The following is a 56,871-nucleotide window of genomic DNA, read 5'->3' as shown; positions in this document are numbered from 1 at the left end:
CGTACGGGCGCGGGTCGTCCGCGATGGTGTCGGCGGCCACCGAGTGCGAACGGTCGAGGCGCGCGCACTGCGGGCACTGCGCGGAGACGGCCGACGAGGACAGCGAGGCCCCCTCCGGGCACGGCGTGTGCCGCCCGCCCCTGCGCACCCCGACGCAGCCGCGCCGCTCCCCGATGGTGAACGACAGCGGCCGGTCCGGCGGCAGCGGCGATGAGCGCTCACCCCGCGTCGGATGACGCCAGGACAGAGTGGGCCCCGAGTGGTCCCACCGCAGCCCCGTACACTGCCAGTCCCCGCGCTCCGAGCTCATCCCCGCACCGTAACCGAACCGCCGAGACCGCTCGCGTCCGGTCCACGCCACGTCGTGGACCAGTGGATTCGCGCCAGATCCCGGCTGGCCGGCCGGCCCGCGCCACTGGTCGCGGCGCCAGACCGTACGCCGTCAGCCCGCACCCCCGCTCGTCACGTCACGCCCTCCCCGATCGTCCGCCGCCCTCACTTCCTCCCGATCGTCGACTTCTCCCGCCACAGATCCGCCAGCGAGGAGTCGCCCGTCACGCTCACCTCGTCCAGCGGAAGGCGGTTCCACAGCACGAGGTAGAGGTCGCTCGCGCCCCCGCTGAGTTCGCAGTCGGCGGCCGTGGCGCCCTCCGGCAGACGCCCGGTGCGTATGGTGCGCGGCGCCTCCTCCGACAGATGCATCGTCCAGATGTCGTCCGTGTCGGTGGCCCGTATGCGCAGGGTGCGCGGTGTGGAGGTACGCGCCTTGCTCGTCTTCAGTCCGTGGAATCCCACGACGATCTCGTCGATCCCGTCGGCGGCGAAGTCGGCCGGGAACGGAGGGAATGTCGAGACCGGCGGAACTGGCGGCACCGCCGGGATCGGCGATCCCGGCTGGACCGGCTGGACTGGCGGGACCGGCTGGACCGGCGGGAATGCAGCCGCGAGCGCCGCCTGCGCGTCGACCCGGTGGATCGCGAGTTCATGGGCCTGCCGCCGGGCCCAGAAGGCGAGTGGTGACGGTGCGGGCAGGAAGGACCAGCACTTGAGGTCCGCGGGCGCGGCGGCGAGCGTGGCGATCAGGCGGCGGTGGCCCTCGCGGAACCACTCGACCAGCTCGGCCCCGCCCGGTTCGGAGACCGTGGACGGCTGAACCGGCTCGGTCAGCCCCTCGGCCACGTACCGGGCCGCCCACCGGTGCACCTGCCCCAGATGCGTCAGCAGATCACGCACCCGCCACTCGGGGCAGGTCGGCACCGGAGCGTCGAGCCCGGCCCGCTCGGCGGCTTCGGCCAGCAACTGGCCGTCCCGCTCGATGGATTCGATGTACACGGCGGTGTCCATGAAAGAAATTGTGACAGCCGCCACTGACAAGGCACGGGTTATCCACAGCCGTAGCCGAGACCGCAACCGTAGCCACGGTTGCAGCCCCCACCGTCACTGACCGCGCGCGGATTTCCGGGTGAGGCAGGCGATCAGCGCGGCGACAGCGGCCAGCAGCGCGACCGTCGTGAGCGCGGTCGGCAGCGACCAGCGGTCGGCGAGGAAGCCGATGGCGGGCGGGCCGAGCAGCATGCCGCCGTAGCCGAGGGTGGAGGCGGCCGCGACGCCGCTCGGCCCGGCCAGTTCACCGGCCCGTCCGATGGCGACGGGGAAGATGTTGGCGAGGCCGATGCCGGTGACGGCGAAGCCGAGGAGCACCAGCCAGGTGGCGGGGGCGAGCGAGCCGATCAGCATGCCCAGCGCGGCCGTCGAGCCGCCGGCGACCAGCGCCCTGGTCTGGCCGAGCCGTTCGAGGAGCGCGGTGCCGGTCAGCCGCCCGAGGGTCATGGTGGCGGCGAAGACGGAGTAGCCGGCGGCCGCGAGGCCCGGCCTGGCGTGCAGGTCCTGCTGGAGGTGGAGCGCGCCCCAGTCGGCGAGCGCCCCCTCGCCGTACGCCGTGCACAGGGCGATGAAGCCGAAGACGGCGACGAGGCGGCGCGCACGGCCCGTGAGCCGGGCGGCGGGCGCGGCCTTGGGACGGGCGTTCTCCGCACGAGCGGCGGGGGCGGTCTCGGGGCGGCCGGTCTTGGCGCGGTCGGCGGGCCCGGCCTCCGCACGATCGGCGGGCCTCGCGGGACCGGAGCGCTCCGTACGAGCGACAGGCGTCGCATCGGCGACAGGCACCGGGTGGGAGAGCAGGGCGCGCCCCGCGGTCGCCGTGAGGGCCAGTCCCACCACGGTCAGTACCAGCAGATGGCGGGTGGGGGACAGGTGCCCGGCGACCAGCCCGCCCAGCCCCGCGCCGAGCATCCCGCCCAGGCTGAACGCCGCATGGAAGCTCGGCATGACGGGCCTGCGCAGGGCCGTGACGAGGTCGACGGCCGCCGCGTTCATCGCGACGTTGATCCCGCCGTAGGCCGCGCCGAAGACGAGCAGTACGAGGCCGAGGGCGAGCGCGGAGTGCGTCAGCGGCGGCAGGGCGATGCTGAGCGAGAGCAGGACTCCGGCGGCGACGGTGACCGGGTGGGTCCCGAAGCGGTGGCAGAGCCGGCCGGTCACCATCATGGTGGCGACCGCTCCGGCTGATACGCCGAGCAGGGCCAGTCCGAGATCGCCCGCGGAGGCGCCGGTCTGCTCCTTGATCGCGGGGATGCGGACCACCCAGCCGGCGAAGATGAAGCCGTCGAGGGCGAAGAATACGGTCAGGGCGGTACGGAGGCGGCGAAGGGCGGGGGCGGGCGTCGTGGTGCGCTGGGTCCCCGTTATGGCCGTCCGTATTTTGTTTAGCGTCGGCACAAAGCCAGAATAGGGGCGTGACCCAGAATCGGACAACACGACTGGAGCGGGGCCGCAGCGCCCTCGGCCCGGCGCTGGAGCTCGTACACACCGGCCGCGCGCCCACCCGCGCCGTGCTCACCGCCGAACTCGGCGTGACGCGCGCGACCGCCGGGGCCGTGGCCGCCGAACTGGAGGCGCTCGGCCTGATCCAGGTCGACTCGCGGCCGGCCGCCGCCGCGGGCTCCCAGGGGCGCCCCTCCCACCGGCTGTCCATCGCGCCCCGCGGCCCCGTCGTCCTCGCCGCCCAGATCCACGCCGACGGCTTCCGCGCCGCCCTCGTCGGGCTCGGCGGCCGCCTGGTCGCGACCGCGCCCGGCTGCATGACCGTGCCCGCCGACCCCGCTCGGGTGCTGGACGCGGTGGTCGAGGCGGGCGCCGGGCTGCTGCGCGACACCGGCCGCCGCTGCCTGGGCGCGGGGCTGGCCGTGCCCTCCGCCGTCGCGGAGCCCGAAGGCACCGCGCTCAACCCGATCCACGTGGCCTGGGCCGCCGGCGCCCCGGTCCGCGAACTCTTCGCCGAAAGCCTCGCCAAGGCGGACATCCCCGGCCCGGGCAACACCCTCACCGAGGGATTCACGGGCAACGACGTCAACCTCACGGCCCTCGCCGAACACCGTCACGGCGCGGGCCGCGGCGCCCAGCACCTGCTCTGCGTGGCCACCGGCCACCGGGGCGTCGGCGGCGCGCTCGTGCTCGACGGCCGACTGCACACCGGCAGTTCGGGGCTGGCCCTGGAGGTCGGTCACCTTCCCGTCAACCCCGACGGCCCGGTCTGCCACTGCGGCAGCCGCGGCTGTCTCGACATCGAGGCCGACCCGCTCGCCTTTGTCACCGCCGCCGGCCGCGCCCCCGGCCCCGAGGTCTCCCTGCTCCAGCAGTCCCGCGACCTGCTCCGCACGGAGTACGGCGACCCGGCCGTACAAGCCGCCGCCGACCTCCTCATCGACCGCCTCGGCCTGGGCCTCGCCGGCCTCGTCAACATCCTCAACCCCGACCGCATCATCCTCGGCGGCCTCCACCGCGAACTCCTGGACGCCGACCCCGAACGCCTGCGAGCTGTCGTCGCCGACCGCAGCCTGTGGGGCCGCAGCGGAGGAGTACCGATCCTGCCCTGCGTACTCGCCCACCACAGCCTGGTGGGCGCGGCGGAGCTGGCCTGGCAGCCGGTACTGGACGACCCACTGGCGGCGCTGGGCTGAAGGCGCGCCACCGCCAGCGGCGGGCGGAGGTCAGACCGGGCCGTGACCAGCGGGAGCGTCATAGACCAGGCTGTACCGCCAGAACAGACGGCGCCGAGGGCGGTGCGTGGGCGCGAGCTCCCCGCGCGTGCGGGTCTACGGGCCTACGGACGTACGAGCGGGCGGCCCGCGTACTCCCCGCGCGGTATGCCAAGTGCCGCTGGCCGTACGACGACCCGCGAGCCCGTGGGGGCCACGCTCGGTGGTGACAGGAGAAGTGCTGAGAAGCACTGGGAAACCGTCACCACCGAGGAGCTGAACTCTCATGAACACCCTTGCCCAGAGCTGGTCCGATGGCGGGCCCGGACCGTGGATGCTGTTTTTCCCGCTCGTGTGGGCGCTGGTCGTCGTCGGCGTCGTCACGCTGCTGCGCCGTACGGTGTGGCGCGGACGGGGCGTAGCGCGGCAGGTGGGCGCGGCGTACACGGAGAAGTCCCCGGTCGCCGTTCTCGGCCGTCGCTTCGCTGCCGGTGAGATCGACGAGGAGGAGTACTGGCAGCGCGTCTCCGTCCTTGAGGAGCACTTCGGCGGCGCCGCGAAGGAACGCTCCTCGTGATCTGTGGCAGATGCGACGGCAGCGGCCTACACGCGACAACGCGTACGCCACCGCCCCGCGCGTCCCGCACGCTCATGTCGCCCACGGGGGTGGCGGCATGAGCGCACGGGGCGGAACGGTGCGCCGGCCGTCCTCAGCCCAGGACCGCCGACCGCGCCGGCGCGTGATCGCGCAGCCCGCCCGTCCGACGCGTCGGGGGCGGCTGTTCGAACGAGACGGTGGTCTCGGGCGCGCACAGGGGAGTCGGCGGTTCGACGGCGGCGGTGGGCGGCAGGGGGAGCGTGAACCACACGGCCTTTCCGCCGCCGCCCTCGCGGGGCCGGATGCCCCAGCTCTCGCTGACCGCGGCGATCAGGGAGAGCCCGCGCCCGTGGGTGCTGCACTCGTCGGTGTCGGCGAGGCTCGGCAGCCGGGGGTCGTGGTCCTGCACCGAGACCGTGAGCCGGTCGAGCAGCAGGACGATCTCCACCGTGCACTGCTTGTCGGGTTCCGCGTGTCGGTGCACATTCGTCAGCAGCTCGGTGACTCCGAGCGCCGCGGGATCGATGAGGGGATCGAGATGCCAGTACCGCAATTGCGCGGATACGATTCTGCGGACCTGTCCGATCCGTGACGGCAGGGCCTGAAGCTCCACCGTGCAATGCCTGCTCGGCCGGCTGATCACGGCTGCGACTCCCTGAAGAAGTAGGGCTAGCCTGATACAGATGCGGATACAAACGCGGGCTGAGTACGGTTCCTGCAGTGTGGTGGCTGCCGAGCCGACCGGCGGAGGAGCTGGGTCTCAGCGTTACCGCCGGTGAACCCTCAGTGATGCTGGTACGAGTCAAGAGTCGACCAGGATCGGCACACGCGCAACTTGTACCTCTTTGTGCTTGTGCCTCTCTGCGGCTCTATGCGCCTCTGCGTGCCTCTGTGCGGCTATGCGTCTCTGCGGCTCTATGCGCCTCGTCGGCCCTTGGGCTCCCCGGATTCCCGGGCATGCGCCGTGCGCACCGCGTCCAGGAAGCGGCGCGCCGCGCCCGTCTCCGGTTCGCCGGCGGCCTCGCGCTCGTCCAGGGTGAGCAGGTAGCGGGTCCCGTTCACGGTGGCGCGGGCGCGGCCGCGGGCCGCGAACCAGGTCCTGGCGGCCTGTACGGAGCCCACGGGCGCGCTGTCGATCTCCCGGCCGTAGCTGGTGAGCAGTTCCAGCCTGCCGTTCTTGATCTTTATCTGCCCGGCGCGGGTGAGAGAGCGGAGGGACCGCTCGATCCGCACCCCTGTCGCATTGAACTCGGACGCCGCGAACTCCGGCTCCGCCACGGTGCACCACCTCCCCGGTCGACAGCCGAACCAACCGCTTGCCCGCAGTCTGCCTGCGAGACGGCTCGCGCACCAGTGCCCATTTATGATCGAAACGTCCGAGAGCTCCCGATGAGCCCGGAAGTCATCGTGAGGAGCGACGTGAACAGCACAGTGCGACCGGGGGCCGCGGACGTGGCGGAACCGGCCCGAGGGGGTTCCGCGGCCCTCGCGCCCGCCGCCCCCACGCTCGACGTGGACCGTACCGACCCCGGCTACCGGAGCTGGCTCAAGGAGGCCGTCCGCAAGGTCCAGGCCGACGCCAACCGCTCCGCCGACACCCACCTCCTGCGCTTCCCGCTGCCCGAGGAATGGGGGATCGACCTCTACCTCAAGGACGAGTCCACCCACCCCACCGGCAGCCTCAAACACCGCCTCGCCCGCTCCCTCTTCCTGTACGGGCTGTGCAACGGCTGGATCCGGCCCGACCGGCCCGTCATCGAGGCGTCCAGCGGCTCCACCGCCGTCTCCGAGGCGTACTTCGCCAACCTCGTGGGCGTGCCGTTCATCGCCGTGATGCCGCGTACCACCAGCGCGGAGAAGTGCCGACTGATCGAGTTCCACGGCGGGCAGTGCCATTTCGTGGACGACCCCCGGACGATGTACCAGGAGGCGGCCGCCCTCGCCGAGCGGTCCGGCGGCCACTACATGGACCAGTTCACCTATGCCGAGCGGGCCACCGACTGGCGCGGCAACAACAACATCGCCGAGTCGATCTACAGCCAGCTGAGGCTGGAGCGGCACCCCGAACCCGCCTGGATCGTCGCCACCGCCGGCACCGGCGGCACCTCCGCGACGATCGCCCGCTACGTCCACTACATGCAGCACGACACCCGCGTCTGCGTCGCCGACCCCGAGAACTCCTGCTTCTTCGAGGGCTGGCGGGACCACGACGCCGACGCGAGCAGCGACCGCGGCTCCCGCATCGAGGGCATCGGCCGCCCCCGCATGGAGCCGAGCTTCGTGCCCGGCGCCATCGACCGCATGATGAAGGTCCCCGACGCCGCGAGCGTCGCGGCCGTACGGGCCCTGGAGCGGGCGATCGGCCGCAAGGCCGGCGGCTCCACGGGGACCGGGCTGTGGGGCGCCCTGAAGATCGTCGCCGAGATGGTCGCCGAGGGGCGCACCGGCAGCGTCGTCACGCTGATCTGCGACCCGGGCGACCGCTACCTCGACAAGTACTACTCGGACGCGTGGCTGGAGGAACAGGGCCTGGACATGGCCCCGTACGCCGAGACCATCGCGTCCTTCCTGGCGACCGGCCGCTGGCCCGAGTAGCCCCGAGCACCCGCCGGGACCTCGTCGGGCCCGGCGGATGAGCTCATACGGTCGCCAGCCGACGGTCCAGCGCGCGCACGGCATCCCGGAACGCGCGCCCGAACCCCGGCCGGGCCAGCCGCAGCGCGCCCCGCACCGGGGCCGCCGCGTCGACGGCGAACGTCCACCGCACGCGGGTGCCGGCACCGTCCCCGGCGCCGATCGGAGTGAGCCGCCACTCCTCCAGCAGCGCGCGGACGCCGGGGGCGTTCACCTCGTCGACGCGGTAGGCGTACCGCTCGGGCGCGTCCGCGGCCATGATCGTCTCGACGAAGCGGACCCCGCCGACCAGCCGGACCTCCCGGCCCCGCGCGCCGTCGAGCGGGCGGGCCAGGGTGACCGCGCGGTACCACGCGGGCCACTGGGTGACCTCCTCGGCCAGCGCCCGGTAGACCGCCTCCGGCCGCGCCGCGGCGTCGGCGGTGAAGACCAGGCGCAGCGGCGCGGTCTCGGCGAAGTCGAGCCCGACAGGACGGAGTCGGCGCGCCATGGGACGTACCCCCAGGGGATCGGCAACGTGACCGGGCGGGCACACCATAGCTGTCGGACCGTCAGATGTCTGCGCCGCCTCAAGCGACCGCCCCGCGCCGGACACCCCGCGCCGGATATCAGCGCCCCGCCAGTTACCCGCTCCGCGCCAGGCACTCGCCCCGCGCCGGATACCCGCCCCGCGTCAGATGTCCGCGTCGGCCTCGGGGCCGCCGACCACCACCAGTTCCGGCAGATGCTCGGAGATCTCCGCGCGCGCCGGTCCCGGCAGTCCCGAGTCCGTCACCAGCGCGTCCACCTCCTCCAGCGCGGCGAACGAACTCAGGCCGACCGTCCCCCACTTGGTGTGGTCCGCGACGACCACCACCCGCCGCGCGGACCGTACGAAGTGCCGGTTGGTCTCGGCCTCCGCCAGATTCGGCGTGGAGAGCCCGGCCCGCACCGATATGCCGTGCACGCCCAGGAAGAGCACATCGAAGTGGAGGGAGCGGATCGCGGCGTCCGCCACCGGCCCCACCAGCGTGTCCGACGGCGTACGGACCCCGCCCGTCAGCACCACCGTCGCGGCGCCGGGCCGGGGCCCCGCGCCGCCGCTCGCCGCCGCCCGCTGCGCGTTGTAGAACACGTCGGCCACCCGCACCGAATTCGTCACCACCGTCAGGTCCGGCACCTCCAGCAGCTGCTGGGCCAGGGCGAACGCGGTCGTGCCGCCGGCCAGGGCGATGGCGCTGCCGGGCGCCGCCATCCGCGCCGCGGCTCTGGCGATGTCCTCCTTGGCGCTGAGCTCCAGGCCCGCCTTGGCCTCGAACCCCGGCTCGTGCGTGCTCGCCTCGGCGACCGGGACCGCTCCGCCGTGCACCTTCTCCAGCACGCCCTGCCGGGCGAGGGCGTCCAGGTCGCGGCGGACCGTCATGTCCGACACGTTCAGCTTCCGGGTCAGTTCGTTGACCCGCACCCCGCCGCGGCGCCTGACCTCGTCGAGGATCAGGGCGCGCCGCTGCTCCGCGAGGAGGTTCTGGTTGTCGCTCACCCGGCCCGTCCCTTCCGACCTGTCCGATCAGCCGTCGCGCGTTGTCGCGGGCTCATCCTCCCATGCGGGTATGACAGCGCATCGACCGAGCGTTCCCGGATCGTTCGAGTCACGATTTCGCCTCGCCCGCCAGGTCGCGGGTGTTGTCAGTGCCTCCGGGCACAATCCTCCTAGCGAACCACCACACCGGGATCGGGGGACACGGTGGCACCGGCCGCGCACGACAAGGCGTCAGCAGCACGAGGCAAGGCGCCGGCACAGAGCCAGACGTCAGCAGCACGCAGCACCGCAGCGCAGGGAGACCAGGCGAACGGCACGAACCGCGACAGACAACAGGACCGCCCCGCGCTGGAGCTGCTCGTCCACGGAGTGGGCGGCACCACCCCGCAGGAGATGCTGAACGACGCGCGCACGGAGCGCGTCACCGGCGACGCCACGGCGGGCATCTACCGGCGCGCCGGCGACACCGACGCCGAGCAGCGCCCCGCCGCCCTCCGCGAGGACGGCGAGGAGCCCGTGCGCGAGGCGTACGTCTGGTGCAACCTCACCTCCGGCGACAGCTCCCGCGCCCTGTGGCTGGTGCTGCTTCCCTTCATGGTGGCCAACCTCGCCCACTGGATGCGGCCCTCCGCGACCGGCCGCACCCGGACCGTGCGCGCGTACGGCATGATCATGCGGCTCGTCGCGCTCAGCCTCACCGTTCTGCTCATCGCCGCCGCCTGCGAGGTCGCCCTGGACCTCACGGCCTGGCAGTGCGCCGGCACGGCCTCCTGCGCCGCCGGGAAGCCCTGGCTGAGCTTCATGTCGCCGGAGCACGGCGGCTGGTGGAGCCAGCCGGGCCGGCGGCTCGCGCTCGCGGCCGCGGTGCCCGCCGCCATAGTGGCCCTCCTTTGGTTCCTCTCGCACCGCACCTGGAGCGCGTACGAGTCCCAGCAGCCGGTCGGCCGCCCTCTGGAGGACGACGACCCGGCGGGCACCGGCCGCCCCGCGCTCTGCCTGCCCGGCTTCTGGTACGGACGGCGGCTCGTGGCCCGGCTGCGCGCCGCCCACACCGCGGCCGGCTTCCTGACCGTCGCCGCCGTGATCTCCTGGGCCGTGTCCCGCTACGACCGCCGGGAGGGCGGCGATCCCTGGCTGGACGCCTCCGGCTGGTGGATCCACGCGCTGCTGGTCTTCGTCGGCGCCCTCATCGTGTACGTGGTGTGCCGCCGCGGCCGCAGCGAGACCCGGACCGACGACGCCCTCGACCGGGCCACCGCTCGGGCGCTGCCCGGCATGGGCTTCAGCGTGCTGCTGCTCGCCTCGGTGCACGCCGCCTGGAACCGCCCCGGCTGGACGTCCGGCGGCATACTGCCCGGCAACGAGGTCTTCGGCGTCATCGCCCTGGCCCAGGGCGTCCTCGTCGTCGGCCTCGCCGTCGCCGCCCGCGCGCTCTACCAGGGACCTCCCGCGGAGCGGTCCCCGCTGCGCGGCCTCGCCGGACCGGCCGTCGCGATGCTCGCCTGCGCGCTCGGCGGCGTGCTCTCCGGCGGCGTCGCCCAGTGGATCGCCGACTGGCTCGACGGCGGCCGTACGCCCGGCATGGGCGAGGGGGCCGTCGAGGGGCCGCCGGTGGTGTTGTCCTGGCAGGCGTCGATCATCCCGGTGCTGCTGTCCGCCCTGCTGCTCCTGGCGCTCTACTTCGTGTGGGTGACCGGCGTCCGCAAGCAGCGGCTCTCTCGCACCGTCCCCGACGGCTACCCGGACGAGCGGCCCGACGAGGCCCGCACCGGCGCCATCGCCGGGACCATCGCGCGCGCCGGGCTCACCGACTCCGCCCCCTGGGTGGTGGGCACCGTCGCCGTGGTCACGCTCGTCCTGGGCGGCGTCGCCGTCGCCGGCGCCTGGGGCACCCACGAGGTGCCGGGCAAGGCCGCGGAGGGGACGACGGGCCTGATCGAGGCCGGGGCGCAGACCGTCCAGGCCCTCGGCTCGTGGTTCATGGGCTTCGTCTTCGTGCTCCTTCTGGCCTGGGGGCGCCGCGCCTACCGCGACCCCTCCGCGCGCCGCACGATCGGCATCCTGTGGGACGTCGGCACGTTCTGGCCGCGCGCCGCCCACCCCTTCGCGCCGCCCTGCTACGCGGAGCGGGCCGTCCCCGACCTCACCTGGCGCATGGAGACCTGGACGCGCCGCACCGAGGGGCGGCTGGTGATCTCCGGCCACTCGCAGGGCAGCGTCCTGGCCGCCGCCGCGGTCTGGCAGCTGGACCGGCGCACCCGCAAGCGCGTCGCCCTGCTCACCTACGGCTGCCCCCTGGAGCGGCTCTACGGACGCTGGTTCCCCGCCTACTTCGGCCCCGCGCAGCTGACCGCGCTCCACGGCGACGTGCACTGCTGGCGGAATCTGTGGCGGCTCACGGACCCGATCGGCGGCCCCATCAGACTGCCCGACGGCACCGGCCCCGAGGTCGACTGCGGTCCGCTGAAGGACCCCCTCGCGTACGGGCGTACGCCGGACCACCCGCTGCCCGCGCCGATACTCGGCCACTCCGAGTACCAGGCCGACCCCGAGTTCGGCCAGGAGCGCACCGCGCTGCTGGCCCGGCTGGGGCCGCCCCGGATACCGGCGCAGCCCGGCCCTCAGGGCAATTCGGGCAGATCCTCCGAGTAGAGCAGCGTCAGCTCGTCGGTGCTCGGGTCGGGGAGCTGCGCCACCCGGCCCGCGTGCCGCTCGACCATGGCCTCGAAGGTCTGCCGGGCGGTGCGGCCGTTGCCGAACGCCGGGCCCTTGGGCAGCTCCGTGAAGTACTTGAGCAGCGCCTCGGAGGTGCCCTCGCCGATCCGGTACTCCTGCTCCTCCGCCTGCTGCTCGATGATGCGCAGCAGCTCGCGCGGCGTGTAGTCGCCGAAGGTGATGGTGCGCGAGAAGCGGGACGCCACGCCGGGGTTGACGGTCAGGAACCGCTCCATCTCGGCGGTGTACCCGGCGACGATCACCACGACCGCCTCCCGGTGGTCCTCCATCAGCTTCACCAGCGTGTCGATGGCCTCCCGGCCGAAGTCCCGGCCGGAGTCCTCGGGGGACAGCGCGTACGCCTCGTCGATGAAGAGCACCCCGCCGCGCGCCCGGTCGAACGCCTCCTGGGTGCGGATGGCCGTCGAGCCGATGTGCTCGCCGACCAGGTCCACCCGCGAGACCTCCACCAGGTGGCCGCGCTCCAGCACGCCGAGGGAGGCGAGGATCTCGCCGTAGAGCCGGGCGACGGTGGTCTTGCCGGTGCCGGGGGAGCCGGTGAAGACGAGGTGGCGGCGGACCGACGCCGCCTTGAGTCCGGCGAGCTGACGGCGGCGGCCCACCTCGATCATGTCGGTGAGGGCGCGCACCTCCCGCTTGACGCTCTCCAGGCCGACCAGCGCGTCGAGTTCGCCGAGCACCTCCGTCGAGGGCCGCGTGGAATCGGCGGCCGGCGGCTCGGGCGCGGCCGGTTCCGGGGCGCGCGGCCCCGGCACCCCGCCGAGCAGCCCCACCGTCTGCACCGCCGTCTCCGTCGTGGTGGCCGGGGACCCGAGCGCGGAGCCGGGGGAGACGGCGGCGAGCGTCGCGCTCTCGTCGCTCGTGCAGTCCTCGCTGACCGGCCCGTCCTCGGCGAACTCGTAGCCGCCGCGCGCGCACCGCTCCGTGCGGCACCGGGTCAGCGTGGTGCGGCAGCCGTCGATGATGTGGAAGCCGTAGCCGCTGCTGCCCGTCACCCGGCAGCCGTGGAAGGTGCCGCGGCCCTCCGCCGACACGTAGAACCCCGCCTCGATGGGCGACGTCACCGTGCAGCGCTCGATCGCGGGGTCCGCGCCCTTGGTGACGATGACGCCGGTCGCCGCCCCGTCGATCGTGCAGTTGGCCAGGGTGCCGCCGCTTCCGTGGTCGCGGAACCAGGCCCCGGTGGCGGCCTCGCGTATCCGGCAGTCGTCGAGCTGCGCGGTGGCGCCGTCGCTCACCGACACGGCCGTGTTGCGGACCTGGGATATGTCGCTGTCGACGACGTCGGCGCGCGAGCCGCGGTCGAGGACGAACAGCGCGTCCGGCACGTCGCGCACCCGGCAGGAGTCGAGGACGGCGGTCGCGCCGTCGCTCACCCAGACCGCCGGATAGTCGCCCGTACTCTCGTTGATCTCACACTGGTTGGCGTCCACCCGCGTGCCCGGGTCCCACACCGACAGGCCGTTGCGGCCGAACCGGCGCACCGTGGAGCGCGTCAGCGTGAGCACCGAACGGGAGCGCAGATCGACCGCGTTCTCCGGGATGTCGTGGATGTCGCAGTCGGAGAGCGTGAGCACCGAGTCCGTGTCGAGCGTGACGCCGTCCGCGGAGGTCCGGTGCACCTGACAGTCCGTGAGGTGGCCGGTGGCGCGCGACGCCACCTGGATGCCGCTGCCCTTGATCTCGTACACCTCGCAGCCGACGGCCTCCAGCGCCGTGCCCTCGCCCGTCATCGACAGCCCGGCTCCCGAGGCGTGGTGGATCCGGCAGCGCTCCAGCCGCGGGTGTCCGCCGCCGCGCACCGCGACCCCGGACTGGCCGGCGGCCACCACCTCGCACTCCTCGAAGACGCCGCCCGCCCCGTCCAGCACGCTGATGCCGATGCCGCCGGGATTGTCCACGGTGCAGCGGCGCACCGTGGGCCGGGCCCCGCCGCGCACCTCGATGCCGACCGCGGAGCGGGTCGCCACCCGCAGGCCCGCCAACTCCGGTGCGCCGTCCTCGACGAGCAGCGCGGGCACGGTCGAGTCCTGCCCCTCCACGTACAGGTCGTGCAGGGACGCGGAGCCCCGTACGGTCAGCGGCACGCCCTCGGTCGGCGCGATCCGCACCGAGCCGCGCGAGCTCTCGCTGCCGCGCAGCGTGACGGCCCGGACCACGACGAGGTTCTCCCGGTACGTGCCGGGGGAGATGGAGAGCACGTCCCCGTCGGCCGCGGCCTCCAGGGCGGCGGCGAGGGAGGCGTACTCTCCCGTGCGCCGCCGCCACCGCGATGTGCCGGTGTGCGTCACCTGGACCGAGCCCTGTGCCATGGTGCTGTTGTGCCCCCACCTCGTGGTTACGTTCACCGCGTACGGACGTGTACTGGCGGCACCACCGTAGCGTGCGTGGGGGACGGGAGTTGACCGGTCAGCTCCCCGCGCCCGCCCGGCCCCAGGTCTGGCCCGCCCGCGCCCAGGCGCGGTCCCAGCGCGCGTACCGTCTCAGCATGAGCTGCCGGACGATCAGCCGGCGGACGCCCTCGACGAGCCCCGCCGCCGCGCCGGCGGTGCCGAGCCCGGCGAGGGCGGTGTGCGCGGCGGCCGTGGTGTCGTCCATGGGGCGGGCGGAGGCTCTGCCGCTGTCGTCGGTCCACAGCGGGAACGGGTCGCCGGGGGCGGCGACCTGCCGGGCGCTGACGACGCCCGTATGCGTACTGCCGCCCGGAGCGGTCCAGTTGGCGAGCACCCGGCGGTGCTGCGGGCGGTGCCCGGAGGCGGTCTCGGGGTCGGGTTCCATCGGCGGTCTGGGCATGAGCCGCACGGTCGTCGCGGTGACCAGATGCCGGTGCTGCTGCTGTTCCCGCACGGTCTGCCGCAGGGCGCCGTGGGCGAGCGAGCCCACGACCCAGCCGGCCGCCGGGGCCGCGACCAGCATCAGCAGTACGGCGATCAGTCCCACCCACGCCTCGACGAGGTCCGTTCCGCGGCGCAGCGGGTTGTGCCGCCACCGCCAGATGACCGGAGTCTTGTGCACGGTGCTGCACCCCCTTCCGCGTCCGTAAATACCTCACTTGAGGCGTTACATGCGCGAGAGCGCGGGGGAGAGAGCAAAATCACCCTTTGCGTCAAGCCGCCGCCGCGGGGTGCAGGGGGCCCGCGGGGCTATTCGAGGATCTCGACCGGATCGCCGACCCGCAGCGTCCCGGTGGTCTCGGGGATGAGGTTCTGCCCGAACACCAGCTGGTCGCCGATGCGGTGGTGGCGGGCGAGCGTGCGCAGCGGCTCCTTGCCGCGCTCCGCCGTGCGCTGGTCGGTCGTGGTGATGACGCACCGCGCGGAGGACCTGGCCACCCGGAAGGGGATCTCGCCGATGCGCACCCGCCGCCAGCCGTCCTCGGCCCACGGGGCGACGCCGTCGACGACGACATTGGGCCGGAAGCGGTTCATCGGCAGCGGGCCCTCGTCCGCGTGGTCGCCCTGCGCTATCAGGGAGTTGAGGGCGTCGAGCGAGGCCGTCGTGGTGAGCAGCAGCGGATAGGCGTCGGCGAAACTCACGGTCTCGCCGGGACGCGCGTACTCGGGGTCGATCGGGCGCCGGTGCTCCGGGGCGTCGAGATATCTCAGCCGGGCCTCGACCCCCAGCCAGTCGCTCGCCCAGGCGTCCGCGGCGGCGCCCGCCGGCACCGCCTCGACCTTGTCCCGGAAGATCTGCACGGTCACCGTGGTGAACTCCGCGGGGACCCCGACGTCCAGCGGCTCGCGGCCGGGGGCCGCGAGCCGGACCCCGCCGCCGGGCAGCGGGCGCGCCGACGCCAAGGCGAGGCGCGGCTGCTGCCGTTGCGTGATGATCCTGCCGTCGGGCTCGGTCAGCACCCATCTCCGGTCCCCGGCGAGCCCCCACGGCTCCACGGCCGCCTCACCGGGTGTGCACCCCGCGACCGACTTCACCGGATAGACATGGACCGCGTTCAACACTGGGTTGGCCATGCGGTCAGTTTGCCAGCCGGGTCGGACAATTGAGCGATCGGCCAGGTCAGTAGCCCCCCTGGTTGGGGTACTGACGGCCGTACTGGTCGTCGTACGGCGAAGGGGCCGGCCGGGGCGCGACGGGTCGCATCGCGTCGTACCCCGAAGGTCCCGAAGGCCCGGAAGGCGCCGCCGGGCGCTGCTGGTACTGCTGCTGCTGCGGGCCCGGATAGCCGCGCGGGCCGCCCATCTGCTGCGGGATGTACGGCGCAGGCGCCTGCTGGAGCGCCGGCTGCTGCGCCGCGGCGGGGTACCCCTGCTGCGGCGTGTGCTGGGACGGCCCCGCCGGCAGCGCGGGCAGCGCGGCCGGAAGCGCGGGGAAGTGTCCGCTGGTGTCATACGGGGAAGGAACCCGGATCGGTGCGATCTGCGGAGTGCCCCGCTCGGCGACGAGGCTGTCGTAGATAGGGGTGTCCGGGAACGACGACGCGGCGTAGTAGCCGCCGCCGTAGGAACTGCGGGGGGAGGTCATAGCCCATAAGTTAAGCCCACCGCGCAGGCCCGGTCTACGGGAAGGTAGCGCCAACCCCCTTCTGACCTGCAAATACACAGGTCGGACCACAAAGGGCACATCAGGACACACCCGCATGATTGGCCGCCCCTGTCACGGGGGTTTCCGGACCGCTGGTCCGGCTGCCGAACGCCCGCCTGGCCGCGCGGGCCCGGATCGCCCGCCCTCGTCGGACGTCCCAACTCGGCTCCGGCTCCGCCGAGTTCACCCGCAAGAGGTGCGGCCGGCGGGCGTCGGGTGGGCGCGGTGTACCGCCGTGGGCTCTGCAAAGCGAGCAAACCCGCGAAAAGCGGTCGCCAAGGTAGGTAAAGCGGTCGCCAAGGTACGTTGGGAGCGCGTACAGACCGGCCGCGTTCACGGCCCGTTCGGAGGGGTGGAGCATGACCATGCGCAAGGGCACCAATGTGCAGATTCCGGCATCGGCGGTGCGGGTCGAACTGGGCTGGCGCACCGGCGCCGGAGTGCCGGACGTCGATGCCTCCGCCCTGCTGCTGCTCTCGGGGAAGGTCCGCTCCGACGCGGACTTCGTCTTCTACAACCAGCCGGCGCACGCCTCGGGCGCGGTGCGCCACGAGGGCAAGCGCCCCGCGGACGGAGCGGTCACCGACACCCTCTCCGTCGACCTCGACCGGGTCGAGCCCGCCATCGAGACCGTCGTGATCGCGGCCTCCGCCGACGGCGGGACCTTCGGACAGGTGCCGGGCCTGTGCGTCCGGGTGCTCGACGCGTCGAGCGGCGCGGAGCTCGCCCGGTTCGACAGCGAGGACGCCACGGTCGAGACGGCCTTCGTCCTCGGCGAGCTCTACCGCAGGCAGGGCGCCTGGAAGTTCCGCGCGGTCGGCCAGGGGTACGGCACCGGGCTCGCGGGTCTGGCGACGGACTTCGGCATCAGCGTGGACGAGCCTCAGGCAGCAGCAGCAGCAGCAGCCCCGGCCCCCGCGCCCGTACCGCAGCCCGCGCCCGCGGCGCCGCCGGCCGCTCCCGCGCAGGCCGCGCCGCAGCCGCCCGCGCCGCCCGTGGCACCGCCGCCCGCCGCCCCGCCGGCCCCGGCCCCGGTGCGGCTCACCAAGGTGACGCTCACCAAGGAGGCGCCCTCCGTCTCGCTCACCAAGCAGGGCGGCACCTCCGGCGCGATGCGCGTCAACCTCAACTGGGAGGTCCGCAAGCAGTTCAAGGGCTGGGGCCAGAAGCTCGGCAAGGCCATGGCCATGCACGCCGACCTCGACCTGGACCTCGGGGCGCTCTACGAACTCACCGACGGCACCAAGGGCGTGGTCCAGGCCCTCGGCAACTCCTTCGGCTCGCTGCGCCAGGCCCCCTACATCCACCTCGACGGCGACGACCGGACCGGCGCCTCGGAGACCGGCGAGAACCTCACGATCAACCTCGACCACAAGGCGGAGATCGCCCGTGTGCTGGTGTTCGTCACCATCTATGAGGGCGCCCGGAGTTTCGCCAACCTGAACGCCACGGTCACCCTGACCCCGCAGGGCGGCGCGCCGATCGACTTCTCGCTCGACGAGTGCACCGTGCAGTCCACCGTCGCCGCCCTCGCCCTGATCACCAACACCGGCGACGACCTCATGGTCCAGCGCGAGGCCCGCTACCTCGTGCCGGACCGCGGCGTCAGCCCTCAGCGCACCCTGGACCGCGCCTACGGCTGGGGCATGAACTGGACCCCCGGCCGCAAGTAGCGCCGACGGCTCACGGCGCGGCCTCGGGACGGGCGTACGTACGCCCCTTCCAGGCCGCGCCGCGGCCCCTGTAGTGCTGCACCGCGGAGTCCACGGTCATCGCCAGATACCCCGCGGCGATCAGGGGCAGCAGCAGGGCAAGCCACGGCGGCTGCCGGTAGTAGCGCAGCATCGGCAGGTAGGTGCCGATCATGACGGCCCAGGCGCAGCCGCCGAGCAGCGCCGGGGCGGCCGCGCCGGCCGCCGCTCCCGCCGCCAGCGCCACGGGCGGCGCGAGGTACACCACCGCGAGCCCCACGACCGTGCCCGCCAGCACCAGCGGGTTGTGGCGCAGCTGCGCGTACGCGCTCCGTGACACCATCCGCCACAGCGGCCCCAGGCCCGTGTACGGCCGGACGCTCTCCACCCGGTCCGCCAGCCCCAGCCAGATCCGCCCGCCGGTCCTCTTGACCGCCCGCGCCAGCGTCACGTCGTCGATCACCGCCTGCCGGATGGCCTGCGGGATCCGCGCCCGCTCGGCCGCCTCCACGCCGAGCAGCACACAGCCGCCCGCCGCCGCGGCCGTCCGCCCGCCGGGCCGGTTGACCCAGCGGAACGGGAACAGCTGCCCGAAGAGGTACACGAAAGCCGGGACGATCAGCCGCTCCCAGGCGGTCGCCACCCGCAGCCGGGCCATCTGCGACACCATGTCCAGCCCGTTCGTCCGGGCCGCCGACACCAGCTCGCGCAGGCTGTCCGGGCCGTGCGCGATGTCGGCGTCCGTGAGCAGCAGGTATTCGGCGTCCGTACGGGCGCGGGCCAGCGCCATCCCGTGCCGCACCGCCCACAGCTTCCCGGTCCAGCCGGGCTCCGGCTCGCCCGGCGAGTCGACCGTCAGGGGCAGCCCGCCCCGGTCGGCCGCGAGCGCCCGCGCCAGTTCCCCGGTGCCGTCCGAGCTGCCGTCGTCGATCAGGAAGACCTCCGCGCGGCCGGGGTACTCCTGGGCGAGCAGCGTGGGCAGGCTCAGCGGCAGGACCTCGGCCTCGTCGCGGGCCGGCACCACCACCGCGACGGAGGGCCACTCGGCGGGCGGCGCGCGGTCCGGCAGTCTGACGTCCGTACGCCAGAAGAAGCCCTGTCCCAGCAGCAGCCACCCCCAGGCGGCGAGGGAGACGACGGCGATCCAGGTCAACGCGTTCACCCGTCGCAGTCTGCCGCACCGGGCGGACAGGCGGGGGGAGGCCCCCGGAGGAGCGCGGGGAGACCGTGTCGGGAGCGCGCTGTGCGGGGCGTCCGCCCCTGCGGGCCCCCGGCGGGACCGCCCCGGTAAGGTGATCGGGTGAAGATCGCGCTCATGGATTCTGGTAACGGGCTGCTGGCCGCGGCGGCGGCTGTGCGCCGGCTGCGGCCCGACGCGGACCTGGTGCTCTCCTCCGCGCCCGACACACTGCCCTGGGGCCCCCGGAGCGCCGAGGAGGTCACCGAGCTCTCCCTCGGCTGCGTACGGGCCGCAGCCGCGCACCGCCCCGACGCTCTGATCGTCGCCTGCAACACCGCTTCCGTGCACGCCCTGGACGCGATCCGCGCCGAGCTGGAGCCGGAGATCCCCGTGATCGGGACCGTCCCGGCGATCAAGCCCGCGGCGGTCGGCGGCGGACCGGTCGCCATCTGGGCCACCCCGGCCACCACCGGCAGCCCCTACCAGCGCGGGCTGATCCGCGACTACGCCGCCGGCGTCGATGTCACCGAGGTGGCCTGCCCCGGCCTCGCCGACGCCGTGCAGCACGCCGACCCGGAGGCGCTCGACGCCGCGGTGGCCGTCGCTGCCGGCCGTACGCCCCACGATGTAAGGGCCGTCGTTCTGGGCTGCACCCATTACGAGCTGATCGCCGAGCGCATCCTCGCCGCCGTGCGGCAGCCCGCCGCGCCGCCGCCCGCGCTCTTCGGCTCGGCCGATGCCGTCGCCGCCCAGGCACTGCGCCGGATCGGCGCGCTGCCGGCCCCTGCCGCCGCGGCCGACGCCGATGCCGACGCCGATTCGACTGGACATCTCACCGTCCTTCTCGGCGGCCGGGAGGCGGCCCTGGAGCCGGCCTCGCTCACCTATCCGGAGGGTCGTCTTCTGGCGGTGGTCAGCCCGGCCTGACAGCAGGGGCCCACCTGGAGGAATGGACCAGGGGGAACATGGGTACGGACGGTGCGGGACGTTCGGCCCGCTGTCGGCATGCCCGAATATGAGTAGGCTGCCTTCCATGAAGGACCACACCGAGGACGAGAAGCCGGGCGTGACCCCGCACATCCCCGATGTCTGGACCGGGCGCGCCACGAACAGAGTGCAGTGGCTGCTGGCCGCGGCGGGCGCGGCCTGCGTGGCCCTGGGCGTGCAGCTGGCCGTCGACTCCGCATGGACCTCCGGGCTCGCGCCGCTGGTGATGTCCGTGGTCGGCTGCCTCGCGGCCGGACTGCTGATGCTCTACGGAACACTGGCCTTCGTGCACGTGGCGGTGCGGGTCGACAAGGAGGCCCTGGAAGTGCGCTGCGGCCACATGGGGCTGCCCCGCCGCCGCATCCTGCTCTCCCATGTCGTCGACGCGGACTTCGCGCCTTCCGTCACGCCACGCCAGTGGGGCGGCTGGGGCTACCGCTGGCGCCCCGAGATCGGCACCGCCGTCGTGGTGCGGCGCGGCGAGGGGATCGTGGTGCGGCTCGGCGACGGCCGGTCGTTCACGGTCACCGTGGACGACGCCGAGGCCGCCGTGCAGGTGATCCGTGACCTGCTGCACCTCCCGCCGGGCCGTACGGTCCGCATCCAGCCGTAGGCCCTCCCCGCCCGCCGCCGCGGCGCCTTGGCCTGGCCGCGCCCGTTCCGGCCCGCGTTCGAACGATGTCCGAGTCCCGCCCAACCCGGAGTGCCTCACCGCGGTCCGGGCCCCGGGCCCGCCGCGTCGTCCCGGCGGCATGATCGGCACGCCCATTACGCTCGGGGGCATGGCGACTCCCGACTTCATCCGAGAACTCCGCGCGACCGCGGGCCACCAGCTGCTGTGGATGCCCGGCGTCAGCGCGATCGTCTTCGACGAGCAGGGCCGGGTGCTGCTCGGCCGCCGGGCCGACAACGGCCGCTGGTCGATCATCGGCGGCATCCCCGAGCCGGGGGAGCAGCCCGCGGCGACGGCCGTGCGCGAGGTGTACGAGGAGACCGCCGTGCACGTCGTGCCGGAGCGGGTGCTGCTGGTCGAGGCGCTGGACCGGGTGACGTACCCCAACGGGGACGTCTGTCAGTTCATGGACATCTGCTTCCGGTGCCGCGTCGTCGGCGGGGAGGCGAAGGTCAACGACGACGAGTCCCTGGAGGTGGGGTGGTTCTCGCTGGACGCCCTGCCCGCCATGGAGGAGTTCGCCACGACGCGGATCAAGCAGGCCACAGGGGACGAGCCGACCTGGTTCCGGGGGATCGACGAGGCGCCGGAGCCGACACGGCGGTAGGGGTGTTCGCCGATTGCGGGGGACCGGGTGATAGGCAGAGGTCATGAGCGGCGCCGGCCGTGGACCGGCCGGGTACGACGCCGCGCGATCGCTCTTTCATGAGGGGAAGGACACCATGCCGCTAGAGGGAGAGTACGAGCCCAGCCCGGAGAAGATGGTGCGCGACCAGGTCGAGCTGTTCGAGCGGACCGGGGGCAGCGAGGGCAACACGATGCAGGGCAAGCCCGTCATCATCCTCACGACCCGGGGCGCGAAGTCCGGCAAGATCCGCAAGACCCCGCTGATGCGGGTGGAGCACGAGGGCGTCTACGCCGCGGTCGCCTCGCTGGGCGGCGCGCCCAAGCACCCCGTCTGGTACTTCAACGTGCTGGCCGACCCGCGCGTCGAGCTGCAGGACGGGCCCGAGCGCCGGGAGTTCACCGCGCGCGAGGTCACCGGCGAGGAGAAGGCGCGGTGGTGGCGGCGCGCGGTCGAGGCGTACCCCGACTACGCCGACTACCAGCGCAAGACGGACCGTGAGATTCCGGTGTTCGTGCTGGAACCCGTCGGAGCCTGAGCGCGGGGAGTAGGGTCCTTCGGACAGCAGGAGCGGGCGGTTCCGCCGGCCCGGCCCGTGGCACGGGTGGGGCGGAGCCGCCCGTTGCCGTATGTACCTGACATTTGGGATGGCCATCATTCGGCCGATTTCCGGGCCGCCGTGTCCTCGTGGCGTACACCCCCCGAACATCGGAGCGGGCGAGTCGATCGTCAGGACTAGACCAATACCGGTCCAGGTCACCACATGTGCCACCGACACGCGCCGCTGTCGCGCCGGTGCGTTCGCCGGGATTCTTGCAGCATGCATTCAGGACAGCGGGCGGCGCGCGATGGCCGCTTCCTGAGCGGTGTGCGACTCGCGGCACTCCGGTTTGCCGCAATATATGGCTGTGCGGTTGAGGCGTGGGCGTGGGGCCCGTGCAGGGGCGCAGGAGGGGCGTGCTGAGCCGGGGTGGGGAGCTCCGGCCGCCGTTGGGGTCTCACCGCACTCGAAGGATGACATCGGTTTCGCGTGCGGGCGGCGCTCTTCGTGCTGCGCACGCGCCTTTACCGGACGGCGCCGCGCGTGCGGTCCGTCCCGGGGGGAGAACACCATGGGGCAACTGGTCCGACTGGCATCGGCATGCGCCGCGGCCGCACTGCTCGTGATGGCGCTTCCGGCGTCCGGAGCGAGCGCCGCGGACGACATACCCAGAGTCGACTTACGGGTCCTGGTCGTCGACGACGGCGAGCCCGCCACGGCGGCGATACGCGCCGAACTCACCGGCACCGGCACGCCGTTCACCACCGTCAAGCTCGCCGACAGCGGCCGCGCCCGCATCGACGAGGCGTTTCTCAGCGACACGGTTGACGGGCGGCCGCGCGCCAAGTACCAGGGCGTGGTACTGCCGAACGACAACCCCTTCGGGGCCGACTCGAAGGAAATGGCCGCGCTGGCCGCGTACGAGAAGCGTTTCGGCGTACGGCAGGTGGACGCCTACACCTACGCCCGCCCGGCCGTCGGCCTCAATCTCGCGCAGGACTCCGGATACCTCGGCCCGCTGGACGGGCACACCGCCCAGGTGACGGCGGCCGGCGCGGCAGGGCCCTTCAAATACCTCAGTGGAAACGTTCCTTTTGAGGACAACGACTCGTCCGTGGACGAGAGTTACGGCTATGCGGCCGTACCGCTCGCCAAGCAGCAGGACGGCGCGACCTTCACCACTTATCTCGACACCGCCATTCCCGGCAGCACCGCCCGCGGCTCCCTGATCGGCCAGTACACGCACGACGGGCGCAGCGAACTCGTGGTGACCTTCGTCTACAACGAGTACCAGAGCCAGCAGCGGCTCGTGTCGCGCGGCGTCGTGGAGTGGCTGACCCAGGGCATCCACCTGGGCGCCTCCCACAACTACTTCTCCATCCACGTCGACGACCTCTTCGCCGCCGACGACCGGTGGGACAGCGACCTCAACTGCACGCCCGGCGACGTCGACTGCCCCGGCGGCACCGAGCCCGACACCAGCCCCATCCGGATGACCACCGACGACGCGGAGCACGCGAAGGAGTGGTCGAAGGAGCACGGCATCAAGATCGACTTCGCGTACAACGGCGGCGGCAGCATCGAGTACAAGGCGGAGCACGGCGGCAAGGACCCGCTCGCCGAGAAGTTCGTGGCCGACCAGGGCTCGTACCGCTGGATCAACCACACCCTGAGCCACGCCTGGCTCGGCTGTGTGCAGGACCTCAGCGTGGTGCCCTGGAAGTGCAAGACGGACGCCGCCGGCAAGCCGCTGTGGACCCCGCGCTCCGAGATCGTCTCGCAGATCCAGGACAACCTCGACTGGGCCAGGAAGGAAGGGCTGACCGTAGAGCCGGACGAGCTGGTCACCGGCGAGCACTCCGGCCTCTCGACCACGCCGCAGCAGCCCGACGACAACCCCGAGCTCGCGCCCGCCCTCACCACGACCGGCGCCACCTGGCTCGGCAGCGACACCTCCCGTGAGAAGGGCCAGCGCACGGTCGGCCCGGCGCTCACCGTGCCCCGCTACCCCATGAACGTCTTCTACAACGCGGGCAAGGCCGCCGAAGAGGTCGACGAGTACAACTGGATCTACGGCAAGAAGGCCGACGGCGGCAGCGGCACCTGCGAGACCTCCACCAACACCACCTGCCTGCCCGCGCCGCTGGACATCGAGACCGGCTACACCTCGTACATCGTGCCGCTCGAAGCCCGCATCGCCCTCGGCCACGTGCTGGGCAACGACCCGCGCCCGCACTTCATGCACCAGTCCAACCTCTCCGAGGAGCGCATCGGCTACGTGGCGCTCGAGAAGATCCTCGGCGACTACAAGGCCCTGTTCGCCGACAACACTCCGCTGGTCAACCCGCGGATGAGCGACGCCGGCGTTGAGCTGCGCGAACGGGCCGACTGGCAGCGGGCCGTCGCCGCCGGACAGGTCACCGCCTACCGGATCGGCTCGGCCGTCACCGTCAGCGCTCCCGCCGGCGTCAAGGCGCCGGTGACCGCCCCCGAGGGCACCGTGCAGAAGAGCGGAGGCTCCCAGACGCCCTTCGGCGACGCGTACGCGGGGCAGCGCTCCGGCTGGGCCGCGCCCGCGGCGGGGCAGGCCGACATCGCCCTCGACCTCCCCGCGGCGCTCACCCCGCACCCGGCGGCGCACGCCGGCCCCGCCGCGCACGTACAGCGCCCGGCCGCCGGCCTGCCGGTCCCGGCCGGAGCGCGCCACCCGGTCGGCTACGGACCCGGAGACACCACCCGGCGGTAGGAGGACCGCCGTTCCGCACCGTCTCCAGGGAAGTACCAAATCGGGGAGAAGCGACTTCCATGCACGAACCGCCTGCCGGACCGGGGTTCGGCACCGTCTCGGTGACGCTGCTCACCGAAGGCACCTATCCGCACAGCCACGGCGGCGTAAGCGTCTGGTGCGACCAGCTCGTCCAGGGCATGCCGGACGTCGATTTCAAGATCATCGCGGTGACCGGGACCGGCCAGGAGAAGTTCGCCTGGCAGCTCCCGGCCAACGTCGAGGGATGCGAATGCCTTCCGCTGTGGGGGGCGGCGCCGGACGGCGCCGCCCCGCGCCGCCGCGCCATGCGCCAATTCCTGGACGGCTACGAGAAGTTCCTGTGCGCGCTCCTCGACCCCGACCAGGAATACCACTTCTCCGACGAGCTCTACCGACTGGCCGACTACGCCGAGCGCGGCACGCTCTCCGCGGCGCTGCGCTCGGAGGCCGCCACCCGCACCCTCGCCAGGCTGTGGACCGACCCCCGGCTGCCCACCGCGGCCGCCCGGCCCACCCTGCACGACGCGCTGACCGCGACCGACCTGCTCGAACACGCGCTGCGCCCGCTGGCCGCGCGCCCCGCACCCGGCGGGGTCGCGCACGCGGTCAGCGGCGGGCTCGCGACGCTGCCGGGGCTGATCGCCCACCACCGGCACGGCACGCCGTTCCTCCTCACCGAGCACGGCATATACCTGCGCGAACGCTATCTGGGCTTCCGCAAGGAGCCCTACCGCTGGCCCGTACGGGCCCTGATGCTCGGCTTCTTCCGGCTGCTCGCCCAGGAGAGCTACCGGTGCGCCGCGCTCGTCACGCCCGGCAACCGCTACAACCGGCGCTGGGAGGAGCACGGCGGCACCTCGCCCGACCGCATCCGCACCGTCTACAACGGCGTGGACCCCGCCGCCTTCCCCTTCGCCGGACCCGAACCCGAGGAGCCGACGCTCAGCTGGGCCGGCCGCGTCGACCCCATCAAGGACCTGGAGACCCTCATCCGCGCCTTCGCGATCGTACGGACCGAGATCCCCGCCGCCCGGCTGCGGATCTTCGGCGGCACGCCGCGCGGCGCGGAGGGCTACCGCAAGGGCTGCGAAGCGCTCGCCGCGGAACTGGGCGCGGCCGACGCGGTCACCTTCGAGGGGCGGGTCGAGGACATCCGGGACGCCTACGCCGCCGGGAACGTCGTCATGCTCTCCAGCATCAGCGAGGGCTTCCCCTTCACCCTGATCGAAGCCATGTCCTGCGGCCGCGCCACCGTCTCGACGGACGTCGGGGGAGTGCGCGAGGCCGTCGGCGACAGCGGACTCGTCGTGCCGCCGCGGGACCCGGAGCGGATGGCCCGCGCCGCGCTGCGGCTGCTCGGCGACCAGGAGGAGCGCACCAAGATGGGCCAGGCGGCCAGGCTACGGGTGATCGAACAGTTCACACTCCGTCAGACGATCACCGCATTCCGCGACATCTACCACGAACTCATCGACACCTCCGGCCAGTTCACGGCCGAGGAAGCCCCCGCCATGGCCATGGCAGCGGGCGGTGCCGGATGAGCGGCTTACTCAGACTCGTGCCTCCCGACGACCCCGAACCCGTACCCCGACTGCACTGGGGGCCGCCGCCCGACGGCGGCCCCGCGACCACCCGCCGGCTGCGCGCCGCCGCCGAGGGCCCGGCCCGGCCGCACCGGCGGCCCGGCTGGGCCGCGGACCCGCTCGACGAACTCGCCGAGGAGCTCGCGGAGGTGTGCGCCGCCGCCGTGCACCCCGACGAGATCGCCGCGGTGCTCGAAGCCGACGGCATGACCGCCGAACAGGCCGCGGAGCGCTACGGCCGCCGCGACGCCTTCGAGCTCGCCGAGGACCTGTTCGCCAAGGTCCCCCGCGCCTATCCCGAACCCGGCCCCCGGCCCGACCCCTGGCAGGCCGCGCCCTGGCAGTCCCTGTTGCGCGCGGTCGTCTTCACCCTCCCCGGACTCGGCTACGGACTCGCGGAGCGCTTCCTCGCGGCGCCCCGCGAGCGGCAGACGGCGAGCGTCGCGGCGCTCGTCGCCTCCGCCCTCGTCGCCTGGGCCTGGAACCAGGGGCTCGCCCACCGCGCGTACGGGCGGCTGGCCTCCGGCGGCCGCGCGGCCTGCGGCCGGACCCTGCGGCTGGGCGCGCCGCTCGGCGCGGTGCTCGCCTTCGCCTCCGCGCTGGCCTTCCTCGCGCCCGGCGGCGTGACGGCCTTCTCCGCAGGCCAGGCGCTGTATCTGGGGGCGGCCACCGTCCTGCTGGTCCTCGGCGGCGAACGGCTGCTGCTGTACTGCCTGCTGCCCACCGCCGCCGGGGCCGCGCTGCTCCTCCTCTTCGACCTGCCGGGAGCGGTGCGCGCGGCCCTGCTGCTCACCACCGTGGGCGGCGCGCTCGGGGCCGCGGCCCGCGAGACCGTACGCGCCACCCGCGACGCCCCGCCGTCCGCCCCGGCCGCCGCGTCGCTGGCGGCGTCGGTGCCCTACGGCCTGTTCGGCCTGGCCTGCGGGGTGCTGACGACCTTCGCGGCGCTCGGCGACCGGCTCTGGTACGGCAACGGAGCGCCCGCCTCCGGACCCGTCGTCATCGCCCTGACGCTCAGCATGGGGGCCGCCGAATGGCTGCTCTACCGCTGCCGCGGGCTGTCCCTGCGCGCCCTCGCGCACAGTACGAGCACGGGCGGGCTGCTGCTGCGCGCCATGCGGGTGCTGGCCGTGTGCCTGAGCACCTACCTGGGGGCGCTGGCCGTGCTCGCCCTCGCCACGACGGCGCTGTGGCCCGGCAGCCCGCCGCTGACCGTGCCGCGCGACCTCGCCCTGCTCCTGCTGGGCGCGGTGCTGTGGACGGGGCTGCTGCTCCAGGCGCTCGGCACCGCCTGGGCCCCCGCGCTGCTGTGCATCGGCGCGGCCGCCGGGGAGGCGGTCGTGTTCACCCTGCGGTCGGCCGGGCCGACCACCGCCCAACTCGCCCTGTGCGGAGGCGCCGCGGCCGCGCTCTTCGCCGTCGCCACCGCGCAGCTCGGCCGGATCACGACGCACCGCTGAACGGCACCAGCACCGCTGTACGGCACCAGCACCGCAGAACGGTACGCAAGCCCGTAGAGGAAACATGCCGCAAAAGCGGTATGTCGCAATAGAGGAGTACCCGCATGACCGCAACCCCCCAGGCACCCGTCGCCGTCACCGGCGCGGAGGGATTCATCGGCTCCCACCTGGTCGAGGCGCTCGTCGCCGCCGGCCGCCGGGTGCGCGCCATGGTGCAGTACAACTCCTTCTCCTCCTTCGGCTGGCTGGAGACGCTGCCGAAGGAGGTGCTGGCGCAGACCGAGGTCGTGCTCGGCGACGTCCGCGACCCCGGCTCCGTCACCGGCCTGGTCACCGGCGCCGACACGGTCTACCACCTGGCCGCCCTCATCGCGATCCCGTACTCGTACCAGGCGCCGCACAGCTACGTGGAGACCAACGTCACCGGCACCCTCAACGTCCTCGAAGCCGTGCGCCGCCAGGGCACGCCCCGCCTTGTCCACACCTCCACCAGCGAGACCTACGGCACCGCGCTGACCGTGCCGATCACCGAGGACCACCCCATCAACACCCAGTCCCCGTACGCCGCTTCGAAGGCCGGCGGCGACCGGCTCGCCGACAGCTACCACGCCAGCTTCGAGACGCCCGTCGTCACCCTGCGGCCCTTCAACACCTACGGCCCCCGCCAGTCCATGCGCGCCGTCATCCCCACCGTCATCGCCCGCGTCGCGGCCGGGGAGCGCTCGCTCGACCTCGGCGACCTGCGCCCCACCCGCGACTTCAGCTACGTCAAGGACACCGTGGCCGCGTTCCTGGCCGTCGGCACCGCGCCCGCCGAACACGTCGTCGGACGCACCTTCAACGCCGGGACCGGCCGGGAGATCTCCATCGGCGACCTCGTGACGCTCATCGGCAAGCTCATGGACGCGGAGCTGGAGATCCGCGAGGACACCCGCCGGGTGCGGCCGGCCGCCTCCGAGGTGATGCGGCTGCTCTGCGACGCCTCGCGGCTGCGCGAGGCCACCGGCTGGGCCCCCGCCCACCACCTCGAAGAGGGCCTCGCCCGCACCATCGAGTTCTTCCGCGACCCGGCGAACCTGGCCCGGTACAAGACCGACATCTACAACGTCTGACGGGATGTCAAAAGGAGTCAGTGCCATGTCAGTTCAGTCACTTCAGAATGAGAAGGACCCTATGCACGCAGTGATCCTCGCCGGGGGCAAGGGCGTCCGCCTGCGCCCCTACACCACCGCGCTGCCCAAGCCGCTCGTCCCCATCGGCGACCAGCACGCGATCCTGGAGATCGTGATGCGCCAGCTCGCCGCGGCCGGATTCACCAGCTGCACCCTCGCCATCGGGCACCTCGGCCACATCATCCGCGCCTACGTCGGCACCGGCGCCCAATGGGGCCTGCGCGTCGGCTACACCACCGAGGACAGCCCGCTCGGCACCATGGGCCCGCTGCTCACCATGCTCGACCGGCTCCCCGAGCACTTCCTCGCGCTCAACGGCGACATCCTCACCGACCTCGACTTCGGCGACGTCCTCCGCGACCACCGCGGCTCCGGCGCCCCCCTGACCATCGCGACCTACGCCCGTCAGGTCGCCATCGACTTCGGGGTGCTCACCACCGAGTCCGACCGGGTCGTCGGCTTCACCGAGAAGCCCAACATGGACTACCGCGTCTCCATGGGCGTCTACGGCATCTCCCGCGACGCCCTCGCCGGCTACACCCCCGGACTCCCGCTCGGCTTCGACGAACTGGTCCTCGACCTGCTGGCCGCCGGCACCCCGCCGCACGCCTACGCCTTCGACGGCTACTGGCTCGACATCGGACGCCCAGACGACTACGACCGGGCCAACGCCGAGTTCGCCGGCCGCCGTTCCATGCTGATCAAGGGAGCGTGACCAGCCGCCATGCGCATCCTCGTCCTGGGCGCCGGCGGCTTTCTGGGCGGACACACCGCCCGGCAGCTCCGCGCCCTGCCGGGCGCGCGGGTCACGGGCGGGGGCCGCACCCCCGCCCGTACCCCCGACGACGGACTCACCGTGGACCTCGCCACCGCCGACGGACCCGCCTTCGCCGACGCCCTGCGCGCCCTCGCGCCCGACACCGTCGTCAACTGCGCGGGCGCGACCGGCGGCAGCCCCGTCCACCTCGCCGGCGCCAACGCCCGCGGCCCCGCCTTCCTCTGCGCGGCGCTCCAGGAGGCCGCCCCCGCCGCCCGCCTGATCCACCTCGGCTCGGCCGCCGAGTACGGCGCCCCCGACGGGCCGCGCCCCTCCGCCGAGACCGACCCCGCACGGCCGCTCGGCCTCTACGGCGCCACCAAGCTCGCCGGCACCCTAGCCGTCACCGAATCCCCCCTGGACGCCGTCGTGCTGCGGGTCTTCAACCCCATCGGCCCATACGCCCCCGAAACCACCCTGCCCGGCAGACTCGCCGCCGAACTGCGCCGCGCCGGACCCGACGGCACGGTCGCCGTCGGCGACCTCTCCGCCTGCCGCGACTTCGTCGACGCCCGCGACGTGGCCCGCGCCGTCGTACGCGCCGCCACCGCGCCCGGACCGCTGCCCCGCCTCATCAACATCGGCGGCGGCGCCGCCCGGCCCGCCCGCGACCTCGCCCAAGGACTCGCCCGCGCCGCCGGGTTCCGCGGCCGTATCGACGAGGGCGGCCAGGGATCGCGCCGCTCGGCCGCCGTGCCCTGGCAGCAGGCCGACATCGCCACCGCGCGGGCCGCCCTCGACTGGGCGCCACTCCACACCCTCGACGACTCCCTCGCCGACCTCTGGGCGGCGCACACCCGCAGCGCGGAGCCCGCGCGATGACGGGGCCCGATGGCGATACGGGCCGACGGCTGCTCGTACCGCTGTACGTCCACCCGGCCGTCGACCCCCAGGCGTGGACGGCGCTGGTCCGGGCCGCCACCCGGCTCGACGGCGTGATCCTCAACGCCGCGGACGGCCCCGGCGCCCGGCCCGACCCCGCCTTCACCATCGCCGCCGCCCGGCTGCGCTGCGCGGGCGTGCCGCTCCTCGGCTACGTCGACACCGGATACGGCCGCCGCCCGCTGCGCGCCGTCGTCGCCGACATCCGCCGCCACCGCAAGTGGTACGGCGTCGACGGCGTCTTCCTCGACCAGGCCGCGGCGCAGGCCGCGCTGGTGCCCCGCTACCGCCGGCTGGCCGTCGCCGCCCGGGTGCTGGGCGCGCACCGCACCGTGCTCAACCCCGGCACGTACCCCGATCCGGGATACGCCGAGTTCGCCGACCTGCTCGTCACCTTCGAGGGCGACTGGGCCACGTACCAGCGCGCCGAGGTGCCCGCCTGGGCGCACGGCCACCCGCCGGGGCGCTTCTGCCACCTCGTCTACGCCGTGCCGCACGGCCGCGCCGACGACGTGGCCCGGACCGCCGAACGGCGCGGCGCGGCCGTGCACTACGCGGTGCCGGGAGCCGGCGCCAACCCCTGGCAGACCGCCCCGCCGGCGATCGCCACGCGAAAGGAACACTGGTGACCGTACGACGCGCCCGCGCGGCGCTGCTCGTCCTGCTGGCCCTGGCCATGGCGGGCTGCACCCGGACCGGCCTGCCCGAGCCGCACGGGCCCGCGTCCACCGGGAGCCGCTGGCAGCCCGAGCCCGGCACCGCCTGGCAGTGGCAGCTCGACGGGCGCGTCGACACCACCGTGCGCGTCCCCGTCTACGACATCGACGGCTTCGAGAACAGCGCGCGGACCGTCGCCGCCCTGCACGCCCGGGGCGCCAAGGTCATCTGCTACCTCAACGTCGGCGCCTGGGAGAGCTTCCGGCCCGACCAGGACGAGTTCCCCAAGAAGCTGCTCGGCTCCAACAACGGCTGGGGCGGCGAACGGTGGCTGGACATCCGCCGCCCCGACCGGCTCCGGCCGGTCATGGCCACCCGGATGGACATGTGCCGGAAGAAGGGGTTCGACGCCGTGGAGCCCGACCTCACCGAGGCGTACCGCAACCGCACCGGGTTCACCGTCACCGCCGCCCAGCAGCTCGCCTACAACCGCATGATCGCGGAGCTGGCCCACGACCGCGGCCTCTCCGTCGGGCTCAAGAACGACCTCGACCAGATCCCCCAGCTGGTCGGCGACTTCGACTTCGCCGTGAACGAGGAGTGCGCGCAGTTCGACGAGTGCCAGAAGCTACGGCCGTTCATCGAGCACGGCAAAGCCGTCTTCCACGTCGAATACAAGCTGGAGCCGGGCGAGTTCTGCGCGGAGGCCAAGCGGCTGGGGCTCAGCTCCATGCAGAAGCGGCTGAAGCTGGACGCCTGGCGGCGCCCCTGCTGACCTCGATCCTCGGCCCCGGTGTCAGCGGTGCTCGAAGGACGGCGGGCGCTTCTCCATGAACGCGGCCATCCCCTCCTTCTGGTCCGCGGTGGCGAACGTCGCGTGGAACAGGCGGCGTTCGAACCGCACGCCCTCGGCCAGCGAGGTCTCGAAGGCCCGGTTCACGCTCTCCTTGACCATCATCGTGACGGGCGCGGACATCTCGGCGACGGCCGCCGCCGTGGCGAGCGCCTCGGTGAGCAGATCGTCCGCGGGCACCACCCGCGAGACCAGCCCCGCCCGTTCGGCCTCGTCCGCGTCCATCGTCCGGCCGGTCAGACACAGCTCCATCGCCTTGGCCTTCCCGACGGCGCGGGTCAGCCGCTGCGACCCGCCGATGCCGGGGATGACGCCCAGCTTGATCTCGGGCTGGCCGAACCGGGCGGTGTCGGCGGCCAGCAGGATGTCGCAGAGCATCGCCAGCTCGCAGCCGCCGCCCAGCGCGTACCCCGACACCGCGGCGACCGTCGGCTTGCGGAGCTGCCCCAGCCGGTCCCAGGCGGCGAACCAGTCGCTGAGATAGACGTCCATATAGTCGTTGGGCCGCATCTCCTTGATGTCGGCGCCGGCCGCAAACGCCTTCCGCGACCCGGTGATCACGACGCACCCGATGTCCGGGTCGCGGTCGAGGGCGGTCGCGGCGTCGATGACCTCCTCCATGAGCCGGAGGTTGAGGGCGTTCAGCGCCTCGGGCCGATTGAGGGTGATGACGCCGACCCGGCCCTCGCGGTCGAGCAGGATGGTCTCGTAGTCGCTCATCGGCTGTGCGTCCCTTCGACGGTGGTGTCTGCTGCCGGACCGAGGCCGAGTTCGCCGTCGCCGAGCGGCGCGAAGAACCGGGCCACGTCCTCGTCGGTGACCGCCTCCAGCGCCGCCGGCGACCAGCGCGGCCGCCGGTCCTTGTCGATCACCTGGGCGCGGATGCCCTCGACGAGGTCCGGCGCGCCGAGCATCGCGCACGAGACGCGGAACTCCTGGTCGAGCACCGGCCGCAGCGCGCCCAGGGCGCGGGCGCGGCGCAGCGCGCGCAGGGTCACCTTCAGGGCGGTCGGCGACTTCCCCATGATCTGCTCGGCGGCCTCCTTGGCGGCCGGGTCCCCGGTGTCCGAGAGCCGCGCGACGATCTCCTCGACCGTTCCGGCCGCGTAGCAGGGGTCGATCCACTCCCGCCACTCCTCGAACACGCCCGGCGGCGCGGGGCGGGCCTCCGCCCGTACGGCCGTGTCCGCGTCCGTGGCGGCCAGCGCCTCCAGCAGCGGCCCGAGGCGGTCGGAGGGGACGAAGTGGTCGGCGAATCCGCACAGCAGCGCGTCGCCCGCGCCCATCGCGGAGGAGGTCAGGGCGAGATGCGTGCCGAGTTCGCCGGGCGCGCGGGCGAGGAGGTGGGTGCCGCCCACATCGGGTACGAAGCCGATGGCGGTCTCCGGCATGGCGATCCGCGACCGCTCCGTGACGATCCGGACGCCGCCGTGCGCGGAGACGCCGACGCCGCCGCCCATCACGATGCCGTCCATGACCGCCACATAGGGCTTGGGGTACTCGGCGATACGGGCGTTGAGCAGGTACTCGTCGCGCCAGAAGCCGGTGGAGGCGCCGCCCGAGGCGGCGGCGTCCGCGTGGATCGAGCGGATGTCGCCGCCCGCGCACAGGCCGCGCTCGCCTGCCCCGGTGATGACCACGGTCGCCACGTCGTCGTCGTGCTCCCAGGTGCGGAGCGCGGCGTCGACGCGCCGGACCATGGAGTGGGTGAGGGCGTTCAGCGCCCGCGGCCGGTTGAGGACGATCCGGCCCGCCCGGCCGTCCTTGCGGAAGAGGACCGCGTCGTCGTCGGGGGAGGAGCTCATACGGCAGAACCTGTTCTCATCAAGGGGGGTGCGGGGGCGGAGGCGTGGGGACGGGTGTGCCGCCGCGCGACGGCGGGCGGACAGGGGCCGGCGGTTCGCTCGCGCGAAGGCGCGCTCCCCGGTCGCAGGGGCGGGACCGCGCCGACTGCCCCGCACCGCGGGCTTGCCCCCGAACATATAGTTGGACGTCCTACTAAGTCCAGGGCCGATCGAGCGGTCACGGGGAACCGGCCCCGAGCGGCCGCCCGCAGCGCAGATTCCACCGCCCCGCGCCGCCGGTCAGCTCCGTCAGCGCCAGCGGCGGCACGTCCAGCCGCCAGAAAGCCCGCGGGGGCAGGCCGAGCGCGTGGACGACCGCCGCGCGGACGGCAGCGGGCTCCGCGACGGCGAGCACCCGGCCGTCCGCGCAGCCCGCCAGCCACCCCCCGACCCGTCCGACCAGCCCGGCCACCGACTCGCCGCCGTGCGGCGCGGCCTCGGGGTCCGCCAGCCACGCGGCCACCGCGGCGGGCTCGGCCTCGGCCACCTCCGCCAGCGACCGGCCCCGCCAGCGGCCCGCGTCGAGATCGCCGAGCGCCGCGGCCTCGTCCGCCGCCGTCAGCCCCAGCGCCTCGGCCGTCTCACGGCACCGCCTGGTCGCGGCGCGCACCTGGCGGTCGGAGCGCGGCAGCCCGCCCGCCGCGGCGCGCGCCTGCCGCGACCCGGCGCCGTCCAGCGGCGCGTCGTCGCCGAACCGCGCCTGCCGCAGGTCCGCGTTGACCGCCGGAGACACCAGCATCACCCGCACCGTCATCCCGCCTCCCTCTCTCCGGACTCCCAGCACATCACGCGGCACAGCACGGCCGCCACGGCCGCCGGCACCGGGTCGCAGCCGGCATCCGGGCCGCCACACACCGTGGCGTCGCAGGTCACGGCGCGGTACGGTCGCGTGGACATGACGACGGTGTGACGGAAGTCCGGTGAGAACCCGGCACGGTCGCGCCACTGTGTACCAGGCCACGGCCCCGACTCGGGGCGGCGGCAGGGAAGTCAGACCCCGCACCGTCGTCCACGGCACCAACGACCGGGACGCGTGTTCCCCAGGAGGTTCTGCCATGGCACACCCCGCCGCCCCTGCCCCGAAGGCCCCCGCCACGCCGGCGATCACCCCCATCTCCCTGAAGAAGATCGCGCCGTGGGCCGCCTTCTTCGGCATCCTGATGCTGGTCCTCCTGTACTTCGTCGGCGCGGAGCAGGGCGCCACCTCGCTCATCTCCGGCGCCGACGTGCACGAGTGGGTGCACGACGGCCGCCATCTCCTCGGCTTCCCCTGCCACTGAGTCGCTTGAGACCGGTCACCGACTCACCGCACACACTGAGAACAAGGGGAAAGCAGTCGTGAACTCCATATCCGTACGAGCCCTGCTCGTACGCGGCATGCTCGCCGGCCTCGCCGCCGGCGTACCCGCCCTCCTCGTCGCCTACCTGCTCGGCGAGTCCAAGGTCGACTCCGCCATCGCGTTCGAGGACGGGCACAGCCACGAACACGGCGTCGAACTGGTCAGCCGCACCCTCCAGTCCACGGCCGGGCTCGCCACCGGCGTCCTGATCTTCGGCGTCGCGCTCGGCGGCATCGCGGCCCTCGCCTTCTGCGTCGCGCTGGGCCGCGTCGGCAGGTTCGGCCCGCGGGCGACCGCCGTGCTGATCTCCCTCGGCGCGTTGCTCACCGTCTACGTGGTGCCGTTCCTGAAGTACCCGGCCAACCCGCCGTCCGTCGGCGACCCCGACACCATCGGCAAACGCACCGCGCTCTACTTCCTCATGATCGCGCTGAGCGTGCTGCTCGCCGTCGGCGCGCTGATCCTGGGCCGGCGGCTCGCCCCCCGGCTGGGCAACTGGTACGCGACCGTCACGGCCGGCGTCGCCTTCGCCGTCGTCATCGGGGTCGCGTACGCCCTCCTGCCCGCGATCAACGAGGTGCCCAAGGACTTCCCGGCCACGCTGCTCTGGCAGTTCCGCCTCACCGCGCTGACCATCCAACTCGTCCTGTGGACCGGCTTCGGCCTGCTCTTCGGCCACCTCGCCGAACGGCACCTGATGCCCAAGGCGGCGCCTGGAGCCCGGCCCGACCCGGCCGCCAGGACGGCCGCCCCGGCGCGCTGACCTCCCGCGAGCCCGCTACGGGCCAGGCCCCGCACCACGCGGAGCCGGGCCCGCGGCGGAACACGGTCCGCGCGGACGGCACTCCCCACGCCCGCGATCTTCCCGATAACGTGGCCGGAGCGGCGTACTGGGGAGGAAACCGTGGATCCGTTCACCATGACGGCGGTGCTGTCGGCGCTCAACACAGTGGGGCAGGGGGCCATGTCGGGGGCCGCCGGGGAGCTGGGCAGACGCACCTCCGAAGGGCTGGCCGGGCTCGTACGGCGGCTCTGGCACAGGGACGGCGGCGCGCCCGACGATCCCCCGGCGGCCCCCGCCGACGACGATGAGCGCCGCCGGCTGGCCGCCCTGCTCATCGAAGAGGCCCGCCGCGAACCGGGGTTCGCCGACGACCTCGCGGCATGGCTGCGCACCGCGCGCCGGCTGGAACCGGCCGCCCTGCCCGCCGTCGCGCGACCTCGGCTGCTGCCGCCCGGAACCGCCGTGTTCACCAACCGCGACCACGTCCTCGCCGACATCACCGCCCTCCTCGACAGCCCGGCCGGCAGCGGCGGCACGGGGCCTCGTGTCGTCGCCCTCGTCGGGCCGGGCGGCATCGGCAAGACCGCGACGGCGATCCACTGCGCCCGCGCCCTGGAGGAACGCTTCCCCGACGGGCAGCTCCACACCGACCTCGGCGGCGACTCGGAGCGGACCGCCGTCGCCCCGTCCACCGCGCTCGTACGGTTCCTGAGCGGCCTCGGCGTGCCGCCCGACCGGATTCCGGCCGACGAACAGGGCCAGGCCGATCTGTACCGCGACCGCACGGCCGGCCGCCGCATGGTCGTCGTCCTCGACAACGCCCAGTCCGTCGCGCAGCTGAGGCCCCTGCTCACCGCCGCCCCCGGCTCGCTCGTCCTCATCACCAGCCGCCACCGGCTGCCCGAGCTCGTACGCGACTACGGCGCGCGCGTCATCCGCCTCGACCCGCTGACCGCCGCGGACTCCGTCCGCCTGCTCACCCGAATCGCCGGCGCCGAGGGCGTCGCCGCGCACCGCCCGCACGCCGAGGCGGTCGCGGCCCGGTGCGGCGGGCTGCCGCTCGCCCTCTGCGAGTCGGGAGCGCGGGTGGCCGTGCGGGAACACCTCGACTGGGCGGCCCTGGAAAGGGAGTTCGCCCGCCGCGACGAAGTCCGCCGTGCGGCAGCACGCCGAGCCGGAGCCGGAGACCTGACCGACATGGGCGACTCAGCCGACCGCGCCGACGACGACCCCGCCTACCGCGCCACCGACCTCTCCTACCGCGACCTCGCCGCCCCGGCCGCCCGCCTCTACCGGCTGCTCGGCGTCTGCCCCTGGCCCAGCATCCCCGTCGCCGCCGCCGCGGCGGCCGTCGGCGCGGGCGAGGACGAGGCGCGCCGCCTCCTCGAAGACCTCGCCGGAGTCCACCTGCTGGAGGAGGTCGGCCCGGAGCGCTACCGCTTCCACGACGTCGTACGGCGCCACGCCGAGCGCCGCGCCCACGAGGAGGACGGCCGCAGGGGCACGGCGGACGCCGTCCGGCGCATGGCCCTGTGGTACCTGCGCTTCGCCGCGGCCGCCGACGCCCGCGTCATCCCCGGCCGCTGGCATCTCGGCCCCGCCTACGGCCAGTTGGGCGCGGGCGGCAGTACGGAGTTCGAGTCCGCCCGTACGGCCCTCACCGCGCTCCGGCGCGAGCACGACAACCTCGCCGAGGCCGTGCGCGCCGCCGAGGAGTACGGATTCGACGAACTCGTCTGGCAGTTGTGCGAGGCGACGTGGTCGCTGCATCTGCGGCTGGGCCTCCACGAGCAGTGGGTGGCGACCCACCTCATGGGCGTACGGGCCGCGGCCCGCTGCGCCGAGGAGTTCGGCGACCGCCGGGCGGAGGGGCGGATGCGCGCCCAACTGGCCTTCGCCTATATGGGGCGCGGCCAATTGGCGGACGCCGCGCGGGAATTGGCCGAAGCGGCAGCGGCGGACGAGCGGGCCGGCCACCGCCGCGGACAGGCCACCGCCGTGGAGTCCCTCGGTCTGGTGCGTCTGCGGCAGTGGCGGTACGAGGAGGCCGAGCAGTGCTTCCGCCGGGCCCAGGACAGCCTGCGGGGCATCGCGCCGGGCGAGGACGGGGAGGCGGACGTACCACGCGCACTGGCGCTGCTGGAACACCACATCGGCCGCGCCCTGCGCGGCCAGGGCCGGCACGCCGACGCGGTACTCCAACTCCGCTACGCGCTCACCCAGTTCCATGACTTGCCCGAGCGCGACCGCTACAACGAGGCGAGGGTGCGGATGAGCCTCGGCGAGACGCTGCTCGCCGCCGGCGAACCGGCCGCCGCCCGCACGCCCCTGGACGAGGCGCTGGCGGTGCTGGAACCGGAGGGCGCCGTACTCCAGCAGGCGGACGCGGCGGAACTGCGCGCGGCCTGCGCCAAGGCTCTGGCGGACGCCGAGGACGAGGCGCGCCAGCTGCGCCTGGCACGCGGCTTGTACGAGACCTCGGGCGACGACGCCGCTGTGGCGCGGGTGGACACGCGCTTGGGGGAGCTGGTCTGAGAGCGCGGGCTCTCCACCAGTGCGGGGTGCCCCCGGCCGTCGCCCCGTCTGAGGGCCTCCGCTACTCGGCGCGCTCGACGGCCACTTGGCGGCGTGCGTCCCCCGTGGCCACGACGATGCCCGCGGCCGTCGCCTCGTCCAGGGACTTGCCGCCCGCCAGCCAGGCGTGCAGGGCGGAGGCGTAGGCGGCCGGGTCGAGCGGGTCAGGGTGGCCCAGGCCGTCGGGGGCGCCGGTCAAGTGGACGAGATCCCCGTCGCGGGTGCGGGCGGCGCAGCGGCCCGGCCCTGTGACGTACGCGGCGAGCGCGCAGTGCGGGTGGCGGTCGAGGACTTCCGCCGTCCACGCGGCCGGCGGGCCCAGGCGCGGGTCGTCCTCGGGCCCGTACCGGACGATGACGTCGGCGATCCGCAGGCGGCCGGCGTCCTGGGCGTCCTCGTGCACGACGGTGTGCGCCGCGTCCGAATCCGTCTCCGGGACCGTGTGCACGGGCTCGTGCGTCGGGTCGGCGTAGCGGGTGACCTCGATCTCCGGCGGCCCGGCGCCGAGCAGCCGGGTCAGGACGCGCAGCGGCGCGGTGCGCTCGGCGGGTTCGTACGGGGGGAGCGGCAGCCGGTCGAGGAGCGCGGGGGCGGCGGGTTCGGGGATGCCGATGAGGCGGTAGAAGGCGTGCCGGAGCAGCGCGGCGGACCGGCCGGGGGATGACGTGGTGTGGGAGGTCAACTCCACGTAGACACGCGGTTCATGACGTGCCATCACCCGGTCCAGCTGGGCGCGCAGGTCGCCGTGCGGGCGCAGCCTCGGCGCGGTGCGGCCCAGGGCCGCGACCGGGGAGTCCGGGTCGAGGTCGGCGTCGGCGAAGGCGCCCAGGAGGACGGGCTTGCCGAGGGCGGCGGCGTAGAACGTCACCGATCCGTGGTCGCCGATGACGCAGTCCGCCGCGATCAGGGCCTGGCGCCAGCCGTCCAGCGGGGGTATGAGCGTGAGCCCGGACCGGTGCGCCCGGTCCAGCCAGGCCCGTACCTGGCCGGGGCCGTGGCCGTACCAGATGTTGGGATGCAGGACGGCCGCCGTGCGGTACTCGTCCGCCGGCAGTTCGGTCGCCAGCCGGGGGAGCAGCCAGGGCAGCAGATCACCCTCGTCGCCGCTGCCGCTGTCGCCCTCACCGCCGCCGTCGCCGAACAGCGCGCGCGGCGACCAGGTCGAGTTGACCAGGATCAGCCGCTGGCCGGGGGCGACGCCGAGCGCGCGGCGGAAGCGGTCGCGCAGCGGCAGGGCGTCGAGCGCGCGGTCATAGCAGGGGTCGCCCGCGAGCACGGCGGTCGGCGCGGCCTCGGGGCAGGCGTCGGCCAGGCGCGCGAGCTGCTCGGGGTGGGACAGGACGGTCGCGGACGCGATGGGGCGGCCGTCGTGCAGCAGCCACTCGGGGGAGAGGCCGAAAACGGGCGCGGGCGACTGGTGTCCGGTGTCCGGTGTCCGGTGTCCGGTGTCCGGTGTCCGGTGTCCGGTGTCCGGTGTGGAGAGCCTCTTATTATAGCCGACCCCGTGCGACAGCACGGCCAACTTCCCTTGCAGGAGCTCCAGTTCACCGCCGTAGCTCGCCGACACCACAAGGTCGACCGGCGTCGCCTTCGCCTGCTCCCACGGCAGCACCGGCAGTTCCGCCGCCGCCAGCAGCTCCGGCACCCCGGCGAGGAAGGGCGACGATCCCGTGCACGTGGCCAGCGCCTGCACCCGCAGGTCGTCGCGGAACAGCGGCAGCACGTCCAGCAGCCGCGTAGCCGACGTCACGTTGTGCACGACGAAGAGCACCAGGCGGCTCCGGCCCCGCGTCACCCACCGCGCCGCGTCGTGCCCGACCGGCACCCGCAGCCGAAGCCCCTCCGTCACCCCGCCACTCCCTGCCGCACGCAACCGCAACCGCCACCGTCACCGAATCAAGAACGCCGCGCGATGGTACCTCCCGCCACACGCGCAGGTCCCGGCGGCAGAGGACCGCCCCCCATGGCTGCCGCATCCGCGTAGGCCCCCGCGGCGGCTTAGGGTGGCGTTCATGACCGTCACCACCGCACCGGACCCGGCCCAGGCGCCCCTCCTCGACCTCGGCGGCCGTACCGCCCTCGTCACCGGCGCGGCCGGCGGCATCGGCGCGGCCTGCGCGCTGCGCCTCGCCGCCGCGGGGGCGGCCGTACGGGCGGTGGACCGCGACGGCGCGGGCCTGGCGGAGCTGGTCGAGCGGGCCGCCGGGCTCGCGGGGCCCGTCGAGCCGGTGACCCTGGACCTGACCGACCTCGACGCCGCCGAGCGCGCCGGGGCCGGCACGGACATCCTCGTCAACAACGCGGGCATCCAGCTGGTCCGCCCCATCGAGGAGTTCCCGCCCGACGTCTTCTCGACCGTTCTCACGGTCATGCTGGAGGCCCCCTTCCGGCTCGTGCGGGGCGCGCTGCCGCACATGTACGGGCAGGGGTGGGGGCGGATCGTCAACATCTCCTCCGTGCACGGGCTGCGGGCCTCCGCCTACAAATGCGCGTACGTCGCCGCCAAGCACGGCCTCGAAGGGTTCTCGAAGGTCACCGCCCTGGAAGGAGCCGAACACGGCGTGACGTCCAACTGCGTCAACCCCGGCTACGTCCGCACCCCGCTCGTCGAGAAGCAGATCGCGGACCAGGCCGCCGCTCACGGCATCTCCGCCGAGCGGGTGCTCTCCGAGGTCCTGCTCGCCGACTCCGCCCTGAAGCGGCTGGTCGAGCCCGCCGAGGTCGCCGAGGCCGTCGCCTACCTCTGCGGCCCGCGCAGCTCCTTCGTCACCGGCGCCTCGCTGACCATGGACGGCGGCTGGACCGCGCACTGAACCGCCGTCCCGCGCGCGGCGCTCGCGCGTACGCCCGTACCGGGCCCCGGGACGCCGCCGGGAAATGGCTCGCCCGTGCCGGCGGACATTGCGATCATGACCGGGTCGTCCTGTTCCCCCGCCGAGGAGTCCGATCCGCGATGCCCGCTGTCCCCGCCGACCCCACCGTGGTCCACCCGATGCCGGAGCAGCCGCGTGTGGTGCTGCTCAAGCCGCTGGTCACGTCGCCGCTGATCGAGGTGGGCGAGTTCTCCTACTACGACGACCCGGACGACCCGGAGGCGTTCGAGACGCGCAACGTGCTGTACCACTACGGGCCGGAGAAGCTGGTCATCGGGAAGTTCTGCGCGCTGGGGGAGGGGGTGCGGTTCATCATGAACGGCGCCAACCACCGTATGGACGGGCCCTCGACCTTCCCGTTCCCCATCATGGGCGGCTCCTGGACCGACCACTTCGACCTGATCACGGGCCTGCCCGGCCGGGGCGACACGGTGGTGGGCCACGACGTGTGGTTCGGCTACCGGGCCACGGTGATGCCCGGCGTCCGGATCGGCCACGGCGCGGTCATCGCCTCGGGCTCCGTGGTCGTCGACGACGTGCCCGACTACGGCATCGTCGGCGGCAATCCGGCCCGGCTCATCCGGCGCCGCTTCGACGACGCGACCGTCGAGCGGCTGCTCGCGGTCGCCTGGTGGGACTGGCCCGCCGAGCACATCACCGAGCACATCCGCACCATCATGTCCGGGAGCATCGAGGCGCTTGAGGCGGCGGCGCCCGATCGTCCGGCGGACCGGTAGGGCCGGTAGGGCCGTTTGGACTGGTAGGTCCGGTAGGACCAGGGGCGGAGTCGACGGCCGGGCGGGCCGGCAGCCCGGCCGGCGCCGTCCCGGCGCTCAGCCGTCGGCTGCCCGTAGCTGCCCGTAGGCGCGCGTCGGCGGCCGCCTGATGGCCGCCCGATGGCCGTCAGTTGGCCGAAGACCTTGACGGGGGCTTGGTCTAGTCCAATCATGTGAGTCGCTTCACGAACCGAGCGGCCCGCATCGGGCACAGGGCCGCCCGGCCACGGAAGACGGTTCCTCCTGTACGTCCAGTACCGCTGTCCCGCGCGCGGCCGACCGGCCGTGCGAGCGGGAGAGCGGCGGCGCGCCGCACGCGCGCCGTCCCACCCACCGGGAGTATGCATGAGACGTTTCAGACCGCTCCGGGCGTGCCTCACCGTGATCGCCACCCTGGCCGCCTCGGCGGGCCTGGCCCTCGGGACCGGCGGGACGGCCCACGCGGCCACCGCCCTGCCCCCGCACGTATTCGCCCCCTACTTCGAGGCGTACAGCAACGACAGCCCCGCCGACCTCGCGGCGAAGTCCGGGGCGAAATACCTGACCATGGCGTTCCTGCAGACGGCGACCAAGGGCTCCTGCACGCCGTACTGGAACGGCAGCCAGTCCCAGCCCGTCTCGCCCGAGATCTTCGGCAAGGACTTCACCACCATCCGCTCGCGCGGCGGGGACGTCATCCCGTCCTTCGGCGGCTACACCGCGACCCACGAGGGCACGGAGATCGCCGACAGCTGCACGGACGTCGACGCGATAGCCGCCGCGTTCGAGAAGGTCATCACCACCTACGACATCCCCCGCATCGACCTCGACATCGAGGACAACTCCCTCACCAACAGCGCCGGCATCGACCGCCGCAACAAGGCCATCAAGAAGGTGCAGGACTGGGCCGCGGCCAACGGCCGCTCCATCCAGTTCTCGTACACCCTCCCCACCACGACGAGCGGCCTCGCCGACAGCGGGCTGGCCGTCCTGCGCAACGCCGTGAGCAACGGCGCCCGCATCGACGTCGTCAACATCATGACCTTCGACTACTACGACGGCGCCACCCACCAGATGGCCCTCGACACCCAGCGCTCCGCCGCCGGGCTGCAGGGCCAGCTCGCCCAGCTCTACCCCGGCAAGAGCCCCGCACAGCTCTGGGGCATGATCGGCGTCACCGAGATGCCCGGCATCGACGACTACGGACCGGCCGAGACGTTCACCACCGCCGACGCCGCCACCGTCTACAAGTGGGCCGTCGAGAAGGGCATCAACACCCTCTCCTTCTGGGCGCTCCAGCGCGACAACGGCGGCTGCCCCGGCACCGGCGGCTCCGACACCTGCTCGGGCATCGAGCAGGACACCTGGTTCTTCACCCACGCCTTCGCGCCGTTCACCGGCGGCGGCCCCGCCGCCGACGACTTCTCCCTCGCCACGGCGCCCGGCTCCGCGACCGTGCCCCAGGGCGGCTCCGCCACCGCGACGGTGACCACCGCCGTCACCAACGGCACCGCCAAGCGCGTCGACCTCACCACCGAGGGAGCCCCGGCCGGCGTCACGGCCACCGTCGATCCGACGAGCGTGACCGCGGGCGGCACGGCCAAGCTCACCGTCAGCGCCGCCGCGACCGCCGTACCCGGCCGTTACCCGATCACGGTCAAGGGCACGGCCGGGGCCGTCAGCCACTCCGCCACGTACACCCTGACCGTCACCGGGCCCGGCGGCGAGGGCACCCCGGTCAACGGCGGCTTCGAGACCGGCGGTCTCGGGCCGTGGACCTGCCAGCCGGGCGGCGCGGTCGTGGACAGCCCGGTGCACTCCGGCACGCACGCGCTGCGCGTCTCGCCCACCGCGGGCCAGACCGGCGAATGCGCGCAGACGCTCACCCTGAACCCCAACACCCGCTACAACCTGACCGGCTGGGTGCAGGGCGGCTACGCCTACATCGGGGTCAGGGGCGACGCCACCGCCAGCGCCTGGTCCGCCGCCGGTGACTGGACCAAGCTCACCGTCCCCTTCACCACCGGCGCCACGGGGACGATCACCGTCTACACCCACGGCTGGTACGGGCAGAACAGCGTGTACGCGGACGACTTCGCCATCAGCTGATTCCGCGTCGCTCCGCTTAGGGGGCGCCCGCGTACGTGTCCGGCCCGCCCTGACCGCCGTCAGGGCGGGCCGCGCGCCGGGCCGGGTCCGTACGCCCGTACACGCGGTGCCGTTACGGGCCGGGGCGGGCCGCGCCCGGGGTGCGGCCGAAGCGGTCGCCGAAGACGCGTGTGAAATGGGCCTGGCTGGCGAAGCCCCAGCGGTGGGCGATCTCGGCGACCGTCAGATGCCGGGAACCGGCGTCCGCCAGCTGCTCACGGGCCCCGGCCAGCCGCAGTTCGAGGATGCGGCGGGACGGGCTCACCCCGGACGGCTCGAAGATCCGGCTCAGCTGCCGGCCGGACACCCCGACCGCCTCGGCCACCCGCCCGGCGCTGAGCCCCGGATCGGAGAGGTGCCGGCCGATGTAGTCCTCCGCCACCGCCAGCCGCGACGCCCGTCCGGCCGTCGCCGCGCCGTCGCCCAGCCGGGGCCCGGCCAGCGAACGGACCAGGTCCAGCACGGTGGCCGCCGCGGCGTCCGGATCGCCCGTGCCGCCCCGCGCCGTCCATCCGGTCAGTACGGACCGCAGCGCGGAGACCAGCGCGCCCTCGCCCGCCGACCGCCCGCCGAACAGCAGCGGCGTCGGCATGCCCCCGGCGGCGCAGCTCTCCGTGAACACCTCGCGCGGGATGTCCACCAGCAACTGCCGCATGGCGCACGGGAACCCGAAGAGGTACGAGCGCCGCGTGTCGTAGAGGACCAGGTCGCCCGCCGCCGGGGTGAGGCAGCCGCCGCCGTGGAAGAACACGCCCTGACCGGACACCAGCAGGGAGGCGAAGACCGAGTCCTTGGGCAGCGCCCGGCAGGTCTTCGCGGTCCGCTCGATGACGTGCTCGTTGCCGGTGATCTCGGCCAGCCGCAGCCCGCCGAGCCGGAAGTTGGCCTGCCGCGCCAGCAGGCCCTGCTCGGAGTAGGGGGAACACGTCAGACCGACCAGGGCCCGCCGGTTGTAGTCCTCCCAGAGCTCGACCCGGTCCGCCGGGTCGACGGACCGTGTCGAGATGGTGGACGCGGCGGCTGCCGCGGAGGTGGTGTGCTCGGGCATCGGGGGCCTCCTTGCCGTGCGCCTGCCCGCCGCATGGGGCGCGTACGTGCCCCGGGCTCCCGCGCCCGGTCCGGGGCAGCCGCAGCGTAACGCCCGGCGCGGGCCGCGGCCAGCGCTCCGGGCCGCCCCTTCGACGGCCGGAGCGGCGGTGTCCGCCGCGGCCTCCGGCCGCTCGCCGCTCAGACGGCCGAGTAGCCGCCGTCGACCGCGAGGACGGCCCCGGTCACGTACGCGGCGGCCGCCGAGCACAGGAACGCGATGACCGACGCGACCTCGCGCGGCCTCCCCAGCCGTCCGAGCGGCAGCCGGGAGAGCACCGCCCGCGCCGCGTCCGGATCGTCCAGGACGCCGCGGGCGAGCGGGGTGGCGACGAAGCCCGGCGCGACGGCGTTGACCCGGATCCCGTCGTCGGCGTACTCGGCGGCCAGCGACCGGGTCAGCTGGGTGACGCCGCCCTTGCTCGCGCTGTACGCGGGCCGGTCGCGGCTGCCGAAGAGGGCGAACATCGACGAGACGGTCACGATGCTCCCGCCGCCCCGCGCGAGCAGCGGGCGCGCCGCCTGACAGGCCGTCATCGTCGCGTCCAGGTTCACCGCCAGGACGCGGTCCCAGGCCCCGCGCTCGTACTCCGCGCGGTCCCGGCTGACGCCCGCGCAGGAGACCAGGCAGTCGAGGCGGCCGCACTCCGCGATCCGGCGGGCGAGGCCGTCCCGGTCGGTGACGTCCTGTTCCACGACGCGGACGCGTTCGTGGCGGGGCAGCTCCCGCGCGGAGGCGGGCGGCAGGCCCAGCGCCCGTACCTCCGCGCCCAGTTCCGCGAGGAGCACGGCCGTCGCGGCGCCGATGCCCGAGGTGCCGCCGGTGACCAGGACGCTCCGGCCGGCGAAGGAATCCGGGGCGAACGTCCCCAACTCGTCGTCTGTGCGCGTCATTTCGCGGACTCCGGAACGTCGGGCCCGTCGGCGCGGGCCTCCGGGCGCACCAGGATCTTGATCTGCCCGCCCGGCCCCCGGGACAGCGGGCGCAGGCCCTCGGCGACGACGTCGTCGAGCGCCACGGTCGAGGTCACCACGGGCGTGAGGTCCACGCCCTCCCGCCGGACCAGGCGGATGAGCTCGGGGTAGGTGTCGCGGTAGCCGACGCTGGCGACGATCGACTGCTCGTTGTTGACCAGCGCGTAGGCGTCGAGCCGCACCTGCCGGCCCAGCCCGACCAGGACGACCCGGCCGCCACGCCGGGTCGCGGCCAGACAGCTGTCGAGCGCGTCCTGTGAACCCACCGCTTCGAACGCGACGTCCACGCCCTCCCCGCCCGTCAGCTCGCGGATCGCCGCACCGGCGCTGTCCGCTCCGTCCGCGCCGTCGGCGTCTGCCGGGCGCCGGGCGTCCACCGTGTCCGTCGCGCCCAGCCGCTCCGCCAACTCCAGCCGGTCCGGGGCGACATCGGCGGCGATGATCCTCGGCACGCCGCGCTCGGCCGCGAGCCGCACAGTCAGCAGGCCGATCGGGCCGAGCCCGACGACCGCGAGGGCCGCGGGAGCCGGCCCGGCGCGCCGCAGCGCGTGCAGGGCGACGGACGCGGGCTCGAAGAGCGCCGCCTGCTCCAGCGGTACGTCCGGGGGGAGGCGGTGCGCCATGTAGGCGGGCAGCGCGGCGAACTCGGCCAGGCCGCCGTCGCCCATCAGACCGGCGAAGCCGAAGTGCCGGCAGATGTTGTACTCCCCGGCCCGGCAGCGCGCGCAGTCACCGCACCGGTAGTGCGGTTCGACGGCCACGCTGTCGCCGACGGCGAGCCCGGCCACGCCGGGGCCGAGGGCGGCCACGGTCCCGCAGAACTCGTGGCCGAGCACGAGCGGGGCCGTCGCTCCGGAGGCGGGGTGCGGCGCGGCGACGGGGATCGCGTGCGGCCCGTCGGCGTACTCGTGCAGGTCGCTGCCGCAGATGCCGCAGTACGCGACCGCCACCAGCACCTCGCCGGGGCCGGGTTCGGGCACGTCCCGCTCGACGACGCGGACGTCCCCGGCCCCGTACCAGACCGCGGCCCGCATCAGCCGCCGCCCGCCCGGCGCCGCGGCTCCCTGACCCTGCCCCGGGCCCGGGCCCATGGCCGTACGGACGTCAGCACCCGCGCCCGCGCCCGTACCCGCACTCGGGCCCGCGGCCACAGCTACGGCGGTACGGGCGTCCGGGCCCGTACGGTCGTCGCCCGCACCGGCTTCCAGGGCGCGGGCCGCCTCCCTGGCCGCTCTGCGCCTCAGCACCTCCGGGGCCGTCTCGCGCAGTCCGAAGGAGATCAGTACGACGGCCACCGCGCCGCCCGCGGAGATGAACATGGCGCTCTCCGGCCCCCAGGCGTCCGAGGCGCGGCCCGCGATCACGGGTGCGAGGAATCCGCCGGCCAGTTCGCCGGCTCCCATGACGAGCCCGAGGGCGGTGGCCAGTGAGCCGCGGGGGACCGTCTCGGCGGGGATGGTGGCCATGATCAGGGTGAAGCAGCCCAGACCGGTGTAGGTGAGGATCACGACCGCGCCGAGCACCACCGGCCCGTCGAGGTACACCACGGCGAGCGGGCAGACCGCGGCGACCGCGCTGAAGAGGATCATCGTGCGCCTGCGGCCGATGCGGTCGGAGACGGCCGGGGTGACGAAGCCCCACAGCACCCACGCCACGCCGAAGCACGTCATCACGCGGCTCATGGTCCCCGAGGAGAAGCCCTTGACGTCCTCGAGATAGGTGGGCGTGAACGTGATGATGACGATGAACCAGGTCAGATAGGAGCAGGCGGCCAGCACGCAGAGAAGGATGTTCCGGTGCCCGAGGAGCTCCCGTATGGACAGGTGCTCGCCGGCCGGCGCGGGGGACGGCGCGGCGGCGACGGGGGCGGCCGGTGCGCGCGGGCCCGGCGGCCTCTCCCGTACGGACCGCCAGATCCAGGCCGCGATGAGCAGGCCGGGGACGATCGTCAGGAGGAACGCCGTCCGCCAGCCGTACTGCCCCGCGACCCACACCACGGCCAGCGGCGAGAGGATGCCGCCCAGCAGCCCGGCCGAAGAGCCCTGGAGCAGCCCCATGTTGAGGCCGCGGCGCTCCGCGCGGGACGCCTCCACCATCAGCGACTGCGACAGCGGCAGGACCGCGCCCTCCGCGACGCCCATGAGCGCCCGCGCGAGCAGCAGGCCGGCGAACCCCGTCACCAGGCCGCCCGCCGCCGAGAAGCAGGAGAACAGCACGACGGCGGTGATCAGGAGGGGTTTGCGCCGGCCGAGCCGGTCCGACAGCCGGCCGCACAGCAGCCCCGACAGCGCCCAGGTCAGCGCCAGGACGCCGGAGAGCGTGCCCAGTTGCGTGTGGGAGAGGTGGAAGTCGTCGCTGATGAAGGGGGCCAGGAAGGACAGCGCCTGCCGGTCGAAGAAGACGAAGCCGAAGGCCAGGAAGAGCACCAGCAGCAACTTGTTCTCGTACGTCCGCGCCGCGCCGTCCGGGGGCGGGGACGGCGGCGAGGGCGACGGCGGGGACGGCGGGGACGGCGGCGGGGACGGGGACGGCATCCGGGTCACCGGAACAGCGAATCGACGAGGCCGGCGCCGAGGCCCACCCGCTCGTAGTGGGCGCGGCACATGGCGATGTAGTCGTGGACGTCGAAGTACCCGGCGGTGTCGCCGTTCTCGTCCAGCCAGATCAGCGGGCCCTTGACGATGAAGAGCGTCTTCATCGGCTCGCCGCTGTCGTACGACACCAGGGTGTGGCCCTCGCCCGGCGCCTCGTACACGAAGTCGCCGGCGTGCGCGGTCCAGGGGCGTTCGAGGTAGCCCCAGGCGCCGGAGATCGTGTACGCGAACACCTCGTGGGGGTGGTAGTGCCGGTTGACCAGCCCGGCCTGGTCGGCGCGCAGGATGTCGGCCCAGGAGTTGTCCTTGACGTTGATCCACAGTGGTCGCGAGCGGACGGTCTCGGTGAACGGCACGTAGTAGCGGTCGTCGTCGGTGGCCGCCTGGGCGAGATGGACCTCGGGCAGCGCGTCGGGTTTGAAGGAGTTCCGGATCGGCTTGAGGTCCTTCCAGAACTCGTTGCCGGGCGCCTCGGGCATGGTGGTCTCCGCTTCGTCCGCTTCGTCGTTCGGTGTCCGGGTCCGGGGCCGGGTTCGCAGCCGGGCCCGGGTTCGGCAGTGAACCCCCGGCGGCGCGCGCGTGTCTTTCCCCTGGCGGACATCCCCGTTTGCCTGTTCGGGACACGCGCCACCGCGATGACGGAGCCGTTCGCGGACGGGCGGCGGGCCGATCCCGGACGGGCGGGGCGGCGGGGGCCGCTCGCGGACGGGACGGGCGGGGTGACGGGCCGCTCGCGGGCGGTCGGTCAGAGGCCCGCCGTAATCCTCTCCGCGGCCTGCCGCACCAGCGGGGCGAGTTGGGCGGCGCGGGCGCGGCCCAGCCGGGTGGAGGGGGCGGCGATCGTGACCGCGGCGACGCTGCTGCCCAGCTTGTCGCGGACGCACACGCCGACGCCCTGCACGTCCGTGACGCTCTCGTCGAGGTTGAGCGCGTAGCCCCGGCGGCGGCAGGCCGCGAGGTCGGCGGCGAGCGCGTCCAGGTCGGGAAGGGTGGTGGGGGTGAGCGCGGCGAGCCCGGCGGGGTAGCGCATGCGCAGCGCCTCCGGCGACAGCTCGCTCAGCAGCGCCTTGCCGCCGGCCGTCGCGTAGGCGGGGACGTGGTCGCCGGTGCGCGGGGCGACGCGCAGCTGCCGCGAACTCTCCACGCCGTCCAGGAAGAAGGAGTCCGGCCCGGCCAGCACCAGCAGATTCGTGGTCTCCGACGTCGCGTCGCGCAGCCACTCCAACTGGGGGCGGGCGACACGGACGAGGTCGCGTTCGTCGCGGCCCGCGCGGGACAGACCGACCAGGGCGGGGCCGGGCCGGTAGCGCCGGCCGCCCGGCTCCTGCTCGACGAAGCCGTGCGCGCGGAGCGTGGAGAGCAGCCGGTGGGCGGTGGAACGGGCGACGCCGAGGTGGTCGCTGACGTCGGTGACGCGCACCGACCCCTGCCCGCGCACATAGACGAGGGTGCGCAGGGCGTTGGCCACGGAGCTCGCGCCGTAGGCGTCGCCGGACGTGTTCGGCATAGCAGAAAGAATATTCGGGGTCGTTCCGCAGAGCGAGCCATCGGTCCTACAGTCGGGCCCGACGCCACCTGCCGACCCGCCGACACCACAGGATTCCGCTCCGCGGAACGCGGTGGAATGCTTCGCCGGGCGGGCCGGCGCCGGCGCCGACCGGTCGTGCCGCGACGGACCGCCCCTCGCGACCGCCCCGCCCACCGGGAGACCCCCATGCAGGATGCCTCCGAGGACACACCGAGCCCCGCGCCGGACGGCCGCCGTCGGCTCCAGCCCTGGCACACCCTCTGGCTCCTGCTGCTCCTGGGCTGGACGGTGAGCGCCGCCGACCGGGCCGTGACCGGGCCCGTCGTCACCTGGATGATCGACAACGGCGTCGGCTTCCTCGCGGACGCGCGCCACCCGCACGCGCTCGGCGGCCTCATCGGCGGCCTGTTCTTCGCCGGCTACATGCTCACCCAGTTCCCCGGCGGCTACCTCGGCGACCGCCACGGCCACCGCGCGCTCATCGTTGTCAGCCTCGTGTGGGCCGGGGCGGCGACCGTCGCCACCGGACTCGCGGGCGGCCTCGTCGCGTTCATCGTGCTGCGCGTCGTCACCGGCCTCGGCGAGGGCGCGTTCTACTCCAACGACCGCACCCTGATCACCGAGGCCACCCCCGAACGCCACCGCAGCCTGGGCATGGGCGTGGTCATCACCGGGCTCGCGCTCGGCATCACCGTCGCCACCGTCTTCACCCCCCACTTCATCGGCGTCGGACAGCACGTGCTGCCCCGCGCCGAGGCGTGGCGGATGGCGTTCTGGATCCTCGGCGCCGCGACGCTCGCCGCGGCCCTCCTCCTCGCGATGCGCTTCCGCGCCCACCTGCGGGCACGGGCCGTGACCCGCGCGACGCTCCAACTCGCCGGGTACTCCGCCGTCTCCCTGGCTCTGATCATGGCCGTCTACCTGCTGGGCGACCGCGCGGGCCTGTCCGGCCTGTGGATCGCCCTGCTCGAAGTCGCCCTCGCCGTCGCCCTCGTGCTCTTCGCCCTCGTCCGCAAGGGCGCCGAGCTCGGCCCGGTGCTCAAGGACCGCGACCTGAACCTGATCTACCTCGCCAACATCGCGATCCTGTGGAACCTGTGGTTCTTCAGCTTCTGGTCGGTGTCCATCGTCGCCGGCGCCGCCCACTCCTCGTTCATGAGCGCCGCCCTCACCGCCGGCTTCAACGCGGGCGCGGGCCTCATCGGCTTCCCGGCCGGCGGCTGGCTCTCGGACCGCACCCGGCGGCGCGGCTGGAGCCGCAAGTCCGTGATGCTCTCCTGCACCGGCGCCCAGGCCCTGCTCACCGTCGCCTTCGCCTGGTACCTGACCGCCGCCGACCGCCCCGCCCTGTGGATCATGGGCCTGCTGCTGTTCACCGCGAGCCTGTTCTTCAACGCCCTCCAGCCCGTCGGCCACGCCTGGACGGCCGAGATCGCCGAACCGCGCATGCGCGGCTCCGCCTTCGGCATGCAGAACCTCATCGGCGAGATGGGCGCCGTCCTCGCCCCCGCCGTCGGCGGCGCGCTCCGCGACCGCACCGGCGGCTGGACCGCGGCCCTGTGGCTGGACGCCGCGATCGTCGCCGCCGGCTTCGCCCTGCTGGCCGCCGTACGGGCCCGCACCCCGGCCCGTACCGCCGCGGCGCCCGCCGCCACCGTGCCCTGAACCCCGAGGCTCCCCCCGCTCCGCCTCCGGAAGGACTGCCCCTTGCGCACCGTACGCGCCGCCGCCTTCGACGTGATGCGCCGGCACCACCTGACCACCGTCTTCGCCAACCCCGGCTCCACCGAGGTGCCGTTCCTCGCCGACCTGCCCCAGGACCTGCGCTTCGTGCTCGCCCTGCATGAGGGCTCCGTGGTCGGCGCGGCCACCGGCTGGGCCCTCGCCCGCGACGAACCCGCCTTCGTCCTGCTGCACACCACCGCCGGACTCGGCAACGCCGTCGGCGCGCTGGCGACGGCCCGCGCCAACCGGGCCCCCATGGTCGTGGTCGTCGGCCAGCAGGACCGCCGCCACCTCGCCCAGGAACCCTTCCTCGCCGGCCGGCTGGAGGGGCTGGGCGGCGACTACCCCGTGGCCGTCGAGACGCCGCCGCGCGCCCAGGACGTGCCCGGCGCCATCGGCCGCGCCGCGCACGCCGCCCGTACCGGCCGCGGCCCCGCACTGGTCATCGTCCCCATGGACGACTGGAGCGCGACCGCCGAGGAACTGCCCCTCCCCGCGCCCGCCCGGCTCCGTCACGGAAGCCGCGCCGACCCCGCGGCCGTACGGGACGTCGCCCGGCTGCTCGCCGGAGCCGCCGCCCCCGCCCTCGTCGTCGGGGCCGGCGCGGACGGCCCCGGCTGCTGGGCGGCGCTCACCGCCCTCGCCGAGCGGCTCTCCTGCCCGGTGTGGCAGGAGTCCTTCGGCGCGCGGGCCGGATTCCCCCAGGACCACCGGCTGTTCGCCGGGCACCTCCCCGCCGACCGCCCGCGGCTGCGCGACACCCTCGCGCCGTACGACCTGGTGCTGGCCGTCGGCGCGCCCGTCCTGCGCCAATCCCCGTACCACGAAGGGCCCTTCGCGCCCTCCGGCACGCGCTTCGCCCTCGTCACCGACGACCCCGAGGAAGCACGGCGCGCCCCCGCCGAACTCGCCGTGATCGCCCCGCTCCCGTCCTTCTGCGCCGACCTGGCGGCCCGCGTGCCCCAGCGCGCCGGGAACTCGGAGCCACCGCGCCGTGAGCCGCCGCCACAGCCGCCGCGCACGGGCGAGCCGCTGCGCGCCGCCCACGTCCTGGCGGCCCTCGCCGAGCGGCTGCCCGCCGACGCCGTGCTCGTGGAGGAGACCCCCTCCAGCCGCCCGGACCTGCACGACCTCATACCGGCCCGGCGCCCCCTCGGCTTCCTCAGCGCGGCGATGGGCGGCCTCGGCTTCGCGCTGCCCGCCGCGATCGGCATCCGGATGGGCGCGCCCCGGCGGCCGGTCGTCGCGGTGGTCGGCGACGGCTCGTCGCTCTACCAGGTGCAGGCGCTGTGGACGGCCGCGCACTACGGCGTGGGCGTCGTCTTCGTCGTCCTCGCCAACGGCCGCTACGCGGTCATGGACCGGCTCGCCGAACACCGCGGCGGCAAGGGCCCCTGGCCCGCCTTCGACGGGATCAGCGTCAGCGGCGTGGCCACGGCCCTCGGCTGCCCCGCCCGCACCGTCACCGGCCACGACGCCCTGCTGAGGGAGTTCGACGCGCTGCTGCCCGCACTGGCCGACCGGACCGAACCGCTCGTCCTGGAGGTCGCCGTGGAAGCCGACGCGACCTTCCGGCCCTGAACCTTCAGGCTCGGAACTCTCCGGCCCCGACCCCTCCGGCCCCGACCCCCGCCCCGCACAGCCCGCCAAGGAGTGATCCGCATGTCCCTGCTCGATCCCGCGCTCTGGTCGGCCCAGATCAACATCGACGGATGGACCAAGGCCCACGGCGGCGACGCGCCCGTCACCGAGCCCGCCACCGGCACCGTGCTGGAGCGGATCGGCGCGGCCGACGCCACGGACGTCGCCCGCGCCGCGGCCCGCGCCGCCGACGCCCAACGCGCCTGGGCCCGCGCCCCCTACACCCGGCGGGCGGAGGTGCTGCGCCGGGCCGGGGACCTCTTCACCCGGCACGCCGGGGAGATCGAGGACTGGCTCGTGCGGGAGGCCGGGAGCGTCCGCGGCAAGGCCGCGTTCGAGACGGCGACGGCGGCGCAGGAGTGCTACGAGGCCGCCGCGCTGGCCTCCCGCGCCACGGGCCAGGTCCTGCCGTCCGCGCAGCCCCGGCTGAGCCTCGCGCGCCGCGTGCCCGCCGGCGTCGTCGGGGTCATCGCGCCGTTCAACGTGCCGCTCGTACTGGCAGTCCGGTCGGTCGCCCCGGCCCTGGCGCTCGGCAACGCGGTGGTCCTCAAGCCCGACCCGCGCACCGCCGTCAGCGGCGGCGCGGCCCTCATGCGGGTCTTCGAGGAGGCCGGGCTGGAGCCGGGGGTGCTGTCCCTGGTGCCGGGCGGCGCGGAGGCGGGCGCCGCGCTGGTCGCCGACCCGCGGGTGCGGATCATCTCCTTCACCGGGTCCACGGCGGCCGGCCGTGCGGTCGGCGAGTCGGCGGCCCGCCACCTCAAGCGCGCACACCTGGAACTGGGCGGCAACTCGGCGCTGATCGTGCTGCCCGACGCCGACCTGGAACGCGCCGTGTCCACCGCGGCCTGGGGCTCCTTCTTCCACCAGGGGCAGGTCTGCATGACCACCGGCCGCCATCTGGTGCACGAGTCGGTGGCGGCGGAGTACACCGAACGGCTCGCGGAGAAGGCCGCGCGGCTTTCGGTGGGGGACCCGGCCACCGGGAACGTCGCCCTCGGACCGGTCATCGACGCCGGGCAGCGCGACAAGATCCACGCGCTGGTCACGGCGAGCGTGGCGTCCGGCGCCCGCCTGGCCGCGGGCGGCACGTACGAGGAGCTGTACTACCGGCCGACCGTGCTCGACGACCCGGCGGGCGACTCCCCGGCATACCGCGAGGAGGTGTTCGGCCCCGTCGCCCCCGTCCGGCCCTTCGCGACCCTCGACGAGGCCGCCGCCCTGGCCGTGGACAGCGAGTACGGGCTGTCCCTGGGCATCCTCACCCAGGACGTCATGCGCGGCCTGGAACTCGCCGAGCGCATACCGACCGGGCTCGTCCACATCAACGACCAGACCGTGGGCGACGAGGCGACCGTGCCCTTCGGCGGCGTGGCGGCCTCCGGCACCGGGGCGCGGTTCGGCGGCGAGGCCAACATCGAGGCGTTCACGGAGACCCGCTGGATCACCGTACGGGCGGCACAGGCCGAGTACCCCATGTGACCCCGGGCCGGACGGCCGGCCGCCGCCCGCCCCGGCGGCCGGCCCCGCGCCCCGACCGCACGGGAGCCCGTACGACTCGTACGGCCCGCACAGCACGTACGGCGCAGGCAGCCCGTACGGCACGTACGGAGCGGACCGCGCCGGGCCGGCGAACCGGCGCGATCGGCGATTGCGGGCGCGCGGGCGCCGCGAGACGCTGGCACGACCACAGGGGACCGAAAACGAGCGGAGGCGACGCTTTCGATGAGGACCGAGGGTACCGAGGGCGCGGAACGACGAGACGAACCACCGCCGGGCGTCTACCGCATCGACCCGGACGCGTCGTCGGTCCGCTTCACCACGCGCGCCATGTTCGGGCTGCTCCCGGTGCGGGGCACCTTCTCCATCGACCACGGGCAGATCTCCATCGCCGAGACCGACGCGGACGACGGCTCCGAGGTGGACGCGGTGATCCGCGCGGCCAGCTTCGCGAGCGGCATCGCGAGACGCGACGAGCACGTACGGTCCGCCGACTACCTCAATGCGGCGGCCCACCCCGAGATCCGCTTCAGCGGCCGGGGCCCCCGGCACGGCACCGCGGGGGCCACCGTGCACGGCGAGCTGACCGTGCTCGGCGTCACCCGGCCGATGGTGCTGACGCTCGGCGCCGTGGCCGCCGACGGCACCCGGCTGACCGTCGGCGCGACAGCCGTCGTCGACCGCTACGCCTTCGGCATGACCAAGGCCAAAGGCATGACGGGCCGCCGCCTGAACATCGATCTCGAAGTCGTCGCCGTGCGCTGACACATGACTCCTCAGGGAGAACCGCCTGGACGGGCAGGACGGGGGGACCGGTGGCGGCAGGGGAGGCGGGGCGGGCTCAGACCGCGGCGCTGTTCACCGAGAACAGGGCCCGGAACGGATCGCGGAGCGTCGCCTGCCGGCCTATGCCCTTCGAGGACTCGGCGGGCAGGACCGGCGTCGCGCCGTGCGCGACGGCCTCGGCGACGGCGGCGTCGCAGTCCTCGACCGCGAAGTACGGGTGCCACCCCGGCGATATCCCGGCGCTCGCCGCCTCCGCGGGCAGCTGCATGATGCCGCCGTGCGCGGCGGCCATCCCGCCGCCGCGCGGCGAGACCACGGTGTAGTCGGCGCCGCGCTCAAGCACGACGTCCTCCGTCTCCCAGGCCAGGACCGCGCCGTAGAAGCGCTTCGACGTCTCCACGTCCGTCGTGTACAGCTGCGTCCACCACAGCGCGCCGGGGACGTCGACCGTGCCGAGCGCCCCGGCCCGGCCGGACTCCCGGACCGCGAACCGCGCGTGGCCGGGGTCGCTGAACCCGGCGGCCCGGCCGCCCCCGCCGGCCTCGAACGGCGGGACGCGCACCGCGCCGCCCGCCCGCTCGACGGCCTCCGCCGCCGCCTCCACGTCCGCGCAGCGGAAGGACAGCGTCCAGGCGGAGCCCGCGCCCTCCTCGACGAGCGGCCCGGCCGCGGCGGCCACCGCCCCGCCGAGCCGGAAGACGCCGCGCCCCTCCGCCGCCGGCCCTTCGCGCTCGAACTCCCAGCCGAACAGGGCCCCGTAGAAGGCGGCG

At 74.1% G+C, this 56,871-nt stretch carries 49 protein-coding genes (2 of these 49 only partly in view); 27 read left to right on the top strand and 22 right to left on the bottom strand.

The window, feature by feature from the left end; genetic code table 11:
- From AB0I49_RS10945 to AB0I49_RS10935, 3 genes are all read right to left on the bottom strand, one after another.
- A protein-coding gene (locus tag AB0I49_RS10945) for a DUF2797 domain-containing protein (protein WP_363226564.1) crosses the window boundary here: on the bottom strand, window positions 1–310 show its beginning. 584 nt of this gene lie to the left of the window's left edge; 310 of the gene's 894 nt are visible here — the first part of the coding sequence; the start codon lies at window positions 308–310; the stop codon falls past the left edge of the window.
- A gap of 185 nt (window positions 311–495) precedes the next feature.
- The gene (locus AB0I49_RS10940) at window positions 496–1,344 is read right to left on the bottom strand and encodes a maleylpyruvate isomerase N-terminal domain-containing protein (RefSeq protein ID WP_363226563.1); all 849 of its coding nucleotides are present in this window, start codon (window positions 1,342–1,344) and stop codon (window positions 496–498) included.
- A 93-nt stretch (window positions 1,345–1,437) separates the two neighbouring features.
- On the bottom strand, window positions 1,438–2,778 hold the full coding sequence (locus tag AB0I49_RS10935) for an MFS transporter (RefSeq protein ID WP_363226562.1): 1,341 nt from the start codon (window positions 2,776–2,778) through the stop codon (window positions 1,438–1,440).
- 17 nt (window positions 2,779–2,795) lie between these two features.
- Here AB0I49_RS10935 and AB0I49_RS10930 point away from each other — a divergent pair, with 17 nt between their 5' ends.
- Both AB0I49_RS10930 and AB0I49_RS10925 read left to right on the top strand, forming a co-directional pair.
- The gene (locus AB0I49_RS10930; RefSeq protein WP_363226561.1) at window positions 2,796–4,019 is read left to right on the top strand and encodes an ROK family protein; all 1,224 of its coding nucleotides are present in this window, start codon (window positions 2,796–2,798) and stop codon (window positions 4,017–4,019) included.
- Between the two features lie 304 nt (window positions 4,020–4,323).
- The gene (locus tag AB0I49_RS10925; protein WP_363226560.1) at window positions 4,324–4,614 is read left to right on the top strand and encodes an SHOCT domain-containing protein; all 291 of its coding nucleotides are present in this window, start codon (window positions 4,324–4,326) and stop codon (window positions 4,612–4,614) included.
- A 133-nt stretch (window positions 4,615–4,747) separates the two neighbouring features.
- On the opposite strand, the gene AB0I49_RS10920 is transcribed toward AB0I49_RS10925, so the two are convergent.
- Together AB0I49_RS10920 and AB0I49_RS10915 are read right to left on the bottom strand one after the other, a co-directional pair.
- Entirely contained in the window at window positions 4,748–5,278 is a 531-nt protein-coding gene (locus AB0I49_RS10920; RefSeq protein ID WP_363226558.1) for an ATP-binding protein, read from the bottom strand.
- A 272-nt stretch (window positions 5,279–5,550) separates the two neighbouring features.
- Window positions 5,551–5,913, bottom strand: a complete 363-nt coding sequence (locus AB0I49_RS10915; protein ID WP_363226557.1) for a hypothetical protein — start codon at window positions 5,911–5,913, stop codon at window positions 5,551–5,553.
- Window positions 5,914–6,087: 174 nt separating this feature from the next.
- Between AB0I49_RS10915 and AB0I49_RS10910 the strand changes: the two genes are divergently transcribed.
- Window positions 6,088–7,230 carry a PLP-dependent cysteine synthase family protein gene (locus AB0I49_RS10910; protein WP_363226712.1) on the top strand — a complete coding sequence of 381 codons (1,143 nt, stop codon included), beginning with the start codon at window positions 6,088–6,090 and terminating at the stop codon, window positions 7,228–7,230.
- A gap of 43 nt (window positions 7,231–7,273) precedes the next feature.
- Here AB0I49_RS10910 and AB0I49_RS10905 read toward each other — a convergent pair whose 3' ends face one another.
- A complete protein-coding gene (locus AB0I49_RS10905; RefSeq protein WP_363226556.1) occupies window positions 7,274–7,759 on the bottom strand; it encodes an SRPBCC family protein in 486 nt (161 codons plus the stop codon).
- A 183-nt stretch (window positions 7,760–7,942) separates the two neighbouring features.
- Window positions 7,943–8,788, bottom strand: a complete 846-nt coding sequence (locus tag AB0I49_RS10900; RefSeq protein WP_363226554.1) for a DeoR/GlpR family DNA-binding transcription regulator — start codon at window positions 8,786–8,788, stop codon at window positions 7,943–7,945.
- A 348-nt stretch (window positions 8,789–9,136) separates the two neighbouring features.
- On the opposite strand from AB0I49_RS10900, the gene AB0I49_RS10895 reads away from it, so the two are divergent.
- Window positions 9,137–11,440, top strand: a complete 2,304-nt coding sequence (locus tag AB0I49_RS10895; RefSeq protein WP_363226711.1) for a hypothetical protein — start codon at window positions 9,137–9,139, stop codon at window positions 11,438–11,440.
- On the opposite strand, the gene AB0I49_RS10890 is transcribed toward AB0I49_RS10895, so the two are convergent.
- The 4 genes from AB0I49_RS10890 to AB0I49_RS10875 form a co-directional block, all read right to left on the bottom strand.
- Complete coding sequence (locus tag AB0I49_RS10890; protein ID WP_363226553.1) at window positions 11,410–13,836, bottom strand: right-handed parallel beta-helix repeat-containing protein; 2,427 nt, start codon at window positions 13,834–13,836, stop codon at window positions 11,410–11,412. The two genes, AB0I49_RS10895 and AB0I49_RS10890, sit on opposite strands and share 31 nt — an antisense overlap.
- A gap of 97 nt (window positions 13,837–13,933) precedes the next feature.
- Window positions 13,934–14,539, bottom strand: coding sequence for a hypothetical protein (locus tag AB0I49_RS10885; RefSeq protein WP_363226552.1), 606 nt, complete (start codon window positions 14,537–14,539; stop codon window positions 13,934–13,936).
- Between the two features lie 128 nt (window positions 14,540–14,667).
- Window positions 14,668–15,492, bottom strand: coding sequence for an MOSC N-terminal beta barrel domain-containing protein (locus tag AB0I49_RS10880; protein WP_363226551.1), 825 nt, complete (start codon window positions 15,490–15,492; stop codon window positions 14,668–14,670).
- Between the two features lie 46 nt (window positions 15,493–15,538).
- A complete protein-coding gene (locus tag AB0I49_RS10875) occupies window positions 15,539–16,003 on the bottom strand; it encodes a DUF6643 family protein (protein WP_363226550.1) in 465 nt (154 codons plus the stop codon).
- Window positions 16,004–16,428: 425 nt separating this feature from the next.
- Between AB0I49_RS10875 and AB0I49_RS10870 the strand changes: the two genes are divergently transcribed.
- Window positions 16,429–17,736 (top strand): TerD family protein, encoded by a 1,308-nt coding sequence (locus tag AB0I49_RS10870; RefSeq protein ID WP_363226710.1) that lies wholly within the window; start codon window positions 16,429–16,431, stop codon window positions 17,734–17,736.
- Between the two features lie 10 nt (window positions 17,737–17,746).
- Here the strand turns inward: AB0I49_RS10870 and AB0I49_RS10865 are convergent, their stop codons facing one another.
- Window positions 17,747–18,916, bottom strand: a complete 1,170-nt coding sequence (locus AB0I49_RS10865) for a glycosyltransferase (RefSeq protein WP_363226549.1) — start codon at window positions 18,914–18,916, stop codon at window positions 17,747–17,749.
- Between the two features lie 153 nt (window positions 18,917–19,069).
- Between AB0I49_RS10865 and AB0I49_RS10860 the strand changes: the two genes are divergently transcribed.
- The 12 genes from AB0I49_RS10860 (at window position 19,070) to AB0I49_RS10805 (ending at window position 31,873) form a co-directional block, all read left to right on the top strand.
- Entirely contained in the window at window positions 19,070–19,861 is a 792-nt protein-coding gene (locus AB0I49_RS10860) for an aspartate/glutamate racemase family protein (protein WP_363226548.1), read from the top strand.
- 106 nt (window positions 19,862–19,967) lie between these two features.
- Window positions 19,968–20,534: a hypothetical protein gene (locus AB0I49_RS10855; RefSeq protein WP_363226547.1), complete on the top strand. Its 567-nt coding sequence runs from the start codon at window positions 19,968–19,970 to the stop codon at window positions 20,532–20,534.
- Window positions 20,535–20,703: 169 nt separating this feature from the next.
- Window positions 20,704–21,201 (top strand): NUDIX domain-containing protein, encoded by a 498-nt coding sequence (locus AB0I49_RS10850; RefSeq protein WP_363226546.1) that lies wholly within the window; start codon window positions 20,704–20,706, stop codon window positions 21,199–21,201.
- Between the two features lie 115 nt (window positions 21,202–21,316).
- Entirely contained in the window at window positions 21,317–21,757 is a 441-nt protein-coding gene (locus tag AB0I49_RS10845) for a nitroreductase family deazaflavin-dependent oxidoreductase (RefSeq protein ID WP_363226545.1), read from the top strand.
- Window positions 21,758–22,331: 574 nt separating this feature from the next.
- Complete coding sequence (locus AB0I49_RS10840) at window positions 22,332–24,506, top strand: hypothetical protein (protein ID WP_363226544.1); 2,175 nt, start codon at window positions 22,332–22,334, stop codon at window positions 24,504–24,506.
- Window positions 24,507–24,565: 59 nt separating this feature from the next.
- On the top strand, window positions 24,566–26,068 hold the full coding sequence (gene pelF, locus AB0I49_RS10835) for a GT4 family glycosyltransferase PelF (protein WP_363226543.1): 1,503 nt from the start codon (window positions 24,566–24,568) through the stop codon (window positions 26,066–26,068).
- 17 nt (window positions 26,069–26,085) lie between these two features.
- Window positions 26,086–27,570, top strand: a complete 1,485-nt coding sequence (locus AB0I49_RS10830; protein ID WP_363226542.1) for a hypothetical protein — start codon at window positions 26,086–26,088, stop codon at window positions 27,568–27,570.
- Between the two features lie 104 nt (window positions 27,571–27,674).
- On the top strand, window positions 27,675–28,682 hold the full coding sequence (locus AB0I49_RS10825) for an SDR family NAD(P)-dependent oxidoreductase (RefSeq protein ID WP_363226541.1): 1,008 nt from the start codon (window positions 27,675–27,677) through the stop codon (window positions 28,680–28,682).
- Window positions 28,683–28,743: 61 nt separating this feature from the next.
- Window positions 28,744–29,457, top strand: coding sequence for a nucleotidyltransferase family protein (locus tag AB0I49_RS10820; protein ID WP_363226540.1), 714 nt, complete (start codon window positions 28,744–28,746; stop codon window positions 29,455–29,457).
- A 9-nt stretch (window positions 29,458–29,466) separates the two neighbouring features.
- Complete coding sequence (locus AB0I49_RS10815) at window positions 29,467–30,381, top strand: NAD(P)-dependent oxidoreductase (RefSeq protein ID WP_363226538.1); 915 nt, start codon at window positions 29,467–29,469, stop codon at window positions 30,379–30,381.
- Window positions 30,378–31,070, top strand: coding sequence for a spherulation-specific family 4 protein (locus AB0I49_RS10810; RefSeq protein WP_363226537.1), 693 nt, complete (start codon window positions 30,378–30,380; stop codon window positions 31,068–31,070). Before AB0I49_RS10815 ends, AB0I49_RS10810 begins: the two co-directional genes overlap by 4 nt.
- 47 nt (window positions 31,071–31,117) lie before the next feature.
- A complete protein-coding gene (locus AB0I49_RS10805; RefSeq protein ID WP_363226709.1) occupies window positions 31,118–31,873 on the top strand; it encodes an endo alpha-1,4 polygalactosaminidase in 756 nt (251 codons plus the stop codon).
- Between the two features lie 21 nt (window positions 31,874–31,894).
- Here the strand turns inward: AB0I49_RS10805 and AB0I49_RS10800 are convergent, their stop codons facing one another.
- The 3 genes from AB0I49_RS10800 to AB0I49_RS10790 all read right to left on the bottom strand — a co-directional run bounded on the left by AB0I49_RS10800 (window position 31,895) and on the right by AB0I49_RS10790 (window position 34,549).
- Window positions 31,895–32,671: an enoyl-CoA hydratase gene (locus AB0I49_RS10800; RefSeq protein ID WP_363226536.1), complete on the bottom strand. Its 777-nt coding sequence runs from the start codon at window positions 32,669–32,671 to the stop codon at window positions 31,895–31,897.
- Window positions 32,668–33,756 (bottom strand): enoyl-CoA hydratase/isomerase family protein, encoded by a 1,089-nt coding sequence (locus AB0I49_RS10795; RefSeq protein WP_363226535.1) that lies wholly within the window; start codon window positions 33,754–33,756, stop codon window positions 32,668–32,670. The genes AB0I49_RS10800 and AB0I49_RS10795 overlap by 4 nt, the downstream gene beginning before the upstream one ends.
- 217 nt (window positions 33,757–33,973) lie before the next feature.
- Complete coding sequence (locus tag AB0I49_RS10790) at window positions 33,974–34,549, bottom strand: histidine phosphatase family protein (RefSeq protein ID WP_363226534.1); 576 nt, start codon at window positions 34,547–34,549, stop codon at window positions 33,974–33,976.
- Window positions 34,550–34,850: 301 nt separating this feature from the next.
- Between AB0I49_RS10790 and AB0I49_RS10785 the strand changes: the two genes are divergently transcribed.
- The 3 genes from AB0I49_RS10785 to AB0I49_RS10775 all read left to right on the top strand — a co-directional run bounded on the left by AB0I49_RS10785 (window position 34,851) and on the right by AB0I49_RS10775 (window position 38,454).
- Complete coding sequence (locus AB0I49_RS10785) at window positions 34,851–35,075, top strand: CbtB domain-containing protein (protein WP_363226533.1); 225 nt, start codon at window positions 34,851–34,853, stop codon at window positions 35,073–35,075.
- 58 nt (window positions 35,076–35,133) lie between these two features.
- Complete coding sequence (locus AB0I49_RS10780) at window positions 35,134–35,898, top strand: CbtA family protein (protein ID WP_363226532.1); 765 nt, start codon at window positions 35,134–35,136, stop codon at window positions 35,896–35,898.
- Window positions 35,899–36,039: 141 nt separating this feature from the next.
- Entirely contained in the window at window positions 36,040–38,454 is a 2,415-nt protein-coding gene (locus AB0I49_RS10775) for a tetratricopeptide repeat protein (protein WP_363226531.1), read from the top strand.
- Between the two features lie 61 nt (window positions 38,455–38,515).
- Here AB0I49_RS10775 and AB0I49_RS10770 read toward each other — a convergent pair whose 3' ends face one another.
- Window positions 38,516–40,342: a hypothetical protein gene (locus tag AB0I49_RS10770; RefSeq protein WP_363226530.1), complete on the bottom strand. Its 1,827-nt coding sequence runs from the start codon at window positions 40,340–40,342 to the stop codon at window positions 38,516–38,518.
- A 163-nt stretch (window positions 40,343–40,505) separates the two neighbouring features.
- On the opposite strand from AB0I49_RS10770, the gene AB0I49_RS10765 reads away from it, so the two are divergent.
- From AB0I49_RS10765 to AB0I49_RS10755, 3 genes are all read left to right on the top strand, one after another.
- Window positions 40,506–41,306 (top strand): 3-hydroxybutyrate dehydrogenase, encoded by an 801-nt coding sequence (locus AB0I49_RS10765; protein WP_363226529.1) that lies wholly within the window; start codon window positions 40,506–40,508, stop codon window positions 41,304–41,306.
- A 140-nt stretch (window positions 41,307–41,446) separates the two neighbouring features.
- A complete protein-coding gene (locus AB0I49_RS10760) occupies window positions 41,447–42,103 on the top strand; it encodes a CatB-related O-acetyltransferase (RefSeq protein WP_363226528.1) in 657 nt (218 codons plus the stop codon).
- Between the two features lie 384 nt (window positions 42,104–42,487).
- A complete protein-coding gene (locus tag AB0I49_RS10755; protein ID WP_363226527.1) occupies window positions 42,488–44,230 on the top strand; it encodes a carbohydrate binding domain-containing protein in 1,743 nt (580 codons plus the stop codon).
- Between the two features lie 112 nt (window positions 44,231–44,342).
- Here the strand turns inward: AB0I49_RS10755 and AB0I49_RS10750 are convergent, their stop codons facing one another.
- The 5 genes from AB0I49_RS10750 to AB0I49_RS10730 all read right to left on the bottom strand — a co-directional run bounded on the left by AB0I49_RS10750 (window position 44,343) and on the right by AB0I49_RS10730 (window position 50,431).
- The gene (locus AB0I49_RS10750) at window positions 44,343–45,317 is read right to left on the bottom strand and encodes a helix-turn-helix domain-containing protein (protein WP_363226526.1); all 975 of its coding nucleotides are present in this window, start codon (window positions 45,315–45,317) and stop codon (window positions 44,343–44,345) included.
- A 179-nt stretch (window positions 45,318–45,496) separates the two neighbouring features.
- Window positions 45,497–46,249, bottom strand: coding sequence for an SDR family NAD(P)-dependent oxidoreductase (locus tag AB0I49_RS10745; protein WP_363226525.1), 753 nt, complete (start codon window positions 46,247–46,249; stop codon window positions 45,497–45,499).
- Complete coding sequence (locus AB0I49_RS10740; RefSeq protein WP_363226524.1) at window positions 46,246–48,864, bottom strand: MFS transporter; 2,619 nt, start codon at window positions 48,862–48,864, stop codon at window positions 46,246–46,248. Before AB0I49_RS10740 ends, AB0I49_RS10745 begins: the two co-directional genes overlap by 4 nt.
- Window positions 48,865–48,869: 5 nt before the next feature.
- Window positions 48,870–49,403 (bottom strand): 2,4'-dihydroxyacetophenone dioxygenase family protein, encoded by a 534-nt coding sequence (locus AB0I49_RS10735; RefSeq protein WP_363226523.1) that lies wholly within the window; start codon window positions 49,401–49,403, stop codon window positions 48,870–48,872.
- Between the two features lie 266 nt (window positions 49,404–49,669).
- Entirely contained in the window at window positions 49,670–50,431 is a 762-nt protein-coding gene (locus tag AB0I49_RS10730) for an IclR family transcriptional regulator (RefSeq protein ID WP_363226521.1), read from the bottom strand.
- A gap of 207 nt (window positions 50,432–50,638) precedes the next feature.
- On the opposite strand from AB0I49_RS10730, the gene AB0I49_RS10725 reads away from it, so the two are divergent.
- From AB0I49_RS10725 to AB0I49_RS10710, 4 genes are all read left to right on the top strand, one after another.
- The gene (locus AB0I49_RS10725; RefSeq protein ID WP_363226520.1) at window positions 50,639–52,117 is read left to right on the top strand and encodes an MFS transporter; all 1,479 of its coding nucleotides are present in this window, start codon (window positions 50,639–50,641) and stop codon (window positions 52,115–52,117) included.
- Between the two features lie 42 nt (window positions 52,118–52,159).
- Window positions 52,160–53,758 (top strand): thiamine pyrophosphate-dependent enzyme, encoded by a 1,599-nt coding sequence (locus AB0I49_RS10720; RefSeq protein ID WP_363226519.1) that lies wholly within the window; start codon window positions 52,160–52,162, stop codon window positions 53,756–53,758.
- An 81-nt stretch (window positions 53,759–53,839) separates the two neighbouring features.
- On the top strand, window positions 53,840–55,297 hold the full coding sequence (locus AB0I49_RS10715; protein ID WP_363226517.1) for a benzaldehyde dehydrogenase: 1,458 nt from the start codon (window positions 53,840–53,842) through the stop codon (window positions 55,295–55,297).
- A gap of 243 nt (window positions 55,298–55,540) precedes the next feature.
- On the top strand, window positions 55,541–56,080 hold the full coding sequence (locus AB0I49_RS10710; protein ID WP_363226516.1) for a YceI family protein: 540 nt from the start codon (window positions 55,541–55,543) through the stop codon (window positions 56,078–56,080).
- A gap of 76 nt (window positions 56,081–56,156) precedes the next feature.
- On the opposite strand, the gene AB0I49_RS10705 is transcribed toward AB0I49_RS10710, so the two are convergent.
- Window positions 56,157–56,871, bottom strand: partial view of a VOC family protein gene (locus tag AB0I49_RS10705; RefSeq protein ID WP_363226515.1) — the 3' portion only. The gene runs 71 nt beyond the window's last position; the window shows 715 of its 786 coding nt (coding positions 72–786); its start codon lies beyond the right edge, outside the window — the gene reads right to left on this strand; its stop codon occupies window positions 56,157–56,159.

This window comes from Streptomyces sp. NPDC050617 (assembly GCF_040654795.1).
In the GTDB taxonomy this organism is placed as follows: Bacteria; Actinomycetota; Actinomycetes; order Streptomycetales; family Streptomycetaceae; genus Streptomyces.
Note: the sequence above shows the minus strand (reverse complement) of the source record. Positions and strands in the feature narration are given on the sequence as shown.

Bases quoted from the DNA above. Each gene is read 5' to 3' on its own strand.
- AB0I49_RS10940 (WP_363226563.1), bottom strand. From the start codon at position 1,344: ATGGACACCGCCGTGTACATCGAATCCATCGAGCGGGACGGCCAGTTG.
- AB0I49_RS10925 (WP_363226560.1), top strand. From the start codon at position 4,324: ATGAACACCCTTGCCCAGAGCTGGTCCGATGGCGGGCCCGGACCGTGG.
- AB0I49_RS10905 (WP_363226556.1), bottom strand. From the start codon at position 7,759: ATGGCGCGCCGACTCCGTCCTGTCGGGCTCGACTTCGCCGAGACCGCG.
- AB0I49_RS10890 (WP_363226553.1), bottom strand. From the start codon at position 13,836: ATGGCACAGGGCTCGGTCCAGGTGACGCACACCGGCACATCGCGGTGG.
- AB0I49_RS10880 (WP_363226551.1), bottom strand. From the start codon at position 15,492: ATGGCCAACCCAGTGTTGAACGCGGTCCATGTCTATCCGGTGAAGTCG.
- AB0I49_RS10875 (WP_363226550.1), bottom strand. From the start codon at position 16,003: ATGACCTCCCCCCGCAGTTCCTACGGCGGCGGCTACTACGCCGCGTCG.
- AB0I49_RS10870 (WP_363226710.1), top strand. From the start codon at position 16,429: ATGCGCAAGGGCACCAATGTGCAGATTCCGGCATCGGCGGTGCGGGTC.
- AB0I49_RS10860 (WP_363226548.1), top strand. From the start codon at position 19,070: ATGGATTCTGGTAACGGGCTGCTGGCCGCGGCGGCGGCTGTGCGCCGG.
- AB0I49_RS10855 (WP_363226547.1), top strand. From the start codon at position 19,968: ATGAAGGACCACACCGAGGACGAGAAGCCGGGCGTGACCCCGCACATC.
- AB0I49_RS10850 (WP_363226546.1), top strand. From the start codon at position 20,704: ATGGCGACTCCCGACTTCATCCGAGAACTCCGCGCGACCGCGGGCCAC.
- AB0I49_RS10845 (WP_363226545.1), top strand. From the start codon at position 21,317: ATGCCGCTAGAGGGAGAGTACGAGCCCAGCCCGGAGAAGATGGTGCGC.
- AB0I49_RS10840 (WP_363226544.1), top strand. From the start codon at position 22,332: ATGGGGCAACTGGTCCGACTGGCATCGGCATGCGCCGCGGCCGCACTG.
- pelF (WP_363226543.1), top strand. From the start codon at position 24,566: ATGCACGAACCGCCTGCCGGACCGGGGTTCGGCACCGTCTCGGTGACG.
- AB0I49_RS10825 (WP_363226541.1), top strand. From the start codon at position 27,675: ATGACCGCAACCCCCCAGGCACCCGTCGCCGTCACCGGCGCGGAGGGA.
- AB0I49_RS10820 (WP_363226540.1), top strand. From the start codon at position 28,744: ATGCACGCAGTGATCCTCGCCGGGGGCAAGGGCGTCCGCCTGCGCCCC.
- AB0I49_RS10815 (WP_363226538.1), top strand. From the start codon at position 29,467: ATGCGCATCCTCGTCCTGGGCGCCGGCGGCTTTCTGGGCGGACACACC.
- AB0I49_RS10810 (WP_363226537.1), top strand. From the start codon at position 30,378: ATGACGGGGCCCGATGGCGATACGGGCCGACGGCTGCTCGTACCGCTG.
- AB0I49_RS10805 (WP_363226709.1), top strand. From the start codon at position 31,118: ATGGCGGGCTGCACCCGGACCGGCCTGCCCGAGCCGCACGGGCCCGCG.
- AB0I49_RS10800 (WP_363226536.1), bottom strand. From the start codon at position 32,671: ATGAGCGACTACGAGACCATCCTGCTCGACCGCGAGGGCCGGGTCGGC.
- AB0I49_RS10795 (WP_363226535.1), bottom strand. From the start codon at position 33,756: ATGAGCTCCTCCCCCGACGACGACGCGGTCCTCTTCCGCAAGGACGGC.
- AB0I49_RS10790 (WP_363226534.1), bottom strand. From the start codon at position 34,549: ATGACGGTGCGGGTGATGCTGGTGTCTCCGGCGGTCAACGCGGACCTG.
- AB0I49_RS10785 (WP_363226533.1), top strand. From the start codon at position 34,851: ATGGCACACCCCGCCGCCCCTGCCCCGAAGGCCCCCGCCACGCCGGCG.
- AB0I49_RS10765 (WP_363226529.1), top strand. From the start codon at position 40,506: ATGACCGTCACCACCGCACCGGACCCGGCCCAGGCGCCCCTCCTCGAC.
- AB0I49_RS10760 (WP_363226528.1), top strand. From the start codon at position 41,447: ATGCCCGCTGTCCCCGCCGACCCCACCGTGGTCCACCCGATGCCGGAG.
- AB0I49_RS10755 (WP_363226527.1), top strand. From the start codon at position 42,488: ATGAGACGTTTCAGACCGCTCCGGGCGTGCCTCACCGTGATCGCCACC.
- AB0I49_RS10750 (WP_363226526.1), bottom strand. From the start codon at position 45,317: ATGCCCGAGCACACCACCTCCGCGGCAGCCGCCGCGTCCACCATCTCG.
- AB0I49_RS10745 (WP_363226525.1), bottom strand. From the start codon at position 46,249: ATGACGCGCACAGACGACGAGTTGGGGACGTTCGCCCCGGATTCCTTC.
- AB0I49_RS10740 (WP_363226524.1), bottom strand. From the start codon at position 48,864: ATGCCGTCCCCGTCCCCGCCGCCGTCCCCGCCGTCCCCGCCGTCGCCC.
- AB0I49_RS10735 (WP_363226523.1), bottom strand. From the start codon at position 49,403: ATGCCCGAGGCGCCCGGCAACGAGTTCTGGAAGGACCTCAAGCCGATC.
- AB0I49_RS10730 (WP_363226521.1), bottom strand. From the start codon at position 50,431: ATGCCGAACACGTCCGGCGACGCCTACGGCGCGAGCTCCGTGGCCAAC.
- AB0I49_RS10725 (WP_363226520.1), top strand. From the start codon at position 50,639: ATGCAGGATGCCTCCGAGGACACACCGAGCCCCGCGCCGGACGGCCGC.
- AB0I49_RS10715 (WP_363226517.1), top strand. From the start codon at position 53,840: ATGTCCCTGCTCGATCCCGCGCTCTGGTCGGCCCAGATCAACATCGAC.
- AB0I49_RS10710 (WP_363226516.1), top strand. From the start codon at position 55,541: ATGAGGACCGAGGGTACCGAGGGCGCGGAACGACGAGACGAACCACCG.